The organism is Streptomyces sp. NPDC101151 (genome assembly GCF_044768335.1).
Classification (GTDB): Bacteria; Actinomycetota; Actinomycetes; order Streptomycetales; family Streptomycetaceae; genus Streptomyces.
The window spans coordinates 56425-113284 of sequence record NZ_JBIWPP010000014.1 but is presented as its reverse complement, the minus strand read 5'-3'; the positions used below and the strand labels follow the sequence as shown (position 1 = coordinate 113284).

Here is a 56860-nt window from a genome sequence, read left to right as displayed (position 1 = left end):
GCCGCAGAACACCGCAGGAGCGAATGCCGGATCCGCCGCCGACGCCCCGGGTTTCCTGCCGCTGCCTGCGGACGCCAAGCCGCTGCCCGACAACGGAAAGGGCTACCGGCTGCAGCGCGCCGGAAAGAACGGCTACGTCGTCATCACCGGCTTTGTGCAGTCCGTCTTCGTCGTGACCCGCGAAGGTGTCGTGCTCGTCGACGCACCGCCCGCTTCCCGTGGAAAGCTCAAGGAGGCGATCGCCTCCGTCACCGACAAGCCGGTGACTCACTTCATCTACAGCCATTCCCATCTGGATCACGTGGGCGCGGTGACCGATTTCCCGGATGCCGTCCGTATCGCCCACGTCGACTGCGCCACCATTCTCGCCCTGCACAAGGACCCCGCGCGCCCGATGCCCCAGCGGATCCTGCACGGGAAGCACAACACCCTGCACATCGGAGGCGAGGAGATCCAGGTGATCTACCCGGGCGCGAACCATGAGGCCGGGAACATCCTCACCTACTTCCCCCGCCAGCGGCTCGCCGTCATGACCGACGTCGTCATGCCGGGCTGGGCCCCTTATCGCGGCTGGGGAAACGCGGACTACCTGCCCGGTATTCTCCTGGCCCACGACGCCATTCTCGAACTCGACTTCGACACGTACGTCGGCGGCCATGTCTACCGCACCGGCACGCGAGCCGATGTCGCGCAGTCGCGGGCCTTCTTCGTCGACTTCTGGAACACCACGAAGAAGAACATGGGAGCGATCTCCTTCACCGAGGCCGCCTCGGAGGTCGAATCGGCGAACGCCTGGGCCGCCCAGAAGGTCTGGATCGACCGCGTCGCCAAGGCCACACAGGCCGAACTCGTCAAGCGCTGGGGCTCTCGGATCGCGGCGGTCGACACCTTCACCGCCGACACCGCGGGTTCTGTCGTAGTGTCCATCTCCACCGACGCCACCATCAATTTCCCGTAGACCGCTTGATCCGATCGCCGGTCCGTTCGCAGCAGCCGGGGCGCACCACAGCGCCCCGGCTGCTGCCGTCGACGTCCGCCGGTGGCCGCCGCGTCGGCGGCCCCGGAAGTCACTCAGATCGGGAAGTGCGCGTGGCCGCGGGCCTGGGCGGTGACCCAGCGGGTGTCGGTGAACGCCTCGACACCGGCCTGGCCGCCGAAGCGGCCGTAGCCGGAGTCCTTCACGCCGCCGAAGGGGGCTTGGGGTTCGTCGGCGATGGACTGGTCGTTGATGTGGACGATTCCGGTGCGCAGACGTGAGGCCACGTCGAGACCCGCGGCCAGATCCTCGGTGATGACGCCGGCAGTCAGCCCGTAGGGAGTGTCATTGGCCAGGGCCACGGCTTCGTCCGCGCTGTCGACGACGTGTACGACGGTGACGGGACCGAACGTCTCGTCGTAATAGATCTTCATGGCCTTGGTGACCCCGGTGAGGACCACCGGGCGGATCAGGGTGTCCGGCCCCTCGGGCCTTCCGGTACCCGCCGCGAGGGTCGCGCCCTTGGCGACCGCGTCCTCGACCAGTGCCAGGATGCGCTGTGCGGCCCGGGAGTTGACGACCGGACCGACGGCGACGGTGGAGTCGGACGGATCGCCGCAGTTCAGCTCGGCCGCCCGGGCGGCCAGCTTCGCGGTGAACGCAGCGGCCAGGGAGCGGTGGACGATGAGGCGGTCGAGGCACATACAGATCTGGCCGGAGTTCATGAAGGAACCGAAGACGGCCGCGTCGACTGCGTATTCGAGATCCGCGTCCTCGAGGACCACGAGGGCGTTCTTGCCGCCGAGTTCGAGGATCGCGGGCTTGAGGTGCTGCGCGGCCTGCACTCCGATGGCACGTCCCACCTCGGTGGAACCGGTGAAGTTGACCATCCTTACGCGTTCGTCGGCGATGAGGGCGGAGACCACTTCGGCGGCGTCCGCACGGTCGTTGGTGATGACGTTGAGCACCCCTGCAGGCAGCCCGGCCTCGTGCAGGACGTCGGCGATGAGCAGACCGCACGCGACGGGCGCGTCCTCGCTGGGCTTCATCACGACGGTGTTGCCGACGGCGAGCGCCAGCGCGACCGCGCGGACGCCGAGGATGACCGGCGCGTTCCACGGTGAGATGGCGGCGACGACGCCCTTGGGAACGCGCACTTGGGCGGAGATCACTCCATCGGCGTCGGTGGCCAGCAGCTGTCCGGTGGGTCGGCTGACGGCCGCCGCCGCTTCCAGCAGGATGTCGGCGCCGAGGCGGGCGTTGAAGGCGGCCCAGGGGGCGGTGGCGCCCACTTCCGCTGCCATGATCCGCACGATGTCGTCGGTGCGTCCGGCCATCACCTCGGCCGCCCTGAGAAGGATCCGCCTGCGAGTGGCGGGCTTGGTCGCGGCCCAGCGCTCGAAGGCCGCGTCGGCGGCGTCCACCGCGCGGCGTACGTCCTGGACGGTGCCGGCGGCGACCTCCGTGTGGACGCCACCCGTCCAGGGGTTGGTGTCGGGGGTCGTACGGGCGGAGGAGGCGGGCACCTCGGCGCCGTTGATGATCAGACCGCGGGTGGTGGGCATGAGCTGCTCCAGGGGTGAGGTGGACGGGGCGGTCAAGTGGTGGCCGGACGGGCGGCGGCCGGTTTGGCGGCCCGCAGGGCGCGGTGGACCAGGCCCGCGAGGAGACCGGCGACGAGGGGTGAGAGCAGGTAGGTCCACAAATGCGCGTACTCGCCGGAGAGCAGCGCCGGACCGAAGGCACGGGCCGGATTGATGTTGGCGCCGGTGACCGTGCCGAGCGTGGCGATGACCAGGCCCACTCCGACGGCGATCACCGCGGGGATCAGGATGTGCCACCGGGGGCGGGCCATCACCACGGCGACGGCTGCGAGCACGGCGATCAGTGCCGCGGTCTCGATCAGGAAAAGCGCGGTCGTGCCGGTCCCGGGGGCGGGCGCCACCAGGGCGTAGTGCATGCGTGTGACGGGGTCGCCCCACACCAGGCGGGCCAGGGCGGGGCCGCCGACCGACCCGGCCAACTGCGCCGCGACGTAGGGCAGGACGGCGCGGCCGGGAAACAGGCCGTCGGCCCACAGGAAGACGGTCACACCGGGGTTGAAGTGACCGCCCGAGGCTCGGCCGGTCGGGGCGTACATGAGCGCGGCGAGCAGCAGCGCCACGACGGCGCCGGCCGTGCCGAGCATGAGATGGGGGTCGCTGATGGCCAGGGGCGAGTCCGGCAGGGCGAGCAGCCGCACCAGGCTGACCACGCCGAACATGAGCGCGGTCGTCGACAGGAATTCGTAGCCGCTGTGGCGGGCGAGGTCCGCACGGCTCGGGGCGGAAGAACTCATGGCTGTCCTCGGGGTCGGGGCCGGGCCGGTGATGTCCCGCACGGCCAGGCAACCTCACTTTTTTCGCTTAGTGAACTTTCGTTCGTTCGGCGCGAAACCAGAGTCTGCGGTGTCTGTGCTGCGCTGTCAACGCTCGGTAGCGTTCTCCTGTCAACGATCTCGACGAAGAGCACAGGAGCAGGGCCGGCGATGGCAGGACGCGCAAGGGCTACGACCGGTGGCGCCACGGAGGCAGGGCCAGGCGCGGAGGCTGAGGGCCCGCTCGCGCGGGGCCTGGCCGTGATGAAGGCCGTCGCGGACGCCGATGGGACGGTGCGCCTGGCGGACCTCGCCAGGTCGACGGGCCTGGCGCGCTCCGCTGTGGACCGACTGGCCGCGACCTTGGCCCACCTGGGCTGCCTGCGGGTGGCGGGCCGCGATCTCATGGCCGCCCCCCGGCTGATGGAGTTCGGCAACGCCTACCTGCGTGCCGCGGGTCTGCCCGACGAGGTCCAGTCCCGTCTGGACGCCCTCGCACGCACGCTGGACGAATCCGTGTCCCTGATCGCGACGGACGGCTGCGACATGCGCATCGTCGCCCGCGCGATCCCGCCGGAACGGGTGATCCCCCTGGGGTTCCGGGTCGGCGACCTGCTGCCCGCGGACCGCTGCGCAGCCGGTGCCGTACTCGCCGGCGCCTGGAACCACGATCAGCACGCGGCCTGGCGGGCGCACCACGCCACCGACCCTCTCGACGCCGGCTATCCGGCTCTCCCGCCACGCTTCCTGCGTCTCGGGCAGGAGGCGGCCGAGGCCGGGTTCGCCGCCTGGATCTCCGACGCGGCCGAGCAGGGCTGGGCCCTGGACGATCAGATCGCCGCTCCGGGCCTGGTCGCCCTGTCCCTTCCGGTTCCTGTGCCCGGCGCGGGTGGCGGGCCCCGGTATGCGGTGAGTGTCCTCGCTCACACCAGCCGGTTCAGTGCGGAGGCGCTACGTGCACACGCCCTGACACCTCTCACCGGAGCAGCTCGGGACATGGGCGACGCCCTCAGTGCCGACGGGCCTGCGGACAGAGACCTCTCACCGTCCCCCTATGCCGATGCCAAGACGGAACTGGGGCCTTCCTTCCTGCAGGCCCTGGCGCGTGGACTCGCCGTGCTCAGCGCGCTCGGAGGCGCGCGCGGCGGCCTCACCCTCAACGAAGCGGCACAGGCCAGTGGGCTGTCCTACCAGAGCACGCGCCGCAACCTGCTCACCCTGCTTCACCTGGGCTACGCCGAACAGCGCGGACGGTACCACCTTCCCGCCCCGCGCACCCTCGGCCTCGGCTACGCGCGGCTGTCGGGTCTCAGCCTGACCGACATCGCACATCCGCATCTGGCCGAACTCGCCGCCCGCGTCGGGGAGTCCGCCTCCGTCGCCGTCCTCGACGGGGCAGAGGTGCGCTATCTGGCCCGCTCCGCCACCCAGCAGGTCACCAGCGTGAGCATCCACCCGGGTGCCCGGCTGCCCGCCTACGCCACCTCCATGGGGCGCGTGCTGCTGGCCGACCTGACACACCCGCAGCAGGACCGTCTGCTCGCCGCACTGCCTCCACGGCCGCTCACCTCCTTCACCCGTACCTCACCGGTGGATCTCACCCAGGCCCTCTCCCAAGCACGGCAGGACGGTTACGCCCTCGTCGAACAGGAGCTGGAGCTGGGCCTTCGTTCGCTGGCGGTCCCCCTGCGCGACGCGCGAGGCTCGGCCGTCGCCGCCGTCAATCTCGCCCTGCACGCGGGGCCGGAGACTCCCGAGGAGTCACGCGCGCGTCTGCTGCCACAGCTGCTCACCACCGCCCGGGCAGTGGAAGCCGACATGGCCGCGGTCTTCGCGTTCCGGCCGGTGCGCAACGACTGATCCCGGCCGCTCGGTTCAGGTGCCGCAGCGGACGAGTCCGGCTTCCTGCTTGGCGGAGAGGATCCGCCGCACGCTCGCCTCGACGTGTGCCCGCAGGGCCGGTTGCCCGCTCATGGCGTTCAGCACCGCGGTCGTCATGGCAGGGATCCGGTCGGCGTTCACGGTCAGCACGAGGTCACCACCGGCGCGCAGGAACGCCAGTGCGCGCCGCCCCGGGGGTATGCGTTGCACCGCGGCCGCGTTCCCGAGGTCGTCGGACATGACGACCCCGTCGAATCCGAGGTCCTTGCGCAGCAGGTCGTCCATGACGACGGGTGAGAAGACCGCCTGGCGCTCAGGATCGATACGGGTGTACGTGGCCAGGGAGATCATGACGAACCGGGCGCCCGCCGCGATGCCCGCTCGAAAGACGGCGAGGTCGGGAGACTCACGGCTCAGCACGGTGTCGGTGACCTGCAACGTGGTGTCGGTGTTGGCACGGACACTGCCCAGGCCCGGGAAGTGCTTGAGGGTGGTCAGCACCCCCGCCTGACGGAATCCCTTGACGAATGCGGCGTTGTGGCCGCCAACTGCCTCGGCGGTGGACCCGAACTGACGGTCGTAGCGTCCGATGGGACCGTTGGCCCGGCCCATGTCCGTGGAGACGACATCCGCCACCGGGGCCAGGTCCAGGGTGATGCCGGCCCCGTGCAGTTCGGCCGCCCACAGGGCCGCCTGCTGACGCAACCGCTGCTCACTCCGGCCGCCCTGCGCGAGAGCGCTCGGGATGTCGGTGAAGCCGGGCCCGCGCAGTGGCTGCACCTGCCCGCCTTCCTGGTCGGCCGAGACCAGAGGGGCGACGCGGCTGTCACCGACGGCTTGCCCGAGCAGTCCGACACGGTGCGTCACGGCTCCGATCGCCGAAGCGCCCGAGGCACTCGGTCCCATCAGGATCACCGAGCCGACGTGGTGGCGGCGCAGTACGGCCAGGCTGTCCGCCTCGGCCTCTCCGGTCCCCGCCCGGACAGACACCCCTCCCACGAACAGCTGGCCCACCTTCTGCGCCGGTGACATCCGCGACCTGATCCGGTCCACGCAGGTCGACGCTTGGCCCTCCGAAACTTCGGAGGAACGCGCGGTGCTCCCTGCCCCCGCCGCCCCGGTCGCTCCGGGGCCGCGGGCGGCCGGCGCGCTTGCGCCACAGCCGGAGAGGATCACGACGCTCGCAGCTGCCAGAGCCACGGAACGCACGTGTACGGAGCCCGTCGCCCGTCCGTGCCTGCGCGTGGGAGCCGTTTCTCGCGGCATGGTGCCACCCCTCCGGTCGTTGTGCCCCGGAACTCGGCCGGGGCGTCGCCATCTCCAGGTGAGTGGCCCGAAGGTCGGAAATAGTTCGTGAGCAGCCGAGTGACGTGAGCCACGTCGACGTGAGCGAGGTCGTGAGGTTCACCCAACACGCCCGCGAGAGTGGTCAATCGGTGACGGTCGGCTCGTCCGCGGCGAGCCATGCACGGATGTGTTCCGAGTCGGCGCCGAGGTCCGGAGGCGGCATGCGGTAGGACACCGGTGTCCTGCTCAGCCGGAGCGGACTGGCGAGGGTGGCCACCGCATCGGTGCCCGGACGAGGGAGGGTGACCACCGGTTCCAGACCCAGTTCGGTCGCCAACCGGAATGCCGCCGGCAGGTCGTTGACCGGACCACACGCTATGCCGGCGGCGCTGAAGCGCCTGGTCCAGCCCTCGGCGGAGTCCCCTGCCAGCGCCTGTTCCAGGAGTGGGACGAGTTCCTGACGGTGCATGACCCGGGCGGAGTTGGTGACGAAGCGTTCGTCGGCAGCCAGTTCCGGGAGCCCCAACTCCGCTGTCAGGAGCCCGAACTGCCGGTCGTTGCCCACCGCGACAGCCAACGGGGCGTCCCGTGTGGCCAATGTCTCGTAGGGGGCGATGCTGGGGTGACGGTTTCCCATACGTGCGGGCACTCCGCCGCCGTTGATGAATCCTGCCCCCTGATTGACCAGGGACGACAACAGGCTGGACAGAAGGTTGACTTCGACCTCCTGCCCCTTCCCGTCCTGGTCGCGGCTGCGGAGTGCGGCGAGCACCCCGATGGCCGCGTGCAGTCCCGTCAGGACGTCGACGAGGGCCACGCCCGCCTTCGTCGCGGCTCCGTCGCTCTCGCCGGTGATGCTCATCAGCCCGCCGACGGCCTGCACCACGAAGTCGTAGCCGGGCAGGTCCGCTCCGGCCCCGGCACCGAAGCCCGAGATGGAGCAGTAGACCAGGCCCGGGTGAGCCTTGCACAAGGAGTCGTAGTCGAGTCCGTAGCGGGCCAGGCGGCCGGGTTGGAAGTTCTGCAGCAGGACATCGGCGCGCACCGCAAGTCGACGTGCGAGATCTCTGTCGCCGGCGTCGGCCAGATCCAGTGCGATGCTGCGCTTGTTGCGGTTGACGCTGCTGAAGTACGTGCTCATGGAGCCTATGTGGGGCGGCCCCCACTGCCGGGTGTCGTCGCCACTCCCAGGGCGCTCCACCTTGATCACGGTCGCCCCCAGATCGGCCAGGAACATGGAGCACAAGGGTCCGGCCAGCACCCTGGAGAAGTCGGCGACCAGGACTCCGGCCAGGGGACCGGTGGCTGTCTCGACGGGCGTCGGCGGTGTGCTCACTTGTCCTCCAGCTGATCGGTCGGAGCGAAGGGCTTGTCGGTGGAACCGACTGCCCCTACGATTTTATAAAATCTAAAGTATGTCGCCGGGCGGCTCAAGGGTGCCCGGACGGATGAAGGGCTTGCTGTGACCCAGCGCCGCGTTCCTGCCGCACCCCAGGGCCCCGCCGGCCGCAAGCACGCGGCCGTCACCGTGCAGCAGGCCACCCTCGCCTGGCTGCGCGACCGCATCGCGGCCGGGGAGTTCCGCCCCGGGGATCAGCTGCGCCAGGAGCATCTGGCGCAGGCGTTCGGGGTGAGCGTTCCCCCTGTCCGGGAGGCTCTCAAGACCCTTGAGGCGGAAGGCCACCTCGTCTACGCACCGCACCGCGGCTATTTCGTGGCCGCGCTCAGCTTCGACGAGCTGGCGGAGAACTACCGCATCCGCGAGCTGCTGGAGACCGAGGCGATCAGGCGTGCCGTCCCCGTCCTGGACGAGGAGGACATCAGTCGCATGCGGGACGCCGTCGCGGACATGGAACGTGCCCACGACGACACGGACATCCTCGATCTGACCGGTGCCAACCGCCGGTTCCACTTCGCCCTCTTCGACGCCGCGGGCATGCCTCGCATGGCCGACATCATCCGCATGCTGTGGGAAGCCACCGACCGCTACCGTTCGCTGTACTTCGCCACCCATGAGCACCGCTGCCGCGTCAACGACGAGCACCGGGACATCCTCGCGGCCGTGTCCGCGCAGGACACGGAAACCGCCGTGCGGTTGCTGGACCACCATCGCGACCACGCCCTGCAGGCCCTCCGGACCGCTCTCCCGGGCACGGACGCCGGCGCCCCCGACGCCTGAACACCTCGCTGCACCGTCTACCCCCCGATTGTCACCCTCATGTGAGGAGCCTCGCTCGCCATGCACCAGACCGATGTCACCGCCCTCATCGACTTCGACAGCCTCCTCAGCGAGGAGGAGCGTCTCATCCAGCGCACCGTGCGCGAGTTCGTCACGGAGCGCGTCCGGCCGCACGTCTCCGCCTGGTTCGAGGAGGGTGTCTCCCCGCGCGAACTCGCCGTCGAGATGGGCGCGCTGGGGCTGCTCGGCATGCATCTGCAGGGTTACGGCTGCGCCGGCACCACCGCCGTCGCCTACGGCCTGGCCTGCCTGGAACTGGAGGCCGGCGACAGCGGGCTGCGCAGCTTCGTCTCCGTGCAGGGATCACTGGCGATGTACTCCATCCACGCCTACGGCTCCGAGGAACAGAAGCAGCAGTGGCTTCCCCGACTCGCCTCCGGTCAGGCGATCGGCTGCTTCGGCCTCACCGAACCGGACTTCGGATCCAACCCCGCCGGCATGCGCACGCGCGCCGAACGGCACGGCGACGACTGGGTGCTGAACGGCTCCAAGATGTGGATCACCAACGGAAGCCTCGCGGACGTGGCCACCGTCTGGGCACGTACCGAGGACGGAATACGCGGTTTTCTGGTGCCACGCGGAACCAAGGGCTTCACCAGCACCGATGTCCATCAGAAGCTGTCTCTGCGCGCCTCTACGACGTCTGCGCTCTCGTTCGACGACGTACGCCTGCCGGCCTCGGCGATGCTGCCCCACGCCCGTGGTCTGTCCGGTCCGCTGGGGTGCCTCGACGAGGCCCGCTTCGGCATCGTCTTCGGTGCCATGGGTGCGGCCCGTGACTGTCTCGAGACGACCCTCGAGTACGCGGCCACGCGCGTCCAGTTCGACCGGCCGATCGCGGGATTCCAGCTGACCCAGGCCAAGCTCGCCGACATGTCCGTGGAGCTGTACAAGGGACTGCTGCTCGCCCTGCACCTCGGTCGCCTCAAGGACGCCGGTTCGATCGTGCCGGAACAGATCAGTGTGGGGAAGCTCAACAACGTCCGGGAGGCCATCACCATCGCGCGCACCTGCCGCACGATCCTGGGTGGCTCGGGCATCACGCTGGAGTACCCGGTCCTGCGCCACGCCAACAATCTGGAGTCGGTCCTCACCTACGAGGGCACCAGCGAGGTGCACCAGCTCGCTGTGGGCCGAGCGCTCACCGGCATGTCCGCCTACCAGTGACACCACTGGCGGCAGCCCCGACCGGGCGGGGCGAACTGCTACCGGCTGTCGGACAACGGCGGTCCCCAAGCGCGCCTCGCTGCCGGGTCCGTCTCCCAGCAGAAGGCGAGGGCCACCCCCTCAGCGCTGCTCAGGGGCTGACACCGGCGCCAGGATCCGGTGCCTGGTGGCCCGCCGGCGCCCACCCGTCCGCCGCTGCATCAGCGATCCCGAGGTGACGACGAGACAGCCGGCGGGGCTCGGCCGGCTGAACCATCCGTCGACCGCGTTCCATGCCTGCATCTCCGGCACGGGGCTGCGGATCGTGAATGCTCCGGTGTCAACGCCTTGACCGGGCCGTCGCCGTGGCCAGGGCGGCGAGTCGACGGCCGCGCCGGCCGGCGGGTGCCAGGTGAGGTGCTGCGTCCAGTGGGTACGGTGTGAGCGGCCGGGGAGGGAACCGGCGGCACGGCCGAGGGCGTGGCCGAGAACGACGTCCATGTCGAGGGCCACCCTTGCCATGTGCGCGGTGTACGCGTCGGCAGCGGCCTTGAGGGCGGACGTGTGACCGGGCCACGGGTCGATGTCCTTGTCCGGGGGTACCGGCACTTCCGGAGGCTGTCCGGCAGGCACTCCTGTCCCAGACCGCGTCGGGCGGACCGCAGAGGGCCCGTCCCTGGCCACGAAGGGTCTCTTCCAGTTCGCCCGGTACACCATGGCCGGTGAGGAGGAAGAGGCCCGACGTCCGCAGCACCTGGTCCAGCGGCGCAGCGACCGCCTCACGTCGTGCCTGCACAACGGATCGCCGGACGCCGAGATCGATGACGGGGATGGCGCTGTTCACTCGGGCTCCGTGCGATGTGCGGGAAGACGCCTCTCCGGGGCGGACTCACGAGGGGAGTGCGCCGATGGTGCCGTGGAAGTCGCGCAGCGAGAACGCCGCGAGCGGCCGCCGGCGGGCCAGATAGTCCAGCGGGCCGGCCGGGGCGGCCCTGAGCCGGGCCTGACCCCACCGCACCTGGCCTTCCAACCGCACGGGAATGCCGGATGTTCTCTCCGGGCTGTCCGGAGAGTGCTGTTGGAGCAACCGAGTGCGCAGGCGACGGCGGCCGGGCAGACGCAGTCGTTCGCGGTGAATCGCGAACACGCCCTCGTCGGCATTGTCCTCGTCGGGAGTTCCGGGCCACAGCCGCGCACGGACGCCGGGGCGTCGCACGCTGCCACCGCCGTCGTGGGCCGTCAGCGTGCTGCCGACGAGCAGCAGATCTCCGCGCCGCTCCGGAACGCCCCACACGGCCCGGCCACCGGTCAGCGACTGCGCGTTGTCTCCCCACGCTTCGACCAGGCACAGGCCCGAGGTGCTGTCGTCACATACCCGCAGCAGGACGAGCAGTTCACGTCCGACCGAGCGACCGGCTCTTCGGAAGTCGACCCAGCACGTCATCACACGGCACCACTCCCCCGCTTGCAGCGGCCGCACCCCGGCGGGCACGGGCCACGCCGGCAGTGCTCTCTCCCGCAACCTCCAGACAGCGACGAACATGTCGCCTGCCACATGCCACGGCTGCGGCGGAAATACGTCGGTCACTCAGCTGCCTCTCGATACTTCGCGCACCGTACCCCAGAGTGAGTCAACGGCACCCATGTTCACAGACGTTGGGTGGGTTGAAGTCACCCAACGTCTGGACGTGCGCCTCCGGAAGGAGACTCAACCAGTGAGTACGCCTCGCCCGCTCGCGGCGATCTCCGTTTCGCCCGCAGCCTCGTCGTGCCGGCGGCCGGCCGGGCTGTAGATGAGTCCCAGGTGTGCTCCGTAAACCCAGTGCCACAGGAACACCCCGGTGATGTACTTCCAGCCGAATCCCAGGCTGAGGAACCCCGGGTGCAGGCCACGGGCGGGGGCGAAGACGAACGGCGTCATGAAACTGATGCTGATGCAGGCGAGGAGAGTGCCGAACAGCAGGCCCTTGGCAAGGTTGCCGCCCACCGTGCTTCGCCATCGCAGGGCGGGATGCAGCGCGCAGGCGAAGATCACGGCGAACACGAGGCCGTCGACGTAGTGGGACAGACCTCCCACAAGAAACTTCTGCAGGGGGGTGCCGAAGGGGATGAAGACCCACCCTTGCGAGGTGTTCCAGTCGAGTCTCATCATCCCCACCCCTCCGAGCCAGAAGCCGAAGACCGTGGCGAGATGGGTTGCCACCAGACCGGCGAGCAGGGCGGCCGCGACTCTGTGGTGCGTGGCCCAGCGCCGCCACCAGGAAGGTTGCTCCGCTGTATAGGACATGGCGACTCCGTTGGACGAGGTGTACCTGATACGCACGGCCGGAGATCCACTGCGTGAGCGCTCAGCGCACGTCACCGATGACTGCTGTCCACGTAGTGAACTTCTCTTCGGCCTGCGGACGGCAGTCTGTAGTCACCTCGTTGGCATGTCAAGCCTCGGGGCGAGGGGCGGCCCGTCGATTCCCTGCGATCCCCACTTGGCAACTGACCGAACGATGTGGAAAGTTGAGTGCCACCAGCACGGCACGCCGACTGCGGAGTGGGCGAGGATTCCCTCCGCCCGGCAAGGTCGAGGTGAGCGCGGGCGAGGCGCTCACCTGGTCGTATGTAGCGTGGCGCCGGATGGACACCGGCCACCCGAGGCGCTCCGGTGTTCCCCTGCGCCCAACGCCCGCGCCTCGGTCCTGACGTGGCGCTTCCGAGTAAGTCAACGACCGCTCACCCCTGGGCCCGGCCATGGACAGGGCAGTGATGCGCTACCTTAGGAGAACGTTGGTTCTCGCTGAAGGGTTCCGGCCATGAAACATGGAGCAGATCTCGGCATGCTCCGCACCTTCCTGTGCGTCTACCGATGTGGAGGCGTTGCCAAAGCCGCAGGTCTGCTCGGGCTGTCCCAGCCCGCCGTCTCACGTCACCTGAAGACGCTGGAAGGCGTCATGGGGCGGACACTGTTCGACCGACTCGGACGCGGGGTCGCACCGACGCAGGCAGGAGATCTCCTCGCCGCTCAGATCGCAACTCACCTGGATGCCCTGGAGGACGCGGTCGACGCGCTGGCCCCCGTCAGCGACACGGCCCCGGTGCTGCTGGGGGCACCGAGCGATCTGCTCTCGGTCCACGTCCTGCCCAAGCTCGCTCCTCTGCTGGCTCGGGGCGTCGACGTGCACTGCCGTATCGGCCTGTCTCCCGAGCTCGCCCAGGTACTCCTGAAGGACGAGTTGGACCTCGTCGTGGTGACCAAGATCGAGCAGGCTCCCACAAGACAGCTTCATCTCAGGCATCTGTGTGAGGAGGAGTTCGTTCTGGTGGGCCGGGCCGGAGAGGCGCCGTACACGCCGGAGAACGACACTCGGCGTTTCATCGGGTACTCCCCGGCCATGCCGATGGCCCGGCGCTACTTCCGCACATGCTGGGGCATCCAGCCGCCGTCGCCCGGCCTGACGGTCGCCGATCTGCGCACCATGGTGGCCGCCGTCGCCGCGGGCGCCGGGCTCAGTGTCGTCCCCCGTTATCTCGCGCAGGAGGCCTTGGACGCCGGCAGGCTGAGTGTGCTGCACACTCCGGTCACCCCCGTGAGCAACTCGATATACCTGGCCGCGCGCCGGGGACGGGAGCATCTGCCGCAGATCAGCGCAGCCTTCGAGTTGCTCTGCCGGGCGGCCTGAGCAACGCGTGCGCGCGAGATGGTCACTGCAGGCCGGCGCGCGCCGACGGCAGCGGAGCCACGGCCGCTGCGGGTGCCGCTGCGCCCTGGGCGACGTGCCGGAGGTACGCGAGTTGCCTGCCCGAGGGCACACACGGACAAGCCCCCCGCGCAACCGTCGCGGGGGGCTTCGTCGTCTGCTCCGGCCGTCACCGGGGACGCGAGCCGTACGAAGTCAGGGGCGGCACGCCATGGGGGGCGCCCCTGGACTGCGCCCAGGCGTGGCACCCTCACGCGCGAATACGGGCTGCGTCCTGGTCCATACCCGCGTGCGCGTGAGGTCACCACCTACGTGATCAGCCACGTACCGTAGTCAAGTGTGCTGAACCGACCTGTTACCAGGCCTTGTTGTTGCAGCCCATGGACGAGCCGATGTGGGTGTTCTGCGCACCCGGGTCGCCCTCGCCGTTGAGCGCGCTTCCCAGTGCGCCATTGATAAGGCCGACCTCACCGAGGATGTCGAGGTTCAGGTCGTGCGACTTGCAGTTGGAGCTCTGCTGAACGCCCCAGTCGCCCCCCTTGTCGCCGCCCCGGAAGCCCGCGGCATTGGCGGTGCCGGCGGTCATGAGCCCGACGCTGCCGAGGGCCGCGACCAGGACGGCGGCGTTGCGAAGCTTGTGCATGTCATCTCCATGAAGTGCGTGTGGATGCTGTCTGCCACAGATCGACCTCTTACAGTCACGAAGATAAGTATGAAAATACCCCATAGTGGACAGCGACACGCCGGTTTCATGAATCTGTCGAAGGGGAGGCATCGGCTGCGTCGCGGCCGCCGGGGCGTCAGACCACCAGCCGTCGACCGCGACGCCTGCAGGAAGCAAGAAGAAAGAAGCACCCTAGGAGTCGGCAGCGGCCAACACCGGAGCGGTGGAACCGGAGCCACGCACCCCTTGCGCCAAAGGCACCAGACAGATGGCCACGGCGCCCAGCACTGCGGCCACCCCGAAGGTCGTGAACCCCAGACCGGCGTTCCCGCCCGCGACGACAGCACCGCCGAGCGTCGGCCCCACCACCGCACCGGTACGACCCACGCCCGTGACCCAACCCAGGCCCGTCGCACGCTCGTTGGGGGCATACGTCCTGGCCGTGGCCGCGTAGACCATCACCTGCGCGCTGAAGAGCCAGATGCCCGTGAAGAAGACGATCGCATAGGCGGCCGGCAGCGGCAGGTGCACCCTGAGCAGGAAGGTGCCGCATGCGGTGAGCAGGAACCAGATCGCGGAGACCTTCACCGGGCCGAAGCGATCGGCGGTGCGCCCGGCCACCAGCATCCCGATGATCCCGCCCGCGTTGATGAGCATGAGGAACGTCACGGACGAGGACAGCGAATACCCCGAGGCCCGCATCAACTCCGGCAGCCAGGTGGACACTCCGTACACGAGCAGCAGTCCGGAGAAGGAAGCGATCCACAGCAGCGGCGTCGCCCAGCGAGTGCCGCCCTGGAAGAGGTCGGCCACCGCGGACAGGCGGCCCCTGGCGCCCGCCTGGGGCAGGGCGACGTCCTCGGGGCTCGCCAGCCCGTACTTCGCGGCGACGGCGTGCGCGTCCTGCGTACGGCCCCTGGCGAGGAGCACGCCGGGCGATTCGGGCAGCCATCTGGCCACCAGGGGGACGGCCACGAGCGCCGGAAGGACGCCCGCCCAGAAGACCCAGCGCCAGCCGTGCCCGGGCGCGACGGCGAGGCCGATACCCGTGGCCGCCATACCGCCGGCGTGGTAGGAGGTCATCATCAGACCGGTGGCCAGCGCGGCCCTGCGCGGCGGCGCGAACTCGGCGACGATCGCCAGGCCTATGGGCATCAGGCCGCCCAGTCCGAGTCCCGAGACGAACCGGCCGGCCCCGAAGACAGCCACACCCGGCGCCAGGGCGCACACCGCACTGCCGAGCGAGAAGAGGACGATGCTGCAGGTGACCAGCGGCTTGCGTCCCCACACGTCGGTCATGGTTCCGGCCGCAAGGGCACCGATGAGCATGCCGAACGTCGTCCAGCTGCCTGCGGTCCCGGCCAGCGCCGGGGAGAAGCCCAGGCCGGGATCGTCGAGAAGGTGGGGCATCACGGCGCCGTAGATGTTGACGTCCATGCCGTCGAAGAAGACAGCCAGCCAGCACAGGGCGATGACGACGGCGACCGTTTTGAATGAGCGGGCTGGCCGGGCAGCACCAGAAGCGGTCATGGCCTCTCACTTCACTGGAGTGCGGATGCGATGGGGATCGGACGGCGCTGGAAGGAGTCCTGCTGAGGACACCAGGCTTGTCCGCGGAGTGAACTCTGATTCATAATTGACTGGCTGTGAGTGTCCGACCGTGCCCAGTCCTTGTCAACGGGTTCGGATGAACCCGTTGAGTGCCGCGTGAGGTGGATGTCATGCCCGAAGATTCCGTACGTCCTCTGGAGCGAGGCCTTGCCGTGTTGCGCTGTCTGGCCTCACCCGGGGCCCAGCAGATGCGGGCGAGCGACCTGGTGCACGCGACAGGCCTGGCGCGTTCCACCGTCGACCGCGTCGTCGCGACCTTGATCCATCTCGGACATGTGCGACAGCACGGAGCGGAGCTGCATCTCACGCCGCGCCTGATGACACTGGGGAACGCCTATCTGGCGGCCAGCGGTCTGACGCGGGAGATCACACAGCGGGTGGCCGCGTTGGCTGACGAACTGCAGGAATCGGTTTCCCTGGCGGTGGGCGATCGTGACGGGGTGCGCTTCGTGGCCCAGTCACCCCGACGTCGTGCGGTGTCCGTGGCCTTTCAGGTCGGTGACCTGCTCCCGGCGGAGCGTTGTGCGGCAGGAGCGGTGTTCGCCGCCGACTGGGACGAATCGCAGTGGGCGGCCTGGCGGCACCGGACGGCAGCCGACCCCCGTGGCGTGGCCTTTGCCCGGCTGCGGCCGCAGCCCATGGGGGAGGCGGAGTTCGCCGGCCGGGCGAACGAGGCCCGCCGCCACGGGTGGGCTCTGGACGACCAGCTGGTCGAGCCGGGGCTGGTGGCCGTCGCGGTCCCCGTCGACGCCCCAGGCCGCAGCCCGTACGCGCTCAGCATGGTGAGCCATGCCAGCAGGCACTCCGCCAAGGACCTGGCCCAGCTCGCCCTGCCCCGGCTGCGCCGGGAAGCCACGGCTCTGGCCCGGCTGCTCGGCCAGGGTGCGGCACGGCCGCCGGCGCTCCATCGGGACGTCGAACCCGAGTCGGACGATGCCGTCGGCGAGGCCAAGAGCGAGTTGGGGTCCGGATTCCTGCAATCCCTCGCCAGGGGACTGGCGGTGATGGAGGCTCTCGAATCCGCACACGGCGACGGCCTTCCTGTCGCCACCGTCGCACAGTTGACCGGACTTCCCCGCACAACTGCCAGACGTTGCCTGGTCACCTTGGAGCAGCAGGGGTACGCGGAGCACACCGACGGGCACTTCCGCCCACTGCCACGGGTCCTCGAACTCGGTCAGGCGCGGGTCGCCGCGATGTCGTTCACCGACCTGGTCACACCGCATCTGCGCACTCTGGTGGACCGCGTACAGGAATCCGCCTCCGTCACCGTTCTCGACGGCACCGACATCCTCTACGCGGCACGGGTGCCTACAGTGCGGATCATGGCCGTCCACATCGCCATGGGCACCAGGTTCCCGGCCTACGCGACCGCCATGGGCCGCGTTCTGCTGTCCGGTCTCGACGCTCACCGGCGAGACAGTGTCCTTGCCGCTTCCGAGCTGACGGCCTACACCCAGCACACCGTCACCTCGCCCACGCGTCTGCGCACCCTCCTCGCGGCAGTCGCGGAGCAGGGTTACGCCGCCATCGACGAGGAGTTGGAAGAGGGGCTGCGTTCAGTGGCCGTGCCGATCAGGGACGGCGACGGCAACGTCATCGCCGCGCTGAATGTCGCCCAGCACTCCGACGGCACCTCCCTGCGGGAGGCAAGTGAACACCTCCTGCCCGCACTGCGTGAAGCGGCACATGCCATCGAGGGCGACCTGCACAATGTGACCCGCTTCAGCACCCTGCACATCCCCTGACGCCAACCACCCGAACATACCTGCCACTAGGGATTGGGTACACGTGCAAGCCATCCAGATCTGTTGTGAGTACTATTCAGTAAAGTAATGGCACACGTCTTCAGGGAGAGTCACTGTGGCCGAGAATCGGGACGAAGCGACCAGCCTCAGGCCGTTGTACGCCGCCCGGCTGGCTGAAGACCTGAAGCGCAATGCCGAGGAACAGGAACGACTCAGCAGCGAGGTGGCCGCGCTCCAGGAGAAACTGGAGACACTCCGCAACGACCACGCTCTGCTCGTCAACATGCAGCAGGCGCTGGGGGGCACGGAAGATGCGGACGAGAGGGCGTCCGCGAGTGCCCCCAAGGCCTCTGTTCCCCAGCAGGCGACGCCCGCTCCCCACTCCACGGACGCGGCCAAGGGCGGCAACGGACCGACTCTGCGCGATCTCGTGGTCACTCACCTGAGTGGGGAGGGTGAACCGCGCTCGGCCCTCGAAGTCACCGACGCGCTGACCGGGGCCCATCCGGACCGGGGCATCAAGATCACGGTGGTGCGCAGCACTCTGGAGGCCATGGTCGCCAAGGGACATGTCCGTCGCAGCAAGCAGGGCAAGTCCGTTTTCTACTCGGCGGATTCCGCCTCCGCCGCAAGTAAGCGGCAGCCTGCGAGCGCCTGACCGGAAGGCCCGCCCCGTCAAGATCGGACCATACCTGAGGTGGCACCGCAAACACGTTGCATTTCCTGATAGTTGACGATCATCCGCATCATGGCTCGCCCGGTGACCGATCGGCTTAGCTGAATACGGTCGTAGTCGGCACCGGGGCGCATGCGCCGCGGTGCGAAGAAAGGAATGCTGCGGCTGGGCCAGCTTGCAGGTGAGTGACCGCATTGACCGCGGCACCGCAAGTGGCTGCGAGCTCACTGCGGGGAGACATGCATGTCCAGCTTGCGTAGCCGGATGACCGGCGGGCAGCAAGCCACGGCCGATCACGGCCGATTCGAACATCACACGGGCGACGGCCCTCCAGCGGCCCACGGAGCGGCGACACGTGCAGTGACTGCCGCCCATGAGGCTTTCGGGTCATGGGCGGCCCTGTCCCCCGCGGAACGGGGCTCGGTATTTCTGCAGGCCGCCCATCTGTTGATGGTGCGCACGGGTCAGATCGTCCAGACGATGGCCGCGGAAGCCGGTTCGGCGGGCCCGTGGTCGGCCTTCAACGCCAAGCTGGCGGCACAGATCCTGATCGACGCGGCGGCCGCGACCGCCCTGCCGACCGGGCAGGTCCTTCCCGCCCCCACGCACGGAGCCTGCTCCCTGCACGTGCGGATGCCCCTGGGGGTGGTCGCCGCCATCACCCCCCGTCATGCGCCGCTCCTCCTCGGGGCTCGCGCCGTGGCGCTGCCTCTGGCTCTGGGCAACACCGTGGTCCTCAAACCCAGTGAGGACGCCCCGTTGTCCGGTGGCCTGCTCATCCACGAAGTGCTCACCGAAGCGGGTCTGCCGGACGGCGTCCTCGGCATCGTCACCCATGCACCTGCCGACGCGGCAGGCGTCGTGCACAGTCTCATCGCCGACCCGCGGGTACGTGCGGTGACCTTCACGGGCTCGACCGCCGTGGGCCGCGAGGTCGCCGTGGCCGCCGCACGCCATCTGAAGCCGGCCGTTCTGGAGCTCGGCGGAAAGAACTCCCTTCTCGTCCTCGGCGACGCGGACATCCACTACGCGGCACTCGCCGCGGTGGTCGGCTCGTTCCTGGACGCGGGACAGGGCTGCTTCAGCACCGAGCGCGTGTTCGTCGACCGCTCACTGGCCGATGACTTCCTCGCCCGTGTCGCCGAGAGGGTCACGGCCGCGGCCGGCGAGGGCCCGACATGGCCCGCCGGCGTCTCCGGCGCCATGGCCGACTCCCGTGCGGCGCGGCGGGTGTCGAGGCTCGTCGCGGATGCCCTGGCGAAGGGCGCGACCGCGGTGACGGGCACCGGTGCGATCGAGGCGGACGGCAGCTCTCTCGCACCCGTGGTTCTCACCGATGTCACACCGGACATGGACGTCTGGTGGGAGGAGATCGCCGGCCCGGTCATGGTGGTGCACAGGGTGGACAGCGTCGAGGAGGCGGTCGCCCTGGCCGGCACCCCGCCCTTCGGGTTGACGGCAGGAGTGATCACCGGGGACTGGGCGGCCGGTCTCGACATCGCCCGAAGGCTCCCGGCAAGCGCCGTCCACGTGAACAACCGTGCCGTCGCCGACGAGGTCCGGGCACCGCTCGGCCACGTCGCTGACTCGGGGTACGGCCGCCACGCGAGTCACGCGGGTGTCGAGTACTTCACCGAGGCCCGCTGGATCACCGCCGGGGTTGCGGGGCGCCCCGAATTCCCGCTCTGACCGCTGCCACCCACTGCCGCCCGCCGCCACCCCACCGGTGACCGGCCGGCCCAGCCGTTTCCACACGAGCGCCGCTTGTCGCGGCTGCCGATGTCTTCCGGACCGACCGTCCCGGACAACGTTGCCAACGAAGGGATTCTCCCGTGCGAACTGTGATCGTGGGAGCCGGGTCCGCCGGCCTCGTCTGTGCCTGGCAACTCAGCGCAGACCCAGGCCATGAGGTCGTCCTGGTGGACGCGGGTATCGACCCCGGCCCCGACGTGCCCACCGAACTGCGCACGGAGATCCTCCTGCCGCCGCACTACTACTGGCAGTACACCGACGAGGACACCGGCAACTTCCTGCCGCGCGGCAAGGTCCTCGGCGGAAGTTCCGCGGTCAATGCGGCGGCAGCGGTCCGCGGTCACCCGTGGTGCTACGACTCCTGGGGGTCGGAGCTGTGGTCGTACGACGCCTGTCTGCCGGCGTTCCGTGCCCTCGAAGACGACCAGCAGTTCGGGCTGGAGGAGTGCCACGGGGCCGAGGGACCGATAGCGATCACCCGGTGCGAGCAGAGCCCGTTCGATGTCATGTTCCAGGACGCCTACAGGCGCCACGGTCATCACCCCGTCGCCGACCACAACGCCCCCGGAGCCCTCGGTTTCGGCCCCTTTCCCACCAACCGCGTCGGCGGAGTGCGGATGAGCACCCTCGTGAGCGTGCTCCCCCTCATCCGTTCCCGTGCCAACGTCGTGCTGCGGCCGGACAGTGAAGTGCTGCGGGTGCTGGTCAGCGGCGGCGCTGCCCAAGGTGTGGTCCTGGGGGACGCGCACGGGCAGCAGCACATCATCGAGGCCGACCGTGTGATCCTGTCGGCCGGGACGTTCGGCACGCCGGAAATCCTGTTCCACTCGGGCATCGGCCCGGTCGACGACCTGCGCAACGCCGACCTGCCGGTCGTCGCGCACGCACCGCAGCTGGGCACGAACCTGTCCGACCATGTCCTGTTCCAGATGAACGTGGACGTCACCGACACGTCCCGACTCCCCATGCCGGGCGGCCAGGGCACACTGCTCACCTACGAGCTGCCCGGCAACCGTCATCCGCAGGCGCAGATATTCGCCTACCACGCCCCCTTCTTCGACCCCACCGCAGGCCCGCACACGGCCGCCGTGACCGCATCGCTGGTCACCCCCGAGAGCCGAGGTCATCTCACGCTGGGCCGGGGACGAGCGCGAGTCCACCTCAATCACCTGTCGGCGCCCCTGGATCGGGCACGGGCGGCCGACATCGTCACCACCGCAGCGGACATCGTCGACGACCTGGCCGCTCAGGGGCGGCTCGAACTGCCCGACGCGCCCTGGTGGCGGAGCGAGGACCTGCAGGAGGCATGCCGGGCCCAGGCGCTGTCGTACCACCACCCGGTGGGCACCTGCCGGATGGGGCACGACGACGCCGGTGTCGTCGACGAGCGTCTCCGGGTCAAGGGGGTGGACCGGCTGATGGTGGCCGATGCCTCTGTCATGCCGACCATTCCGCGGGCCCACACGAACCTGGCCGCGATGATGATCGGCTACCGCGCGGCCGGCTTCGCGGCCGAGTAGCCGCCGCGCGGGGAAGTGCCCCGGGACAACTCCCCGTCCCGGGGCACGTCCGCATACCTGCCGCCCGGTGGGGCGGGCCGGGTCAGGCCCCAGCGGGCGGCTCTCCCAGCAGTCGGCGGATGTCCGCCTGGTCGTAGCCCAGTTCGGTCAGGACATGACGGCTGTGCTGGCCCAGGGTGGGAGGCGCGGACCGTACCGGCGGCCGGACGCCGTCGAAACTGACCGGGCAGGCGATCTGCTGCAGCGGCCCTGTCTGGGGGTGGTCCACGGTGCGTACGATGCCGAGGGCGTCCGTCTGTTCGCTGGTCAGCACCTCGTCGAGGCTCCGGATCGGGGTGACCGGGACCCCCACTCCCTTCAGCAGCGTGCACCAGTGCTCCACGGTGCCCCCGGCCAGTACGGAGTGCAGCTCGGTCTCGAGCGGCCCGCGGTGCTCCACGCGCGCGCGGTTGGTGCAGTACCGCGGATCGTCGGCCCACTCGGGGCGTTCGAGTGCCTTGGCCAGATGGCGGAACTGTGCGTCGTTGCCGACGGCGATGACGAAGTAGCCGTCGGCGGCCCGGCAGGCCTGGTAAGGCGTCAGGCTGGGATGGCCCGAGCCCAGCCGCCGGGGCCGCTCGCCGGTGGCGAAATAGCCGGTGGCCCAGTTGATGTGGAGGGCCAGCAGGGATTCGTACAGCGAGGTGGTCACGTACCGGCCCCGGCCCGTCGAGGCCCGTTCCAGCAGCGCCGCGACGACCCCGATCGTGCCGAACAGGGAGGCTGCGAGGTCGCCGATGGCCGAGCCGGCCCGCACCGGAGCCCCGTCGGGCTCGCCGGTCAGCGACATCAGGCCGGCGGCGGCCTGGGCCACCATGTCGTATCCCGGTTCGTCGCGCAGCGGGCCGTGCTCTCCGAAGGCGGAGATGTGCAGCACGACCAGCCGTGGATGGCGCTCGCGCAGCCGGTCGTAGGCGAAGGCGCGGGCCAGCGAGCTGCCGGGGCGGAAGTTCTCGACCATGACGTCGGCCGTGTCCAGCAGTCGGTGTGCCGCCTCCTGGCCCGCCGGGGTCTTCAGGTCCAGGGTGACGGATCGCTTGCTGCGGTTGGCCGCCAGATAGTAGGTGGCGTCCGGGCCGTTGAAGGGCGGGCCCCAGCTGCGCGTCGGGTCTCCTCCGTCGGGGTGCTCCACCTTGATGACGTCCGCGCCGAGATCGGCCAGCGTCATGGTCGCGTAGGGACCGGCGAGGATCTTGGACAGGTCGACGACGCGTATTCCGGCCAGTGGCTCAGACATCCGCCGCCTCCTTGGCCACCGACAGGGGGATGTACCCGCCGTCGGCGAGGTCGGCCAGGTGTTCCAGGGCGGGCAGGGGGAGGGTGCCGGGATCCTCCAGCAGGCCGCGGTAGGTGTGGGCCACCAGCATCTTGCGGCCGTTGCCGGTCAGATCCGCCTCGTACTCCGCCTGTTGCAGGAGCAGGGTGGCCATGACGGCGTGGCTGAGTTGGTTCGCATAGCCGCCGGCCAGCATCTGCTGTTCGGCCTCGGGCAGATCGAGGATCCAGTCACCCTTGGCACGCAGCGCCTGCCACCGCGCGGACAGCCGCGAACCGTAGGCGTCGGCAAGTGCGTGGTGCGACGATTCGCGGCGCATGCACCGTAGAACGTCCAGTGCGATGACGTTCGACGAGCCCTCCCAGATGGAGCCCAGGTGGGCGTCGCGCAGCAGCCGGGGATCGACCCAGTCCTCGATGTAGCCGTTGCCACCGCGGATCTCCATGGTCTCTCCGGTGATGAAACGTGCCCGCTTGCACAGCGTGAACTTGGCCAGCGGGGTGAGGACGCGCACCAGCTCACGGCAGGAGCCGTCCCCGCGGTCGGCGGCGTCCAGCCTGCTCGCCGCTTCCAGGACGAATCCCAGTGCTGCCTCGGTGTCCAGCAGTAGGGGCAGCAGGGTCATGCGCATCAGGGGCTGGTCGAAGAGGGGCAGGCCGAGGACGTGGCGGGAGCGGGTGTGCTCGACGGCCTCGCGCACGGCCCGCCGCATCAGGGCCGCGGCCCGCATGGCGTTGGACAGGCGCGAGACGTTGAGCATCTCGGCCATCTGCCTGAATCCTTCGCCGAGCCGGCCCACGGGCTGTGCGTAGGCGTCCTCGAAGGTGACCTCGCCGCTGGGGATCGACCGGGATCCGAGCTTGTCCTTGAGCCGGTCGATGCGTAGGGCGTTGCGCGAACCGTCGGGCAGCAGCCGGGGCACCAGGAACATGCCCAGCCCCCGGGTGCCCTCGCCCTGGCCGGGCACCCGGGCCAGGGCGAGGACCACGTCGGCGTCCGGGTTGGAGGCGAACCACTTACGGCCCCGGAGGGTCCAGTGGGTGTCGTGCTCGGTGGCCCGGGTCCCGGTGAGACCGACATCCGTGCCGCCCTGCCGTTCGGTGATGAACATGGCACCGGTGGCACGGGTGCGCGGGTCCGTGGAGGTGAGCGCCGCCAGTGCCGCCGCATGGCGTTCGGGGTCGAAGAGACGCAGGATCCGGGCGGCTGAATCGGTCATGGACAGCGGGCATGCCAGGCCGAACTCCGCCTGGACGAAGAGGTACGACAGGGCGTATTTGACCACGTGCGGAACGGGCGTGGCCCAGCCGTGGACGCCGGGCCGGTGGGACATGGCGGCCAGGCCGAAGTCCTCGTAGGCGATCTTCGCCAGACGGTCGTGCGCGGGGTGGTAGTCGATGGCGTCGATCCGTTCGCCGTCGGGTGTGTACGGCCGCAGCCGTGGTGGGTGGGCATCGGCCTGTGCGGCGAGCCGGTCGATCTCGTCCGCGGCGAGGGCGCCCAGCCGGGCCAGCAGCGGCTCCGCGCGCGCCCGGTCGTCCGGGTCGAGAAGTCGGTCCAGCAGCGGTCCGAGGGCCGGATCCTGGTGGGCGAAGTTCACGAGGTCTCTCCCGAGATGGCGGGCGCGGTGGTGCGCGGGGACAGGAGCGCGACATCGGCAGGCTCGGTGCGCCTGATCAGGGGCAGCACTCCGGCCAGGGAGATCACGGTGTAGCCCAGCCCGAGGGCCACGACGGGCCGGATGGATCCGCCGGCGGAGACCAGCGCCTGGGCCACGAGTGGGGCGGTACCGGCGAACAGGGTCGAACACATCTGGTAGGCGAGCGACATGCCGGTGTAGCGGACCTCCACCGGGTACACACGGGCCAGGATTCCGGCCAGTGCCGCGTAGTAGAGGGAGTGCGGGAGCGTCGCGAGGCCCATACCGAGTACGGCCAGCCAGAAGTTGCCGGTCCGGATCAGGACGAACATCAGCGGCAGCAGCAGGAACTCCGGGAGCAGCATCCACAGCACTGCCTTGCGCAGGGGCCACCTGCTGGCCAGGACGGCACCGAAGGGCTGCGCGATCACCTGCACCACGAGGGCGAGTGAGATGACGCTGAGGAACGACGTCCGGCTGAAGTGCAGGCTCGAGGTGGCCCAGGACAGGGCGAAGGTCGTCTTGATGTAGGTGATGGCCACGCCGGCCGCGCCCGCCAGGGTCCCCAGCACCGTCAGGAGCGGGAATCTCGTGAGGACCTGTCTGACCGGCAGCCTCGTCGTCTGCCTGCGCTCGAGCGCGACCCTCATCTCCGGTGTCTCCTCCAGCCGCAGCCGGATGAACAGGCCGACGATCACCAGCACGGAGGACGCGAGAAAGGGGACGCGCCAGCCCCATGACTCGAACGCCGCGTCGGGCAGCCGAGCGATCCCCAAGAAGGCCAGGGTGGCCAGCAGGTTGCCCACCGGCGAGCCCTGCTGGGCGAACGCGCCGTACAGCAGCTTGCGCCGGGGCGGGGCGTATTCGGTGGCGATCAGGACGGCACCGCCCCACTCCCCGCCCACCGCCACGCCCTGCACCATACGCAGCACCACCAGCAGGACCGGAGCGGCCGCGCCCCACTGGTCGTACCCGGGAAGCAGCCCCACGCAGACCGTGGCTCCGCCCATCATCATGAGAGTGATGACGAGCGCCTGCTTGCGGCCGTAGCGGTCGCCGATGTGGCCGAAGACCAGTCCACCCACAGGGCGGGCGAGGAAGCCGACCCAGAAGGTGGCGAACGCGGCCAGGGTGCCGATCGCCGTGGAGGTACCGGTGAAGAAGACCTTGCCCAGGACGAGCGCGGCGGCGGCGCCGTAGATGTAGAAGTCGAACCATTCGATGGTGGTGCCGATGAATGCGCTGACACCGGCACGGCGGGCCTGGCGGCCGCGGTCTGTCGAGTCGGGGATGATGTCTGCTGATGCGTCACGGGGCATGACGTCACTTCCTCTCGTGCAGCAGTTCGCTGGCGCAGACCTGACGGCGAGTCCCATGTCTGCGTGAGATGCCCCTCACTGTGCACGCTGTGTTCACCCGGCGTCCAAGACCAAAATACGGGTCACGTTGAGACACTCCGCGTCTCAATCGACTCAACCCGCAGTTGAGTACGGCGGCTCTATTCGATGTACGTGGGCGGCGTCGGCAGAACCTGCTCGGCGACACACAGGACCGCTTGGAGCGCGGCCGACCGATTGCCGGTGCGCCAGGCCAGCGCGATGGGCAGCACGGGAACATCCGCGCCCGCGAGGCGTCGGAAGCACACGTGGTCCAGGCGGATGGTGTCGGCCGACTCGACCACGATGCCCACGCCCACCCCCGCGCCCACCAGGGCCAGCAGGGTGTAGGCGTCCGGTGCCTCCTGCACGATGCGAGGCGCGAATCCGGCTTCGTGGCAGGCCTGCACCGTGGCCTCCCGCACGGCCGAGCCCCGCGAGGCGGGGAAGGTCACGAACGGCTCCCGCGCCAGTTCCGTCAGCGCTATTTCGGTGCGGCCCGCCAGAGGATGGCTGTCCGGCAGTGCCACCAGCAGCGGCTCCACGCGGACCACGCGCGCGGTGATGCCCCGGCGGACGGGCAACGAGACGAATCCCATGTCGAGTGTGTCACCGGCTATCTGACCCAACGCCTCCCCCGCGTAGGTCTGCCCCTGCAGTACGAGTTCGATGCCGGGCAGTTGAGTGGTCACGGCGCGGCTGAGCACGGGAAGACAGCTGTAGCTGCTGGCGCCGGCGAACCCGATCGCCACCCGGCCCACCGCGCCCAGCTCGGCGGCCCTGACCGTCCGGCGCACCACCGACGCGTCCGCCAGGAGTCCCTTCGCCGGCCCCAGCAGAGCCCGGCCGGCATCGGTCAGCCGGACCGAGCGCGTCGACCGCTCGAAGAGCCGGACTCCGAGTTCGCGCTCCAGGGCACGGATCTGTTGACTCAATGGTGATTGCGCCATGCGCAGCCGCTCCGCGGCACGGCCGAAGTGAAGTTCCTCGGCGACCGCGACGAACCCGGCGAGGTGACGTAGTTCCACACTCAGACCATGCCATTGCCGGAGGCTGAGCAACACGTTCGGAGCAGTGACTTCACTTGTCGGCTTCGTCCGCCAGGTGCACGGACACTGGTCCGGACGGGTGACGGCTCACCGGGTGAACTCGGATACGGGGGCGGCACACCGACACGCGCCCGAGTCCGGCCGACGCGGCCGCCGGCACGGAGGCCCTTCGCCCGCCGCACGGCCGAGGACCTTTGTCAAGGCGGCCGAGCAGGGCGGACGGCCCTGTCGGGCGGGGCCGCCCGAGCCGCGATAGAGGAGAGTTATGCGACAGTCCCGAATAGCGCCCTGTGCGTCCTCCCTCCTCCTCGCCGCCGCTTGCACCCTCGCTGGTCCCGCGACAGTGGAAGCGGCGCCCAGCACAGCAGCCACGGGCTACGTGGCCCTCGGTGACTCCTACTCGTCCGGTGTCGGAGCCGGCAGCTACTTCACGTCCGACGCGGACTGCCGGCGCAGCAGCCGGGCATATCCCGTCCTGTGGGCCGCGGCCCACGCGCCGTCGTCGTTCAGCTTCACCGCCTGCAACGGCGCCCGGACCACCGATGTCATGGCCGACCAGCTCGGCCCGCTCAGCCGCCGAACCGGCCTGGTCAGCATTACCGTCGGTGGCAGCGACTCGAGCTTCGCCAAGGTCATGGCGCTCTGCGTCCTGCCTGGGCAGACCGCATGCCTGTCCGCCATAGCCGCGGCGGACTCGTTCGTGGACGGAAGTCTCCCGGGCAGGCTCGACCGTCTCTACTCGGCCATCACGAGCAGGGCACCCGCCGCCCGGGTCGTGGTGCTCGGCTATCCCCACTTCTACCAGCTCCACGGCACCTGTTCGATCGGCCTCCGGGACACGGAGAGGTCCGCGCTCAACGCCGCCGTCGATCATCTCAACAGTGTGATCGCCAGGGGGGCCATCCACCACGGGTTCACGTTCGCCGACGCCCGCAGTGCCTTCGCCGGGCACGAGATCTGCTCGTCCAGCCCGTGGCTGCGCAGCGTCGACCCACTGGATCTCGTCGAGTCGTACCACCCGACGGCACCCGGGCAGTCCCTGGGCTACCTTCCCCTGCTCAGCGGAGCGGTCTGAGCACCGCCCCGCCGGCCGGTCCGGACCGGCCCGTCGAGGGCACGGCGGCGCAGGCATCCGGCAGGGCCGGGGAGTTGGAGTGGCTGATTCAGAGCGCGCTTTCCCCCAGGATCCGTAGGGTGCCTGCCCATGACAGTGACTTCGGACGGGTCGCCGCTCTGGCGCAACCGGCAGTTCGTCCTCCTCATCTCCGCGCGGGTCATTTCCGTGCTGGGCAACGGCTTTGCCCGGGTGGCGCTGGCGTTCTCGGTGCTCGCCCTGCCTGGAGCCACTGCGGGTCGGCTCTCCCTGGTCCTGGCCTGTCAGGCGTTGCCTCAGCTGGCGTTCATCCCCGCGACTGTCACAGCTGGTCCAGCAACAGCACGGGGCCTTTCGTCCGGCGGCCACCGCGACCTGCCGGATACACGAAACAGGACCCACACACCGAGCCGGACGTCTTCAAGCGCTTTCCCCTGACTCCTGTCGTCGAGTTGCCCAGTGATCTGCCAGCCGGCGCAGCCGCAGCCACGGACGTCCTCAGCGGGCGCACACGGCCTCGCGGCACGAAGCTGGAAGTCGAAGACCTGGCCCGCCTGTTGCACCTCTCACTCGGTGTCATCAGGGTCTCCCCGGGGAGCCGTCGGCCCAGGAGACCGGCTTCGTCGGCCGGCAATCTGCACCCCGTGGAGGCCTACGTGGTCCCCGGCAGCCTGAGCGGCCTCGACAACGGGGTCTATCACTTCGCGGCGCAGGTACATGGGCTGGAACGCCTGCGTGACGGTGATCACCGGGCCTTCGTCGAGAACGCAACGGCGTCGTCGGCGGATCGGCCGGCTGCCGAGGCATTCGTCGTCCTCACAGGAATTCCCTGGCGTACGGCCTGGAAGTACGCCGAGCGAGGCTGGCGGCACCTCTACTGGGACGCGGGCACCGTGATCGCCAATCTGCTGGCTGTCGCGGACGCCTACGGCATTGACGCTCGGCTCCTGTTCGGCTTCCAGGACGCCATGCTGTGCCATCTGCTCGGTATCGACGGCCGAATTGAGTTTCCGCTGGTCGTGGTGGCCCTGGGACAGAGCCCGAGCAGGCCCCGGCCGCTCGTGGACCACATGGCCCCGGTGGCAGTCGCGGCCGAGGAACTGCCGGCCGGGCCGGTGGAGTTTCCTGTGATCACGGTGGCTCAGCTTGCGGGCGTACTGCGCGGCGAGGACGAGGTCCAGACCTGGAGACGAGAGCCTTGCGGCCATGGGCCCGCGGCGGCCATCACTCCACCGGCGCCCCGAGCACTCGGTGCCGAGCCGGTCGATGCGCTCATTCTCGGACACGCCACGACCCGCACCATGACCCCGGAGCCGATCCCCGAAGAAGTGCTGAACTGGGCAATGGCGTGCGCCACCCGCCCGGTTCCCATGGATGCGATCCCTGAAGGTCACACCCTGCTGACACATCACCTTTCCGTGCACACCGTCGACGGAATGGAGCCCGGCCACTACCTCCACCGGTACCCTGCGCTCACCGCTCGACGTCTCCTGCCCCTCCCGGAGGTGCGCTCCGTCGCCACGCATCTCTGCCTCGATCAGGCAGTGGCCGGTGACTCCGCGTTCACCGTGTTCTCCTGCTCCGATCTGGCCACGTTGCTGCCGGCTCTCGGCGACCGCGGCTACCGTGGCGCGCAGGCTGAGGCGGGTGTTGTCATCGGTCGCCTTCAACTGGCCGCATCCGCGCTGGGATACGGAGCATCCGCCCTCACCTTCTTCGACGACGAGGTCGCAGGCGTGCTGCAGACAGGCGCTGCCTGCATGCTCGCCGCTGCGGTCGGCACATCGGCACGGAGGGGGTTCACCGACCGCGGTCGGCTCCGATATGGATCCTCGTCAGCGCAAAGATGATCAAGAGGTCGAGTGTCATCACGAGGATGGACCACGCCGGATAGTACGGAACGAACATGAACTGGGTGATCAGGCTGATCCCTGCCACCGCTGCGCCGGCCCCACGGCCCCAGCTCTTGTCCGTCAGAACTCCGAGGCCGGCAACGACGAGCGCCACACCGACCACAAGGTGGATCCAGCCCCATGCGGTCAGGTCGAACCGGTAGGCGTACCGGGACGCGGCGAACAAGGTGTCCTCTGCGATGCCGGATGCGCCCATCAGAATGCTGAGCGGCCCGCTCAGCATCATCATGGACCCGGCGAACAAGGACGCAGGGTTCATCATTTCGCTGCTGCCGGGCTCCCCGTGCCCGCGCTGTGTTCTGTTCGGCATCGCTGTCATGGGCGCGGCCTTCCTGGTACAGCGCGGCCACCGACGCACACTGCCCGTGCGAGGCCGGCCACGCTCTCCTGACAGGATCACCGCAATCCGTCGGCACCGCGACTGCAACCTGCGCGTTGTCATCACTGCGTTGTCGACGTGGGCGCGGGTGGAACATCGGGGCGCGGAGAGGCACGCTGTTCTCATGCGGTGGCTCCTCCGCACCTCCGCCGAGTCAGGAGCGGGCGATCATGGCCACATTCTCCTAAGGCTGGGGCAATGCGTGCCATTCGCAGTCCTGCTCGTCGGACTGGGCATCGAACTCTCGCCGATGCACTTCTTGTACACCGGGCCGCTCCTGACGGCGATGCCGGCGCTTGCCGCATTGACCATGGGCCCCCTGGGCACGCTGTCGGCAGCGGTCGGTGCCCTGGCCGTCAGCAGTACGTCCGCCACCATCCATCAGGCCTGGGGAGAAGGTCAGGTGTACAGCAACCTCCTGGGCCTCGTCGTGGTCTCGGTCGCCTGCGTCGTGATCAGCAATGTCATGCGGAAGCGCAGGGAAAACGAACTCAATCGGATCCGCCGCGTGTCCGCAGCGGCTCAGGATGTCCTGCTACGGCCCGTGAGCCCCCGCTTGGGTCCGCTCCGTGCCGCCAGCATCTACCTGGCAGCGGAGTCAGAGGCCCAGATCGGCGGTGACTTGTATGAGGCCGTCCAGACCCCCTACGGGGTTCGGATGATCGTGGGCGATGTCAGGGGCAAGGGCCTGCCCGCCGTGCGCGCAGCCGCGGCGGTACTGGGTGCATTCAGGGAAACCGTTCACTACGAGCGCGACCTGACCGAAGTCGTCAGTCGCTGCGCAGCCGCCGTGCAGAGGGAACGCGCCACCGCCGACCACGACGAAGAATACAAAATGGAGTGTTTCGTCACCGTGCTGGTCGCCCAGATAACGAACGGGTCCGTGGTCCAGCTGGTCAACCGCGGCCATCCGGCTCCGCTGGTCCTGCATCAGGGCAGAGCCCGCGCTCTCGGCCCCCGTGCGCCCATGCCACCCCTTGGCCTGGAGGATCTGACAGCCGGCCCTCCGGCCGCTACGGAGAGCTATGCCTTCGAGCCGGGTGACCGACTGCTGATCTACACGGACGGTGTGGTCGAGGCTCGCAACGAGTCCGGCGACTTCTTCCCCCTGCCCGCGGCGATGGAGGCTCTGGACGCAGTCACTCCGCAGCAGTTCCTGGAGGAGCTCCACCGGCGGTTGATCTGCCACACCCATGACGCCCTCATGGACGACGTGGCCATGATTCTCGTCGACCGGGTCCTGGAGAGCGCGCACGAGCCGAGCCCCGCTGCTCGCTCAGCCGGCCGCTGAGCGCCCTCCGGACCAGGTGCTGTCGGGAGGATCCTGCTGGACGACGAGGGCAGCTGGGGCTCCGCACGGGCCCACTCCGCCGGTGAGTGTCCGCGCGCGCATCGTGTGTACGGCAGCGGCTACCGCACGGCCGCCGCCGGTGGGCGTTCTCGAAGTGCGCCGTACCCGATGAAGTACGCGGGCAGCCGGCGCATCCAACGTGACCCGGTGAGCAGGCGTGCCATGCCCTGGGCTCGCTCTGCGCTGCCGAGAGGTGGGCGCCCCTGCAGGACGGGAGCGATGACACGGGCGTGGGCGGCCTGCTGGAGTGCCTGTGTGACGACCGTGGTGGGGCGGCGGCGCCGTTGCACAGCGCATACGTCGTGCGGGCGTACGGTCCCGCGGCGCAGTGGCGCGGTCAGGTGGCGGGCCGCGGCCACGGCGTCCTGGACCGCGAGGTTGATCCCGATACCGAAGATCGGGGACATGGCGTGCGCGGCGTCGCCGATGCAGAGCAGGCCCGGACGGTGCCAGCGGCGCAGGCGGTCCAGGCGTACGTCGAGCAGCTTCACCTCGTCCCAGGAGCCCAGCGCGTGCGCGCGGTCGGCGATCCAGGGGACGGCGGTGGTGAAGTCGGCCAGGAAGCGGTCGAGGCCGGCGGCGCGGCGCTGGGTGTCGGTGCCCTTGGGGATGAGCGCCGCGCACTGCCAGTAGTCGCCACGGTCGATCATCGCGGTCAGGAAGCGGTCGCCTGCGCTGCCGACGAGTCCGCGCGGGTCGCCTTCGTGGCGCGGAAGGCGGAACCACCAGGCGTCCATCGGGCAGGTGAAGCTGCGCAGTCCCAGCTCCGGTCGGGAGCGGGCCAGTGATCCGCGGCCGTCGCAGGCGACGGTGAGGAGGGCGCGCAACTCGCCGGTGCGGCCATCGGTGGTGCGGTAGCGCACCCCGGTCACCCGTCCGGATTCGATCAGGAAGGAGGTCGCTTCGGTGCTCATCCGCAACTGGAAGGACGGCTCGCGCGAGGCCTCGTCCGCGAGCAGGTCCAGCAGGTCCCACTGGGGCACCATCGCCACGTAGTTGTAGGGCCCGCGCAGCACCGTGAGGTCTGCGACGGTGACCGTCGAGCGGCCTGACCCGAGAGGCAGCTGGACGGTGTTCACCCGGCGCTGGGGCAGCCGGGCGAAACGCTCGGCCAGACCCAGGTCGTCCAGCAGCGCCAAGGTGGAGGGGTGGACGGTGTCGCCGCGGAAGTCGCGCAGGAAATCGGCGTGCTTCTCCAGGACCGTCACCGCCACGCCGGCCCGGGCCAGCAGCAGGGCGAGCACCATGCCCGCGGGGCCGCCTCCGACTACACAGCACGTGGTCTGTTCCATCACTGTCTGCCCTTCACAGGAGCAGTAATTCATCGGTCGATGAATATTGTACCCCCGTGCCGTGCCCGCGCTCCGGCGTCCGGCCCCGACGGTGCATGTCCAGCCGAGCGGGACGGCCGAAACATGCCGCCAAGCGGCGCAATCACCGGTGTGCCGCGGCCCCGCACAGGAGGCTGGACCCCTTGTCGGGGTCGTGTAACAGGAGTCGGGTGTGCGAAGGCCGCGTAAGCCGAACCGTCAGGCATGTCGTCCGCGCGCACGCCACGCCCCCCGGGCCGCTCCGGCAGCCGCGACGGCCTGCGCGTGCAGGAGCGACGGGTGAGGCACGGACGCACCGGTCGGGAGCCGGAGGCCGCCATGGCCGTACGGACCCGGCTGCCCGCGCCCCCGGCGTGGGTGCGCTGGCTTCCGGTCCTGTACATCGTGGCCCTTCTGGCGCTCGAACCCCTCACCCCCGTGGAATGGCCGGTGAGCTTCGCGCTGATCGCCGTACCTCTGGTGACCGCGTTCGCCCACGGGCCCGTCGTGGTCGCGGGCGCCACCGCGTTCGCCGTGGTCCTCGAAGGGGTGCTGGCCGGCACCCCGTGCTGTGCGGGCCGGTCGGTCGGCTATCTGTGGGACCGCCACTACGTGGCCTCCTACATCTGCACCGCCCTGGTGGGCGCCCTCGGCACGATCCTCGCCGCCCATCGGACCCGCCGTGAGCGCACGCTCGCCGACGTACGCTTCGTGGCCGAGATCGCGCAGCGCGTCCTCCTCAGACCGGTCCCGCACCGGATCGGCAACCTTCTCCTGGAAAGTCTCTACCTCTCGGCCTTCGCGGAGGCACGCATCGGCGGCGACCTCTACGAAGCCGTCCCCACCCCGTACGGGGTCCGGCTGCTCATCGGCGACGTCCGCGGCAAGGGCCTGCTCGCGGTCGAGACCGCGGCCCACATGCTCGGTGCGTTCCGCGAGGCGGCCCATGACGAACCCGATCTTCCGGCGCTGGCGGACCGTGTGGAGACGAGCATGGACCGCAGGGCGACGCTGCTCGGTGGAAGCGAACTGGGCGAGCGGTTCGTGACTGCCGTCTTCGCCGAGATCCCCGCCGACGGCCGGCTCGTCCGCGTCGTCAACTGCGGCCATCCGCCCCCGCTCCTGATCCGTCCCGGCGAGGTACGCGAACTGGACAGAGGGCGGTCGGCTCCGCCGTTGAACCTCGGCATGCTCGTCGGAGACGCGTATCAGGTCGACGTCTACGAGTTCCTGCCCGGCGACCAGCTCCTGCTCTACACGGACGGCATCACGGAGACCCGCGACCCCGCCGGCTGCTTCTACCCCCTGCTCCAGCGCCTCCGTTCCTGGGGTCCCCTGCCACCCCGGGAGCTGCTGGAGCAGCTCCACAAGGACCTGCTGGCCTACAGCCACGACCGCCTGGAGGACGACACCGCAGCTCTCACCGTCTGTCTGGTCGCCGACGAACCGGCTGCGGCTCCTTCGCCGCCGGCCGGGGCGGGCGGAACCAGCTCACCGTGCTGACGGCCGGCCAGGACCTCGTGGTGGTCGGCGTCGAACGGCATGTCAGCGGCCCCGGGATCGCCCCGGTCCCACCTGCCGGACACCGTGGTAGCGTCCCGGCGGAGGCTCCGACGTGCCTGCCCCGGACGAGATGTGCGCCGTACCCGGCCCGCCAAGACGACGCACCAGCGGAGGCATCGTGGACACCGGCACGCACATGATCGACTTCACCGGCGACGCGCCCGTGGCGCGCCCTCTGGACGTGAGCTGGATCCACGGCTCGCCGTCGGCCAAGCACAACACCGACCCGGACATCCAGGTCCACGCCTACGACGAGCACACATTCATCCTGCGGCAGAACATGTCCGTCCACTACGAGGCGCCGTTCCTGTTCCTGCTGTGCGGCAACGAGCGGGCGGTGCTGATCGACACCGGCGCCACCGAGTCCGCCGAGTTCTTCCCGCTGCGCCAGGTGGTCGACGGGCTCCTCGCGTCCTGGCTCGCCCGACACCCCCGGGACGGATACCGACTGGTCGTGCTGCACACCCATGGGCACGGTGACCACATCGCCGGCGACGGCCAGTTCGCGGACCGTCCCGACACCACGGTGGTGGCCGCCGACCGCGCCACCGCCTGGGAGTACTTCGGGTTCGACACGGACGCGGACGCCGTCGCCCGCGTCGACCTCGGCGGCCGGGCCCTGGAGTGCCTGGCCACCCCGGGTCACCACGAGGCGGCCGTCACCTTCTACGACCCGGCCACCGGCCTGCTGCTCACCGGCGACAGTGTGTATCCCGGCCGGCTCTACATCCAGGACGTCCCCGCCTTCACCCGCAGCGTCGACCGCCTGATCGAGTTCGCCGAGCGCCGGTCGGTCACCCATGTGCTCGGCTGCCACATCGAGATGAGCACCGTGGCGGGCGTGGACTACCCGGTGCGCACCACCTACCAGCCCGACGAGCCGCCGCTCCAGCTCACCCTCGCCCACCTGCGCCGGATCCGTGAGGCGCTCACCGAACTCGGCGACGACCCGTCCTGGCGCGCCCACTCCGATTTCGTCCTCTGTCCACACAGCTGAGCCTTCCGTAGCCGCGAGGGGGACCGAGGGCGCCCGTACCCGTCCGACCGTCGGGGCGCCCCGGTCCCTCACGCGGCCGCCGTCGCCCCGCCCTCGTCGCCCCTGTCGCGGTGGATCGGCGTCTTCGAGCCGGTCAGGGGGATGCCTGTCCCGCCCCGCCGGGCGGCGACGATCTCCGCCACGATAGACAGGGCGGTCTCCTCCGGCGTGCGGGCGCCGAGGTCGAGGCCGATCGGGGACCGCAGCCGGGCCAGCTCCCGTTCACTCACGCCTTCGTCGCGCAGACGCCGGTTGCGTTCCTCGTGGGTGCGGCGCGAGCCCATCGCACCGACGAACGACACCGGCATCCGAAGGGCCGCCTTCAGCAGGGGTATGTCGAACTTCGCGTCGTGGGTGAGCACGCACAGGACCGTACGGGCGTCGGTTCCGGTGCGCCGCAGGTAGCGGTGCGGCCAGTCGACGACGACCTCGTCCGCGTCGGGGAAGCGGGCCCGTGTCGCGAAGACGGGACGGGCGTCGCAGACGGTCACGTGGTAGCCGAGGAACTTGCCGGCACGCGCCAACGCCGAGGCGAAGTCCACCGCACCGAAGACGATCAGGCGCGGCGGTGGCACGTTCGACTCGACGAGCAGGGTGAGGCCGTCGGGACAGCGCGAGCCGTCCGCGGCGATGTCCACCGTCCCGGTGCGCCCGGCCTCCAGCAGCGCGCGGACCTCGGCCGCTGCCGTCCGGTCCAGCTCCGCCAAGCCGCCGAGTGAGCCGTCGTACGTGCCGTCGGCGCGCACCAGCAGAGCCCGGCCGAGGAGTTCGGCCGGGCCGCGGGCGACCCGGGCGAGGGCCGCCGGTTCGCCGCGGACCACGGCCGAGAGGGCGGGCGACAGGGCCGCGCGGGCAGGCGCCTGCCCGGCCACCGGTGTGATCAGCACCTCGATCGTCCCGCCGCAGGTCAGTCCCACGGCGAAGGCGTCCTCGTCGCTGTAGCCGAACCGTTCCGTGACGCTGTGGCCCGTCTGGATGGCCTGTCGGCACAGGTCGTAGACGGCGCCCTCCACGCACCCGCCGGAGACCGAGCCGATGACGGTGCCCTCGCTGTCGACGGCGAGGGCGGCGCCGGGACCGCGCGGCGCGCTGCCGCCCACCGCCAGCACGGTGGCGACGGCGAAGTCCCGGCCGTCCTCGATCCAGCGGAGCAACTCCTCGGCGACATCAAGCACGTGGCTCTCCCGCCAGGATGACGCGGTCCGGCCTGATCGGCAGGCTGCGATGGCGTATGCCGGTCGCGTGCCAGACGGCGTTGGCGATGGCGGCCGCGGCGCCCACGATGCCGATCTCGCCGATGCCCTTGATCCCGACCGGGTCCTTCGGGTCGGGGTCGTCGATCCAGTCGGCCTCGATGTGGGGTACGTCGGCGTGCGTGGCCACGTGGTAGCCCGCGAGGTCGGCACCGACGTGACCGCCCGAGGCGCGGTCCCGGACCGCCTCCTCGTGCAGGGCCATGGAGATGCCCCAGATCATGCCGCCCCGGAACTGACCGCGTGCGGTGAGCGGGTTGACGATGCGGCCCGCCGCGAAGATTCCGAGCATCCGCCGCACGCGCACCTCGCCGGTGGTGACATCCACGGCCACCTCGGCGAACTGCGCCCCGAAGGAGTGGCGTTCGGCGGGAGCGAGAGCGCCGATGGCCGCGGTGGTGTCCGAGCGCACCGTGATTCCCTCCGGGGGGATGCCGGTGCCCAGGGCCAGCCTGTCGCGCAGTTCGTCGGCCGCGGCCGTGACCGCCCAGGCCCAGGAGCGGGTCCCCATGGAACCGCCGGCGATCATGGCAGGTCCGAAGTCGCTGTCGCCGATGCGCACATGGACCTGCTCCGGCGGCACGCGCAGTGCGTCCGCCGCGACCAGGGTGAGTGCGGTACGGGCCCCGGTGCCGATGTCGGCCGCAGAGATACGGACGGTGAAGGTGCCGTCCGGATGAGCGGTCACGCTCGCCGTGGACGGCAGAGCGCCCGCGCCGAAGGAGGCCGCCGCGGTCCCGGTGCCGAGCAGCCAGCGTCCGTCCCGGCGCAGGCCGGGACGCGGGTCCCGGTCCGTCCAGCCGAACCTGCGCGCGCCCTCCCGGAAGCAGGCGGGCAGATTGCGGCCGGCGAACGGCAGGCCGGAGACGGGCCCCTTGTCGGGTTCGTTGAGCAGCCGCAGCTCGATGGGATCGATCCCGCACTTCTCGGCGAGCTCGTCGAGCGCCGCCTCCAGGGCGAACGACCCCGGCGCCTCACCGGGGGCGCGCATCCACGTCGGGGTCGGCACGTCGAGCCGTACGACGCGGTTGGCGGTGTGGTGGGCGTCGGCGTCGTACATCACCCGTGCCACTCCGGCGCTCGGTTCGACGAACTCGTGCACGGTGGAGGTGAGGCTGACCGAGCGGTGCTCCAGTGCGCGCAGCCGTCCGTCGGCACCGGCGCCGAGCCTGACGCGCTGCGTGGTGGGGCTGCGGTAGCCGGCCAGTGAGAACATCTGGCGGCGGGTCAGGACGACACGTACGGGGCGTTGCAGGACGGTGGCGGCCATCACGGCGGCCACCTGGTGGGCGCGGACGCCCTTGCTGCCGAAGCCGCCGCCGACGTGTTCGGAGCGTACGCGCACCGAGGCCGGGTCGAGCGAGAAGAGGCTGGCGAGTTCGCCGACGACCCAGGTGGTGCCCTGGTTGGAGTCGATCACCTCGAGGCGGCCGCCGTCCCAGCGGGCGGTCGCCGCGTGCGGTTCCATCGGGTTGTGGTGCTCTTCGGGCGTGGTGTACTCGGCGTCCACGACGACGGCCGACGCGGCCAGTTCGGCGTCGAGGTCACCCTTGGCCGTCACCGCCGGCACATGGCCGTCCACCGGGTAGGCGTCCGGATGCTCGCCCTTGAAACCGACGTCGTGGGGCTCCTGTTCGTACTCGACCACGAGCGCCTCTGCGGCCTCCCTGGCCTGCTCGGACGTCTCGGCGACGACCAACGCCACCGGCCAGCCGAGGTGCGGCACCCGGTCGTGCTGGAAGACGGCGCAGGTCGGGTCCGGCTTCGATCCCATCAGGCCCGCGTAATCGGTCTCCACGCGCGGGGCGTTGCGGTGGTCCAGGACCGCGAGGACGCCCGGCATGTCGAGGGCGGCGGCGGCGTCGATCCCGCGGATGCGGCCGCGGGCGACCGTGGACAGCACCAGCCAGCCGTGCGCCAGGCCGTCGAAGGGGACCTCGCCCGCGTAGCGGGCCGCTCCGGTGACCTTGTCCCTGCCCTCCACGCGGGTGTGCGCGGTGCCGACGGAGGGCGTCGGCGTGGGTGTTCCGGTGGTGACGGTGGTCATCGGGCGGCCTCCTCGGCGAGTTCGGTCAGCACGGCCACCGCGAGGTTGCGCATCAGGGTCACCTTGTATCGGTTGTGCGGCAGCGGCCGCGCCGCCGCCAACTCCGCGTCCGCCGCGGCGGCGAAGGTCTCCACGTCGGCCGGCGCACCGGTCAGGACACGTTCGGCCGCGGCGGCCCGCCACGGTCGGGAGGCGACCGCGCCGAGGGCCAGGCGCACGTCCCGGACGACGCCGTCACGGACGTCGAGCGCGGCGGCGACCGAGCCGATGGCGAACGCGTACGAGGCGCGCTCGCGCACCTTGCGGTAGTGCGAGCGGGCGGCGACCGGGGCGGGGGGCAGCACGACGCCGGTGATCAGTGCACCCGGCGGCAGGGCGGTCTCACGGTGCGGGGTGTCGCCGACGGGCAGGTAGAACTCGTCGAGCGGCAGTTCCCCCGGTCCGTCAGCGGTTTCGAAGCGCACGACGGCGTCGAAGGCGGTGAGTGCGACGGCCATGTCCGAGGGGTGTACGGCCACACAGTGGCCGGACGCGCCCAGGACCGCGTGGTTGTGGTGTTCGCCCTCGACGGCGGGGCAACCGCTGCCGGGGACACGCTTGTTGCAGGGCTTGGTGACGTCGGTGAAGTAGCCGCAGCGGGTGCGCTGCAGCAGGTTCCCGCCGACCGTGGCCATGTTGCGCAGCTGCCCGGACGCGCCGGCGAGCACCGCCTGCGACAGCGCCGGGTAGCGGCGCCGGACTTCAGGGTGGGCGGCCAGGTCGCCGTTGGTGACGGTGGCGCCGATGCGCAGGCCGCCCTCCGGCGTCGACTCGATCTCGTCGAGCGGGAGTTCGCGGATGTCGATGAGCCGGGCAGGCCGTTCGACGCCGGTCTTCATGAGGTCCACGAGGTTGGTGCCGCCGCCGAGGAAGCGCGTGTCCGGATCGGCGCCGAGCAGCGCGACGGCCCCGGCGACGTCGGACGCCCGCTGATAGCCGAACTCCCTCATGCCACGGCCTCCTTCGTCCCCGCTTCGGGGCTGACGCGCACGGCTGGAGCCGTGTCCGGGTACGGCCCGGCCTCGGCCGCCCGGGCCACCGCCTCGACGATCGAGACGTACGCGCCGCAGCGGCACAGGTTGCCGCTCATCCGCTCTCGGATCTCGTCGGCGGACAGGGGTGGTGATCCGGCTTCGGGCCGGATGTCGTCGGTGACGGCGCTCGGCCAGCCCGCCGCGTGTTCCTGGATCACCCCGATCGCCGAACAGATCTGTCCCGGGGTGCAGTAGCCGCACTGCAGACCGTCCAGATCGAGGAAGGCCTGCTGCACGGGGTGCAACTGCTCACCGTCGGCCACACCTTCGATGGTGGTGATCTCGCGGCCCTCGGCCGCCACGGCAAGTTGCAGGCAGGCGACGGACCGCCGACCGTCCAACAGGACGGTACAGGCACCGCATTGACCCTGGTCACACCCCTTCTTGGTGCCGGTCAGATCGAGGCGCTCGCGCAATGCGTCGAGCAGCGTGGTGCGGTGGTCGACGGGCAGTGTGTACTTCTCGCCGTTGATCTTCAAAGTGATGACACTGGACGTCGATGAGGCCATGAGGAGCTTCTTTCGCGTTACCAGGACAGACGGGATGGTCCGGCAACCGGGGTGCCGGATGCCGTAGAGAGCGCACGGTGCGGACCGAGGCCGCATATGCAAGCCGAATCCGCGGGATGCTTGGGCAAAAGAGGGGCAGCTGCCAACTGTCGTGGGGGCACGTCCACCGCTATCGTGGACACAACCGGACAGCTGTCCGTTCCTGGAAACGTAGCGGACAGCTGTCCGGTTAGCAAGGGCGAGGTTCGGCCACGAACCCTCGAGGAGGACGAGTGCAGCAGAAGAAGGACGCACCCCTGCGCTCGGATGCGCAGCGCAACCGTGAACGCATCCTGGAAGTGGCACTCGTCGAGCTGACGCACTGCGCGGACGCCCCGCTGAGCACGATCGCCAAGAAGGCCGGCGTCGGACAGGGCACCTTCTACCGAAACTTCCCCAACCGCGAGGCGCTCGTCCTCGAGATCTATCGCCACGAGATGCAGCAGGTCGCCGACAGCGCGGCCCATCTTCTCGGGACCCGCACACCGGAACAGGCCCTGCGAGCATGGATGGACCGGCTCGCCGAGTTCGCCATGACCAAGGCCGGCCTGGCCGACGCGATCCGGCATGTCACCAGCGCGCCGGGAAGCCCGGCGAAGCCTGCCCCCACTCCGGTGACCTCCGCCGCGGAACTCCTGCTCCGCGCGAACGAGGAGGCCGGCACCATCCGCCCCGGAGTCGCCGCGGACGACTTCGTCCTCGCCATCGCCGGCCTCTGGCAGCTCGACCCGCGCGAGGACTGGCAGCCACGCGCCGCCCGGCTCCTCGACCTGGTCATGGACGGCCTGCGCACGGGCGCGCCCGGCCGGTGAGCGCCGCCGTGTCGCTGTCGCACCGGCCGAGGGGAGCAGCAGGCGGGTACGGGGAGGCAGGCGGGTGCGGGAGCGTCTGGCGAGTTCGTCGGCGGACTTCGCTCCCTGTTCGCGCAGCCGGGCAAGCAGGGTGGGGTGGCCGGAGCGTCCGGCGGCCTCGAGCGCGGTCATCTCGTCGTATCCGATCCGGTTCGGACCGCACGTGGCAGGCCCGGCCACAAAGCATCGGAGCCCCCCACCGAAATGACGGTGCAGGGCTCCGAGAGGATGAGCGATCGCGCCCGGACGGACGCGCTACTCAGTACGAGTGGTGGGCCTGCCAGAACGACCAGGCCTGGCAGGGGCTGCCGTACCTCTCGTTCATGTAGTTGAGGCCCCACTTGATCTGCGTGGCCGGGTTGGTCTGCCAGTCTGCGCCCACACTTGACATCTTGGAGGCGGGGTATGCCTGGACGAGACCGTAGGCACCGGAGGTCGGGTTGACCGCCCGATAGTTCCAGGTGGACTCGTGGTCCACGATGTTGCTGAAGCACTGGAACTGGCCCGCGCCCACGATCTGACGCGCCAGCGCCTGGATCTGCGCGACGGTGTAGGAGCTCTGGACCGGGAAGCTGGAGGCATCGCGTGTCGCGGAGCGGCTGGCCGTCTCCCGGGCCGCCTTGCGCTCCTTGGCTTCCTCTTCGGCCTTTTTCGCAGCCTCCTGCGCGGCCTTTTGCGCAACCTTCTGCTTGGTCACCGCGTCCGCGGCGGCCCGCCTGCGGGCCGACTCCTCGGCGATCTTCCTGGCACTCGCGTCGGCGGCGATGGCCTGTGCGTCGGCCTGCTGCGTCAAGGACGCGGTCTGCACCCGAGCCTGCTGACCCGGCGGCATGTCAGCGAGAAGCATCGCGTCGGTGGCCGTCGCCTCGGCGTCACCTCCGGGCCGGCCGGTGCTGCTTGAGGCAACACCGGAAACGGCGCCTACGGCGGTGACCGCCGTGGCCGAAGCCACCGCGAATCCCCGGACTGAAATCCGGCTCACGCCGGCCTCCCAACTGCCGGATCGCGGGCCACACAGGCCGTGACAGCGGCACCGAGACGGCCAGCGGTCCGCCCGGCCGAACGGTCCAAGTACATGAGATCCCCTCCCCATGCGAAGTGCGGTCATCGCCTCCTATACGCACGGGGCCGGCGCCAGGTTGCATCGGATCTGAACCCACTTCCGAGGTCGAGGACGAGCGTTCTCCGGGGTGTGCGGTGTCCCACCATCCGGCCCCGCCGAGGACCTCGCAAACGGCGCCCCGCCGAACTCCACGGCACCGAAGGATCCGGTTACGGCTACGGCCACCTGCCCCGGTGATCAGTGAAGGATGTTGTTCCGGGGGTGCGGCGCGGGCCCGGCCTGGATCGCGGGCCCGTCCACCGCTACCTGACCACCGATCTTGAGGTGCTGATCGCCTCGCCTCCGGCGTCTCGAAGGGCACGTCAACCGTTCAGGACGGTCAGGCGGCAGATGTACGGACGAGGATCTTTCCGACTGCTCCGCACCCGCGTTCTGCTGCCGTCGTTTCCATCACAAGAATCCGGCCAAACCCACGTTCAATCATCCCCATCAACGGCCGGATCCCTGCTACTTGAAACCCATGCATGCCGCGCACCCGTACACTCACTGCTCGTTTGTGCCAACGGGGAAGGGATTTCAGCAGTGAACCAGCACGACGGCGCCCGTGTCGCGCGCCCGGCACTCGGCGATGCACCGATCTACGACAGGCTCGTCGCCGAACGCGGTGACCCAGCTGAGGTGAACCGCACGGCCGCACGGATCATCCACGAGTCGGGCCGGGCGATGGACTTCGGTCCGATGCGTGCCCTGCACGCCTGAGGGCGCCGTGTGCCGGCCGCGCCGTTACGACGCGCTGCCGGCTCACGATGCTCGGTGACCGCCGGGCAGCGGCGGGACCGACGGACTCAGACAGACCGACATCCAACCGCAAGCAGGTGAGAACCCGCAGCCACCAGCTCCGGGTAGGGCTCAACCATGCGAGCGGCCGCCAACGCCGACTGGAACAGGTCGGCATCGCGGAAGTCACTGCTGCCATTCCGCGTCGCCGCCGCGAGCATGGACCATGCCGGGTCCTCGATGCTGCATCTACCAGGCCAAGGACACGGGCAAGACTGTCGAACCGGGCGACGCCCGCCGGCCCACGCTGCCGGGCCCAGCTCGTGCCCGGGCGTCGCGCATCCACCACCTGGCCCGGGTCCAGGCCCACTGTTCTGGCCATGACGGCCCACCGGTATTCCGGGCCCGGCGACATGACACGCAGCATGACGGATCTGAGCCGGTGACGCTCTTAGGGTGCGGGTATGCCTCGACGTCGTCCTCACGCGGCCGCACAGAGCACGGCCCGACCACGGCATGCCTGGTGGTGGCGTTCACCCCGGCGCCAGGGCTGGGTCTGGTGGCTGCCACTGGTCGTCGTGCTGGCCGACATCGTGGCGGAGCTGGCCATTCACGGCAAGGAGCCGGTGAGTTTTCTGCTCGTCGCCGTGCCGCCGCTGACCGCCGCGACACGCGGGCCGCGGAGCACGGCCGTGTCGACAGCGGTGTGCCTGGGGCTTCAGCTGTGGATGGCCGCGCGGCGGGCCGGTCACTTCGCGGAGCAACATCATGTCGCGCTGTACGTGTCCACGCTGTTCATCGGCATCGTCAGTACGGCCCAGTCGTGGCAGCGCGAGCGGACGGAACAACATCTGGTGCATGCTCACTCGGTGGCCGAGGCCATGCAGCGTGCCCTGCTGCGTCCGGTGCCACGGAGCCTTGGACCGGTACGGGTCGCCGGGTTCTATGCCGCAGGCGTGGGAGGAACACTCGTCGGCGGCGATCTTTACGACGTGTGCGAGACGCCCTTCGGTGTTCGGGCGATCATCGGCGACGTGCGCGGCAAAGGCCTGGCAGCGGTACAGACCGTAGCCGCGGTCTTGGGCAGCTTCAGAGTCTCCGCGCACGAGTGGCCGAGCCTGAGGAACCTGGCCCAGCGGCTGGAACTCAGCATCGTTCGCAACAACCCGTCCGGCGACCCAGGAGATCCGGAACTCTTCGTGACCGCCCTGGTCCTGGAAATCCCCGACTCGGGTGATGAGGTCAGGATCGTAGATCGTGGACATCCGCCCCCGCTCGTGATCGGACCGCGGGGCGTCCGGCAACTCGGTACCTCACCAGCACTGCCCCTGGGCCTCGGAACGCTGTCCCCGAACGGTGCTCAGGCAACCGTCCATCCCCTTTCTCCCGGTGAGGTGCTCGTCGTCCATACAGACGGATTCAGCGAAGCCCGCGACACGAGCGGTGCCTTCTATCCGATCCAGGACCGGCTTGCGGCGCGGTTCGGCGGTCACGAGGCGCCCGAGCCCGAGGCCGTGGTGTCCTTCCTCCGTGAGGACGTGGAGGACTGGTCGCAGACAACGGAGAACGACGACCAGGCGATCCTCGCCCTCACTGTGCGATGCACCAGCAAGACAAAAGCAGGTGGCCATGCAGACCCCTGAGGGCGACACCGCCGCCCTGACCGCCCGGCACGCCGTCTCCGCCGGCACCCGCGTTCCCCTGCTCCCATCCCCGGACTCGGCACCGTCTGCCCCTGGACCAGCCGCGAGGCCACCAGTGCCGAGCAGGGCCCCGGCTTTCAGGTGACCATGCTGGTCTTCGAGAACGGGCTCTTCGAACGGCTGGAGCCGTTCGCCGGTGAACTGGACGCCGACGGACTGCGCGAAGCAGGCGTGGACCTCCGCTTCAACACCACCGTCACCTCCTTGGCCCGCGAGGGCGGCGAGGCCCGAGGTGCGGATCACGCTCTCCGACGGCGGGCAGCTGGCCGCGGACGAGATCCTGCTGGCAACCGGCCGCGCCCCGCAGACCCGCGCCGTCGGCGACGTCAACCGCCGCGCCCTGATGACGCATCAGGGCAAGTACCAGGCCCGGATCGCCGGCACCGTCATCGACGCCCGCGCCAAGGGAGGGCCCGTCGACGACGCCCCCTGGGCGCGCATCCACCGCCGGCCACGCGGCCGTCCCCCAGGTCGTCTTCGCCACCCCCGAGATCGCCTCCGTCGGCCTGACCAGCCGCGAGGCCGAGCAGTGCGGGCGCCGCATCGCAAGCGTCGACTACGACCTCGCCCGCGTCGCCGGCGCCCACCAGTACGGCTGGGACTACTGCGACCGGGCCCGCCTGGGTTGACTCATGACCATTGGACAAGGCCCCCACTCGTGCCTCGAGCCAGGCGGACAGTCGGTGCGATCAGTGCGGGCATACGACGACGGTCCTGATGCAGACGATCACGATCTACATCTGGAATCAGCCCCTTGAGACTGCCACCGTGCCGCAACAGCACACCTGGGCGACAAGTGCTTTGCGGCAGTGCCGCGGCGCACTCAGGACTGCTGCGCCGCCTGCCACACCGGCTACGTGCCCAGCCCCGACACCTACGTGGCCTCCCCGGCTCCAGACACACACCGGCGGGCCGCGCAGCGCGCACCACTGACCCGGGCCCTGTGCGGCCCGGGGACAAGTGTGCGCCGGGCGACCGTCGCAGAGGCAAGGTCCGGCCGCCCCACTTCCCTTCACCCCTTCGAGATCAGGGAAAGCTGTCCATGACTACCACGGTCACCGACACCGACAAGAACTCGGATGCCGCCTGCTCCGCAGTCGCGACGGAGATCGGCCGTACGGACGGCAAAGCGTCGATACTGCTCGCCTTCAACGGCGCTGTTCCTCGCCGGCCTGGCGTCCGTCGCCGACGAAGACCTGCCGCCAGCGACCACAGTCTTCGGTGCGCTCGCTGTTCTCACCCCGGGAGCAGCCGCCGTGCTGCTGCTCCCGGTCGTCCGGCCTCGCCGGCATGGCCACGACAGTGCGTCCGTTCCGCACTGGGCGCACCTGGCTGCTTGACGGTGCGACAGTGGGAGGAAGGCCCGCCGGCGCGTCCCCCAGACGGCGCCGCACGTCGAGAGCCCTGCGAGTTGCTGACCGTAGACGTGCTGGACGGTGGTGACGTGCCGACGCGCCACTGGCCGACGGCCCGTCAGAAGTTGTACGGCTTTTCGGTGTTCCAGTTCAGCACATCGGCCTCGTTCCAGCTGAACTGCGGCTTCTGGCCCTTGGAGTCGACTGAGTAGAAGGGGCCGATGTGACCGTCCGCGCCGCGCAGAGCGATGGCGAACGAGTGCGCCGTGTGGTTCTTCGAGCCGTAGTCGAAAAGGTTCACCGCGCTGTATACCTTGCCTCCGGGCCGGAGCGTGATGTGCTTGTCGCCGCCCGGGGTGTCCTTCTTCGAGTGCGGCAGTGCGGCGCCGTCGACGTCCTCGCCGAGCTTCACTGCCGGGTACGAGGTGACCCAGCATGGCTTGGTGCCCTCGTTCGACGCCGTGACCAGCAGGTGGTCGCCCTGCTGACCGGCGAACCGGTGCACGGCGGTGACCAGCATCTCGTCTCCGCGGCACTGCTGGGCGCCGGCGGTTGTGCCCTTGCCCGCGACCTTGTTCGTCCCGCCCGAGGCGGTCGCCGAGCGCACCTTCTCCTTGACGTCACCACCGCTGTTGGCCTGCTCCGCGCTGCCCTTGCCGTTGGACGCCGACGGGCTCTGCGCGGTGCCAGCGGCGTGGTCGCCGCCCGCTGCCTTCGAGCCGTCCTCAGCGCCACCGCAGGCGGTCAGGCCCAGCGCCAGCGCGGCGGTGACGGCGGCCAGGGTGGCGGAACGGGCGGTACGGCGGGCACGGTGCGTGGTCATGATGATGGCTCCCCCATGGTCTGTCAGGACGCGGCGCCTCCCCCTGCTCCCGCGGGGCGACCGGCCGCATCGGCTGTTTCGCTGCACCCCGTGAGATGACGTCGGTGCGGGCGTTGTTCCCCCGGGTCTGTCCGCATTCGGTAACAAGGCAACTGGGCACAGACACACCGGTGTTCACGCCGCGTCCGTCAACGGTGCAGCGCCTCCGGCTGCTGCGGCACAGCGAAGGCCAGCAAGGCGCTCCCGCCCCGCCCGCGGAACGGTTGGCCAGCGGTCCACCGCGTACGCGACCCCCGCGGCGCCCAGCCCCAGCACCGCCGGTGATACCCCGGCAAGCGCCGGTGATGTCACGCCGAAGCCTGTCCACGAGTGCCAGGCAGCCGAGCCACACTCCCCCGGCGTCGGCCAGGTTGAACGGCCTGGTTGGCCGAGGACGCCAGGAACGGGGCCGCGGTGGCCTTCTCCCTGACCATCAGATGGTGAGGGGGGAGACCTCACACGCTTTCCGGGGTATTTCTGGCCCCGGCTTCCCAGGTCCTTCACAGGTCGGTCCCCCAGACGCTGGGGGTCTGGAGGACAACGGAGCGTGAGTGCCGAAGCGGACCGTGCGAATGCTGCGCGGCCGAACTGTGCCGAAGCACGGAAGCCGTCACCAAGGCTGGCGCTGACCTGCGTTTCCGCTTGGTCGAAGCAAGGAAAGTCGTCACCAGATCGGCGCGCTTCTTGTCACTCCGTCCCGCAGCACGGCTGATGTCTGAGTCGGCCCAGCTGACGGTGCGGATCGAGCTACCCGCCGTCGCGAGGGGCGCCGCCCGGAGTCGCGGCCATCCCCGTGGACTCCAAAGCCTTGCGGGCGACGAGATAGCCCGCGATTCTGAACGCCAGTTCGTGAGAGCCGGACGCATCGGCGCGGGCATGCCGGAGCACCACCCGAGTGGCGGTCACGACTCCGTGCTCGGGCAAGCTCAGCTGCTCCTCGATGCCTGCGGCGGCAGCCGCGAAGAAGCGTGGCAGGTCCTCGGCAGGTTCGTACTCCACTGTCAGCCCATGGGCCACCTCGAAGGCGAAGCCCTCGGCTGCGGGCTCGAAATCCACCGCGATCTCCGCGAAATGCGGCGCGCAGTTCTGCTTCTGATGCAGCACGCGCACGCCACGGAGCGGATACGGCGGAAACCGGGGCGACGCTGACGTCATGCGGGAACGCTACCCCCTGCGCGGTACCCCGCCTGCGCCTTCGACCTTGGTGACGGTAGAGCCGTGTTGGTGACGACTGTCGTGCTTCGGCTCATGAACTGTGCCGAGGCTCAGTAGTTGTCACCGCCATAGCCGGATGACGTGGCGAGTGGAATCGATCGAAATAGGTGGGCTGGCACAAACGAGGCAAGCGGCTTGTCACATACCCTCACTCGGCAGCACTTCTGTCAGGGGCTACGAAGGGCGTGTGACAAGCCCGACAGCTCATTGGATCAGATCGGTATGCGGATGCTCGGGAGAGGCCGGGCAGACGTAGAGCTGCATATTGTCGGTGCTGCCAACTTCTACCGCGGTCGGCTGCGAGGGGCGCTGGCCAGCGTAATGACCGGCGGCGTAGGCGGCGGCTTGGTCTTCGTACGGCACCCAGCCGCGTCGCGCGCCACCGTCCCATTCGAAGGAGGCGATGGTCAGCAGCGGGACCATCTGCACATCGCACACACCGCAGTATCGGCGGTACGGGTCGGTGCGGCCCCACGGCGGCCAGCCCCCGACCTTCCAGCCGGGAGCGGCAGCCAGATTGCAGTCATAGAACTCCGCCGGACAGTCCGCGTACGAGCTGTCCACGCCGACATCGGCTGCCTGCCATCTGTTCCAGTCCTCCACCATCAGCCGCATCTCCGGGCTGAGATCGAGGCTGTTGGGATACTCGGTGATTGCTTCTGGTGCCAGCAGACACGGCTCCGGCACATAGCCCGGCCAGTCCGCCTCGTACGGTTCTGGCGGTGTGGCGAGGATGTCGACGACCGCGACGGCGGACCGCCAGAACAGTGCGGTCGACGGCTTGTAATCCGGATCATGGTCGTAGGGGCACCAAAGAACCTGGAGCAGATCGGCCCGGCCGGGCGGCCGCAACAGGGATATGTCGCGCAGATACAGCTGGGCCACGGGCAACAGGGGCACCGGGCAGTCCGCGGGCCACGGGGGGCTTGCGCCGTGTCGCTCCGTGAGCATCGCGGCGTTCCGTTCCTTTGTCGCCTCTTCCTCGGGCGTGATAGCGGGACCATGCGGATCACGGTGTCGCCGGGCCCGCATGCGCCTCTCGAGCCGCACTTCTGCCGGAGACTGGCGAAACCCACTGTCCAGGTGCGAGCCTTCGCAGTGCGGCCACGGCTCTGCAGACGGCCACAGCAACGGGCCGCCCACGGAACTGTCGCGCACCGAGGGCGCCCCGGCACGTGGATGCAGCCGAATCGCGGCACGTGCCAACGGAGCCAGCTCAGGAAAGACCGCGGTGACGTCGACAGGCCGCGGCGGAGTAGTACGTACGAAAACCATGCCGGTGATCTTTCCACCAGCCACTGACAGGCCCCGGCCGCCAGTCGGAGCGGGCCGGCCGAGACCGGCCGGCGCTGGGAGAAAAGACGATCGCTCCTCAGGAAGGCTTCGTGGATGTCGTCGCGTCGGAGCAGCAGCCCTCGTCAGCAGTGGCCTGCTCTGCCTCGGGGTCGTGGCCGTGGTGGGCGCCACGACGGCGGACCTGTGCAGTTGCTCCGCACCACCCCATCCACACACAGCCGCAGCCAGCCCATGAGCCCTGCTCAGAGTCGCGTGTAGTCACTGGCTCCGGTCAACCGTGTCACGTGTCCTGTGCCATCGAACCTTGGTCTCGTGCCATCGAGGTTTGACCGTTCACCGCGACCTCGACCTGGCGGGTGCCGATCCGGGCCCCTGACCCACCTCATGGCCCGCGAATGATCAAACTTCGTTGGCCCGGGACAGCAACGCTGTTGTGGCGAGCCTCGTTAGGTGTCGCCGCCGGACTCAGCTGACCTTGCGGCGGCTGCTGGAGGCCTACCGCGGCTGATCCGGCGGCTGCGATCATGTGCGCGTCCTCATCACGGAGCCGTTGTTCTTGAAGTCGACCTTGGGCACGTGGTGCAGGAATTGGCCGTCGTTGGAGCGGTCGCGTGCCAGGCGCCCGTACGGTGGGAAGCTTTCGGCCGTGCAGCACGTGTATCGCTCGGTCTGACGGGTCGCCGATGCACGATCGCCGTGGCGGCTGTTACGCGCTCCTCTGAGCCCACCTATCCCGCGGCCCTTTCACCGGCGCTTGCCTGCCACTTGCGTCCCATCGCTCGGAACAGGGCCGGGTACACCCCCAGATACCGGAAGGGCTTGATGGCGGCCATGTAGAGGATGCCGAACCGCCCGTTCGGCTTCACCAGGACGGCCATCTGTCCGCGATAGCCGTCGGCCTTGTCCGGGACCCAGCTGATGTGCATCACCGCGTGCACGGTTCGGTTGACTATCTCGGCCGCCCACTCGTCGTGCAGTTGGTAGACGGAGGTGAACGGAAGTGATTGGGAGTCGGGTCCCCGGGGGCCTTCTCGGAGGTCTGCCGGCAACCGGTCGCGCAGCGTCGGCACCTGGGCGTCGATGCCGGTGCCGTCCTTGTCCCAGCCGAGCAATCTCCCGAGCATCCAGCGGATCGCGAAGAGTCCGCGGTACACGGGAGAGGAGATCGCTGTCTTGGCGCCCCCGCCGTTCGCGATCTGGCCCACGAGGTGCGGGAGATCGTCGGGCCCTCCTGGAGTCGGAAGGGCCCACACGTCCTCAAGACGGAAGTCGCGGGTGATCTCGTGGATCCGCCAAGGGCGGTACGTGTGCGCGGTTCCGGGGAGTCTCATGAGCTGATCCTCTTCTATACGATGGCGTATAGAAGAGGTTAGACCCAGCTATACGGCACCGTATAGATGATGCGGAAGACGTGAGGGGAGCCACATCATGGCCAAGGCCCGTACGCCTCGCGGCAGGTGGATCGAGGAGGGCTTGCGAGTGCTCGCCGTCGGCGGCCCGGAGGCCGTACGGATCGAGCCGCTGGCGCAGGCGCTCGGCGTCAGCAAGGGTGGCTTCTACGGCTACTTCCGAAATCGGGACGCCTTGCTCAGCGAGATGCTCGACACGTGGGAACGCGAGGTCACCGAGGCTGTGATCGAGGATGTCGAGAGCGAAGGGGGAGATGCCCGCGCCAAGCTGGACCGGCTGTTCACACTCGTCTCTTCATTCGCCGACGGGCCAGTGACCGGCACCGAGATCGACCTCGCGATCCGCGACTGGGCCCGGCGCGACGAGGCCGTCGCACACCGACTCCGACGCGTCGACAACCGGCGCATGGACTATCTGCGCTCGCTGTTCAGCTCCTTTTGCGCCGACGAGGACGACGTCGAAGTCCGCTGCCTGCTCACCTACTCAGTGCGGATCGGCAACCATTTCATCGCCGCCGACCACGGCGGCCGCAGCCGCGCAGAAGTGATGGAGCTGACCCGGAAATGGCTCCTGAGGTAGCGCCTTCCCTCGACCCTCGCACAGTTCCCCGTGGAGCAAACATCACCTCGACCCTCACGTGACGGGTCACCGACGTATCGGGGGTGCGACCGGACCAACGTAAGCGAAGCCCCTGCCGTTGGCGGTATGCCGACAGCGGACGACGCCGACGAAGTCGCGGGAGCACCACCGTTCACGCGAAGCGACGGTGAGAGCTGGTCATCCCGGGTCAGGTGTGCAGTCGCGCGAGTTCGTCTGCGCGGCGGTGGTCCTTCGGACGGCCGAGGGCTCGCCGCATGCGGACCAGATCGTCAAGCGCGGCATAGCGAATGGTGAAGCCGGCCGGGTCACGAGTGATCTCGGCCCCCATCAAGCAGGGAGTGACATCCATGGCGCCCCAGGGCAGAGCGGGGGTGCACAGGTCTCCGCTGGCACCGGTGACCCGGTACCCCACCTGCGAGCGGTCGAGATCGGGCAGTTCGGTGCAGCCGCACAGGGCGAGGGCGTCACGCAAGGCGTGCGCCTCGTCAGGGGTCCCGTCCCAGAGCAGGTCGAGCCGGCGTGTGGTCGACTCCTCCCATGTCAGAGCGGGGGCAGCACACGGGTCCCTCGCCGGTCGACCGAGGCCGGGCCGGCTCAAAGCACCACCTGATCACCGACGGGCAGGGCACCCCGGCTCGCAGGCCCGCTGACCGGCGGCAACCGCAACGACGTCACCCACCCAGTCCAGCCGCGGGGCTGCGTTCAGTTCGGCCAGCAGGACCTCGAGATCCTGCGGCAAGTAACTGGCACTGGATGTCGGTGTGCAGCACGTACAAGATTCCGCACAGCACCTCCCGGTCCGGCAACGGTTTGCGACCCGCATACCGGAAACGCCGCTCACGCTGCCGCAGCAGAGGTTCAAGGCGCTCCCACGGGTCATCCGACACGATCCACGGCGATATCCCCACACCGGACCGAACGCTCAACTGCCGTCCCGGACACGGCAATCAGGGCCGATCCACCTCATTGCGCTAGCCGTTGTCAGAGGCCCTGGCGGGCGCCGCCCAGTTCTCTGGTTTCCGCTGTCTGGCGATCCATTTGCGCCGGCAGGCGCCCTTCTGCCTTCCACACCGCAGCAGCTTCACGTGGTGGATCCAGGCTCAGTCGCTGCGGCGAGGAAACGCGCGGAAGCGGCATCGAGCTCGTGGGTGCAGATGTGGTCGGGCAGCACGGACTTCAGCAGGTTGATGTCTTTCAAAAGATTCAGCGCGTGGTGCGCGAACGCTGTGGGCGATGTTAGCTGCGAAAAAAAATCAAAGCCGAGGCTGCGGCCGCTGCTCTCTTTGATCAGGTTGATCAATTGCGCACGGTCGATACCGAGCGCAGCACCCGCCTCGAGCCCTGCCATGGCGATGCCCATATGGGCTGAAAAAAGGGCATTGTTGATAATCTTCGCTCGCTGTCCAGATCCAGCCGGCCCGAGCAGTGCGATCTTCTTACCGAAAGTGCGGAACACCGGCAGCGCCGCGTCGAATGCTTCCTGCCGACCGCCACACATGACCGTGAGTGTGCCCGTCTCGGCCGCAGCGGAGCCGCCGCTGACCGGTGCATCGATCAGCATGATGCCCTTCTCGGCGCACTGCCGTTCCAGCGTGATGACGGTGTCGGGCAGTACGGTGGAATGGACGGCGATTCGGCTTCCTGCTTCCATTACCGGGATCAGTTGGTCAGTAATCTGGAACACATCCGCGTCATTGAACACGCAAATTCCGACGTGCTCACACTGTGCGCCAAGCTCCGCGACGCCGGCCGCAGCACTCGCACCCTTCATCGTGTAGGAATCGAGTACCTCGGGGCGCCGCGCCCAGACCACCAAGGGCAGACCGGCATCGACAATCCGATGCGCCATGGGCCCGCCCTGGTCGCCAACACCGATGAAACCGATCGTCTCAGCCACATCTAACGCTAACCCGAGGCCCCTGCTGCCGACCACTTCTACAGGCATCGATGGGCTCGTGTTGAGCGCTTTGCCTTCATGCCACCCCCGTGCACAGGAGTGGCTCGATTGGTTCGCGGCTCAGGCTTGCTGTCAGCATTTCTGAAATCCTGGGTATCCGCCTCGCGCTCGGCTCCGGCAATCAACGCTTTTCGGCATGGAGAAAAAGCCCACGCTGCCGGTATACACAGGACCAACTCGTCTTGTCCATGGGAGCAGGCGTCTTCTCGGGACTGCCGTCTTTCGCCTCGCTGTCCTGGCAACGAGGGCACCTCACCCCCGTCCCCCTCCATCCGCCGGTGCAGCACCACCACATTCTCGAGTGCACGGTTCCGCCGCTCGAGTTCCTCCAGTCGGGCCCGCTCATCAAGCGTCAACGTCTCTCGGTGCCAAGGTGGACCTTCGCCATCGGCGTACCGGACGAGCGCACGGGTGGGCCATCCCCGCCTCGTCGCGGGAGCAGCAGCGCCGGGGCTGCCCTCCGGACGGGTGACAGAGGAACGCTTCTGCTCCGATTGTCCGCATACGAGTGGAGCCCGAGGAGCACAGGTGCAGATGACCTTGATCGTCCTCACGAAACGAGAGCCCCTGTGCGTCTCAGGAACACCGTCGCCGCCGCTTGCGGTGCCATTGCCCTCACGGCCGTCCTGGCCACGCCCGCCCATGCCGCCACCGGCGACTTCGGCTACAAGGTCGTCGGTCTGAACGGCGAGCCCGTGGCGGTCACCCTGCACGACCCGCCGAGCGGTGAGTGCGTCACCCTCGCCGAAGTCGCGGACCCGTCCGCTTCGGAGCCGGCCTTCGCCCCGCACAACGACACCGACGCTTTTGCGGTCGTCTTCACCGGGGCCGACTGCACGGGCAACTCCTGGACCCTCCGCCCCCACGGCCTCCCGGCCACGGACCGCCTGAAGCTCCGCTCGGTCCTCTTCCTCGACGGCTGATCCACTCGACCAGGGCCCCTGTCCACGGGGCCCTCCCCGAGCCGCGTGCCTGTCCACACACGTTCGGGTGCATGCCGATGCCCGGACATTGCGGCCGGCCGCCGGGTGCGGATGATTGATCACGTCGCGGTTCAGGTCATCGCCGGCACGGCCACCAGCCGCTCGGTATCGAAGGTGACCACGTGCTGCGTGCCGGTGGTGGCCGCCGCGAGGCGCTGCGGGTCTCCGCCGAGGTCGCCCCGCCCGCTGTTGTGGCCGGCGGCTTGATCACCGTTGGTACCGAGTGGGAGAACCCCGACATGCAGGAAGCAGACGCCGAGACAGAGGTGTTGATCGTCGGTGGGGGGCCGGTCGGGCTCACTGCCCGAGCGCTGCTGTCACGCTGGGGCGTGCGGGCCCTGACGGTCGAGAAACACCACGACCTGTCACCCTTTCCCCGGGCCCGGCTGGTCAATGTGCGTTCGATGGAGATCTATCGCCAGCTCGGGGCCGCTGCCAGGATCACGGCCAACGCGTTCGCCCCGGAGTACGGCCGGGTTCGCTTCCGCGACACCTTGTACGACCGCGACTTCGCCACGGCGGCGATGGTCGGGGTCCACGCGCCGGTTCCCGAAAGCCCCGTGACCGGAGTGGTCACCTCGCAGGATCGCCTGGAACCCGCCCTGCTCGCCGCAACAGACGCACCCGTGCGGTTCGGGGTCGAGGTGATCGACCTGATGGAAGAGGCCGAGAGCGTCGTGGCCGTACTCGTAGACCGTCGAAGCGGTGCGCAGACGCGGGTCCGCGCCCGTTACGCAGTCGCCGCCGACGGTGCGAACTCCACCGTCCGGCAGCGGTTGGGAATCGACACCGTCGGCCCGGGGGCGTTGGGGGGCTTCACCACCGTCGTGTTCGACGCCGACCTCGAGCGCTGGTGTGCCCGCCGGCCCGCCGGGGTCTACGTCACCGCGCACGGATCCTTCGCCCCGCTGTACCCCGAAGGAGGCTGGGCCTGGTTCGGTCCCTCACCCGACGACGCTGCGGGCACCGACTGGTCCGACCTCGTCTCGCGCGCCCTCGGCCCCGGCGCCGGCGTACGGGCCGACGTGGTGCGGGTTCAGCACTGGGTGATGAACGCGTTCGTCGCCGAGCGTTTCCGGCATGGCCGGATCCTGCTGGCCGGCGACGCGGCGCACGCGCTCCCCATCACCGGTGGCCTGGGCCTGAATACCGGCGTCGCCGACGTGCACAACCTGTGCTGGAAACTGGCGGGTGCTCTCCAAGGGTGGGCCGAGCCGAGCCTGTTGGAGACCTACGAGACGGAACGACAGCCCGTCGCCCACCGGACTCTGCACCAAGCGGTGACCAACACCCGACTCCTGATCCGCGTGCAGAACCGCCGCCGCGAGCAACTCCGGAACAGCGGTGTGGCGCCGGTTCATGTCGAACTGCCCTGGACGGACCAGTACTTCGCCCAACTCGGTCTCGTCCTCGGCGTCGCCTACGACTCCGACGCCGTCCTCACCCCTGACGGCACTCCACTCGAGCCCTCGGGCATGGGCACGGACTACGTCCCGACGGCACAGCCGGGCCATCGCATGCCACACCTCTGGCTCACCGACGACCGCTCCACGCTCGATGCCGTCGGCGAATGGTTCACCCTGCTCACCCCGGACCCCGCCCACTGGGCGCGGTACGCCACCGCCTCATGGCCGCTGCACATCGAGGCCCTCCCCGACGAGCACACCGACCCCTGTGGGCTCGGCCCACAGGGAGCACTGCTCATCCGGCCTGACGGCCACATCGGCGCCCACTGGCCGGACCGCCCGCCGAGCGATACCACCCTCCATCACGCTCTCACCGCACTCACGCGTTCGACGACCCCCTGACACAGTCCGGCCGTGTACGGGCAAAGGGCCGTGCCGAGGACTTCCCGGCCGACCACCTGTCGCCACCCCCTGGTTCATAGACTCAGCGTTATCGCAGCGGCGACACCCCCCAGGCCGAGAGCGAACGCGGCTTCGCCCCAACCGCCCGTACCCCAGGGGAACAACCGGTCCAGGGCGAGGCGGCCGGGGCCGATGGCCGCGATGGACAGGGCGACCACGGCGATGCAGACGCTGTACTCCACGCCGCCGTCGGTGTCCCACAGGCCGTGAGCGCCGGAGACGGTCGCCATGGCATTGATCATCACGCCGATCAGGGCGGCGGCCGCGAGTGGGGTGAACAGCCCGACAGCCAGGCCGAGGCCGCCCAGGAGTTCGGACAGGCCGCCGATCACGGCGAAGAGCTTTCCCGGGCGGTAGCCGAGGCCGGCGAAAGCCTGACCGGTCGCTGTCAGGCCGTCTCCTCCGAAGATCCCGAACACCTTCTGAGCGC

General features: G+C 69.5%; 48 protein-coding genes, 4 pseudogenes and 1 riboswitch (2 of these 53 running past the window's edge). Of the genes and pseudogenes, 22 read left to right on the top strand and 30 right to left on the bottom strand.

Going from position 1 to position 56860, the window contains the following annotated elements; translation table 11 throughout:
* A protein-coding gene (locus tag ACIRU3_RS25200; protein WP_404060214.1) for an MBL fold metallo-hydrolase crosses the window boundary here: on the top strand, positions 1-958 show its 3' portion. 29 nt of this gene lie to the left of the window's left edge; the window shows 958 of its 987 coding nt (coding positions 30-987); its start codon lies beyond the left edge, outside the window; its stop codon occupies positions 956-958.
* A gap of 113 nt (positions 959-1071) precedes the next feature.
* Here ACIRU3_RS25200 and ACIRU3_RS25195 read toward each other — a convergent pair whose 3' ends face one another.
* The gene (locus ACIRU3_RS25195; RefSeq protein WP_404060212.1) at positions 1072-2541 is read right to left on the bottom strand and encodes an aldehyde dehydrogenase family protein; all 1470 of its coding nucleotides are present in this window, start codon (positions 2539-2541) and stop codon (positions 1072-1074) included.
* Positions 2542-2573: 32 nt separating this feature from the next.
* Positions 2574-3314, bottom strand: a complete 741-nt coding sequence (locus tag ACIRU3_RS25190) for an aquaporin (protein WP_404060209.1) — start codon at positions 3312-3314, stop codon at positions 2574-2576.
* A gap of 189 nt (positions 3315-3503) precedes the next feature.
* On the opposite strand from ACIRU3_RS25190, the gene ACIRU3_RS25185 reads away from it, so the two are divergent.
* A complete protein-coding gene (locus ACIRU3_RS25185) occupies positions 3504-5192 on the top strand; it encodes an IclR family transcriptional regulator C-terminal domain-containing protein (protein WP_404060206.1) in 1689 nt (562 codons plus the stop codon).
* Between the two features lie 15 nt (positions 5193-5207).
* On the opposite strand, the gene ACIRU3_RS25180 is transcribed toward ACIRU3_RS25185, so the two are convergent.
* Positions 5208-6245 carry a glycoside hydrolase family 3 N-terminal domain-containing protein gene (locus ACIRU3_RS25180; RefSeq protein ID WP_404060424.1) on the bottom strand — a complete coding sequence of 346 codons (1038 nt, stop codon included), beginning with the start codon at positions 6243-6245 and terminating at the stop codon, positions 5208-5210.
* Between the two features lie 397 nt (positions 6246-6642).
* Positions 6643-7836: a CaiB/BaiF CoA transferase family protein gene (locus tag ACIRU3_RS25175; RefSeq protein WP_404060203.1), complete on the bottom strand. Its 1194-nt coding sequence runs from the start codon at positions 7834-7836 to the stop codon at positions 6643-6645.
* Positions 7837-7962: 126 nt separating this feature from the next.
* Between ACIRU3_RS25175 and ACIRU3_RS25170 the strand changes: the two genes are divergently transcribed.
* Together ACIRU3_RS25170 and ACIRU3_RS25165 are read left to right on the top strand one after the other, a co-directional pair.
* Entirely contained in the window at positions 7963-8679 is a 717-nt protein-coding gene (locus ACIRU3_RS25170) for a GntR family transcriptional regulator (RefSeq protein ID WP_404060200.1), read from the top strand.
* Positions 8680-8739: 60 nt separating this feature from the next.
* Entirely contained in the window at positions 8740-9906 is a 1167-nt protein-coding gene (locus tag ACIRU3_RS25165; protein WP_404060197.1) for an acyl-CoA dehydrogenase family protein, read from the top strand.
* A gap of 120 nt (positions 9907-10026) precedes the next feature.
* Here the strand turns inward: ACIRU3_RS25165 and ACIRU3_RS25160 are convergent, their stop codons facing one another.
* The 4 genes and pseudogenes from ACIRU3_RS25160 to ACIRU3_RS25145 all read right to left on the bottom strand — a co-directional run bounded on the left by ACIRU3_RS25160 (position 10027) and on the right by ACIRU3_RS25145 (position 12172).
* Positions 10027-10494, bottom strand: coding sequence for a hypothetical protein (locus ACIRU3_RS25160; RefSeq protein ID WP_404060433.1), 468 nt, complete (start codon positions 10492-10494; stop codon positions 10027-10029).
* A 55-nt stretch (positions 10495-10549) separates the two neighbouring features.
* Positions 10550-10729 (bottom strand): annotated as a pseudogene (locus ACIRU3_RS25155) (2-oxoglutarate and iron-dependent oxygenase domain-containing protein); the annotation flags it as partial.
* Between the two features lie 45 nt (positions 10730-10774).
* Complete coding sequence (locus tag ACIRU3_RS25150) at positions 10775-11329, bottom strand: hypothetical protein (protein ID WP_404060194.1); 555 nt, start codon at positions 11327-11329, stop codon at positions 10775-10777.
* 264 nt (positions 11330-11593) lie between these two features.
* On the bottom strand, positions 11594-12172 hold the full coding sequence (locus ACIRU3_RS25145; RefSeq protein ID WP_404060192.1) for a hypothetical protein: 579 nt from the start codon (positions 12170-12172) through the stop codon (positions 11594-11596).
* A gap of 517 nt (positions 12173-12689) precedes the next feature.
* Between ACIRU3_RS25145 and ACIRU3_RS25140 the strand changes: the two genes are divergently transcribed.
* Positions 12690-13556: a LysR family transcriptional regulator gene (locus ACIRU3_RS25140; RefSeq protein ID WP_404060189.1), complete on the top strand. Its 867-nt coding sequence runs from the start codon at positions 12690-12692 to the stop codon at positions 13554-13556.
* Between the two features lie 373 nt (positions 13557-13929).
* Here ACIRU3_RS25140 and ACIRU3_RS25135 read toward each other — a convergent pair whose 3' ends face one another.
* Complete coding sequence (locus ACIRU3_RS25135) at positions 13930-14217, bottom strand: hypothetical protein (protein ID WP_404060186.1); 288 nt, start codon at positions 14215-14217, stop codon at positions 13930-13932.
* Between the two features lie 213 nt (positions 14218-14430).
* A complete protein-coding gene (locus ACIRU3_RS25130) occupies positions 14431-15768 on the bottom strand; it encodes an MFS transporter (protein ID WP_404060183.1) in 1338 nt (445 codons plus the stop codon).
* A 191-nt stretch (positions 15769-15959) separates the two neighbouring features.
* Here ACIRU3_RS25130 and ACIRU3_RS25125 point away from each other — a divergent pair, with 191 nt between their 5' ends.
* The 4 genes from ACIRU3_RS25125 (at position 15960) to ACIRU3_RS25110 (ending at position 21545) form a co-directional block, all read left to right on the top strand.
* The gene (locus ACIRU3_RS25125) at positions 15960-17597 is read left to right on the top strand and encodes an IclR family transcriptional regulator C-terminal domain-containing protein (protein ID WP_404060181.1); all 1638 of its coding nucleotides are present in this window, start codon (positions 15960-15962) and stop codon (positions 17595-17597) included.
* Positions 17598-17712: 115 nt separating this feature from the next.
* The gene (locus ACIRU3_RS25120; protein ID WP_404060178.1) at positions 17713-18255 is read left to right on the top strand and encodes a hypothetical protein; all 543 of its coding nucleotides are present in this window, start codon (positions 17713-17715) and stop codon (positions 18253-18255) included.
* A gap of 261 nt (positions 18256-18516) precedes the next feature.
* Positions 18517-19962: an aldehyde dehydrogenase family protein gene (locus ACIRU3_RS25115; RefSeq protein ID WP_404060175.1), complete on the top strand. Its 1446-nt coding sequence runs from the start codon at positions 18517-18519 to the stop codon at positions 19960-19962.
* Positions 19963-20105: 143 nt separating this feature from the next.
* Positions 20106-21545, top strand: a complete 1440-nt coding sequence (locus tag ACIRU3_RS25110) for a GMC family oxidoreductase (RefSeq protein ID WP_404060172.1) — start codon at positions 20106-20108, stop codon at positions 21543-21545.
* An 82-nt stretch (positions 21546-21627) separates the two neighbouring features.
* On the opposite strand, the gene ACIRU3_RS25105 is transcribed toward ACIRU3_RS25110, so the two are convergent.
* The 4 genes from ACIRU3_RS25105 to ACIRU3_RS25090 form a co-directional block, all read right to left on the bottom strand.
* Positions 21628-22821, bottom strand: a complete 1194-nt coding sequence (locus ACIRU3_RS25105; protein WP_404060170.1) for a CaiB/BaiF CoA transferase family protein — start codon at positions 22819-22821, stop codon at positions 21628-21630.
* A complete protein-coding gene (locus ACIRU3_RS25100; protein WP_404060167.1) occupies positions 22814-24460 on the bottom strand; it encodes an acyl-CoA dehydrogenase family protein in 1647 nt (548 codons plus the stop codon). The genes ACIRU3_RS25105 and ACIRU3_RS25100 overlap by 8 nt, the downstream gene beginning before the upstream one ends.
* A complete protein-coding gene (locus ACIRU3_RS25095) occupies positions 24457-25818 on the bottom strand; it encodes an MFS transporter (protein ID WP_404060165.1) in 1362 nt (453 codons plus the stop codon). Before ACIRU3_RS25095 ends, ACIRU3_RS25100 begins: the two co-directional genes overlap by 4 nt.
* A gap of 179 nt (positions 25819-25997) precedes the next feature.
* Entirely contained in the window at positions 25998-26903 is a 906-nt protein-coding gene (locus ACIRU3_RS25090; RefSeq protein WP_404060163.1) for a LysR substrate-binding domain-containing protein, read from the bottom strand.
* 286 nt (positions 26904-27189) lie between these two features.
* Between ACIRU3_RS25090 and ACIRU3_RS25085 the strand changes: the two genes are divergently transcribed.
* Both ACIRU3_RS25085 and ACIRU3_RS25080 read left to right on the top strand, forming a co-directional pair.
* The gene (locus ACIRU3_RS25085; protein ID WP_404060160.1) at positions 27190-27999 is read left to right on the top strand and encodes an SGNH/GDSL hydrolase family protein; all 810 of its coding nucleotides are present in this window, start codon (positions 27190-27192) and stop codon (positions 27997-27999) included.
* The gene (locus ACIRU3_RS25080; protein WP_404060158.1) at positions 27897-29867 is read left to right on the top strand and encodes a SagB family peptide dehydrogenase; all 1971 of its coding nucleotides are present in this window, start codon (positions 27897-27899) and stop codon (positions 29865-29867) included. Before ACIRU3_RS25085 ends, ACIRU3_RS25080 begins: the two co-directional genes overlap by 103 nt.
* On the opposite strand, the gene ACIRU3_RS25075 is transcribed toward ACIRU3_RS25080, so the two are convergent.
* Positions 29818-30249, bottom strand: coding sequence for a hypothetical protein (locus ACIRU3_RS25075; protein WP_404060155.1), 432 nt, complete (start codon positions 30247-30249; stop codon positions 29818-29820). The genes ACIRU3_RS25080 and ACIRU3_RS25075 overlap by 50 nt on opposite strands.
* A 184-nt stretch (positions 30250-30433) precedes the next feature.
* Between ACIRU3_RS25075 and ACIRU3_RS25070 the strand changes: the two genes are divergently transcribed.
* Positions 30434-31600 (top strand): PP2C family protein-serine/threonine phosphatase, encoded by a 1167-nt coding sequence (locus tag ACIRU3_RS25070; protein ID WP_404060152.1) that lies wholly within the window; start codon positions 30434-30436, stop codon positions 31598-31600.
* A 119-nt stretch (positions 31601-31719) separates the two neighbouring features.
* On the opposite strand, the gene ACIRU3_RS25065 is transcribed toward ACIRU3_RS25070, so the two are convergent.
* Positions 31720-32952: an FAD-dependent oxidoreductase gene (locus ACIRU3_RS25065; RefSeq protein WP_404060149.1), complete on the bottom strand. Its 1233-nt coding sequence runs from the start codon at positions 32950-32952 to the stop codon at positions 31720-31722.
* A gap of 396 nt (positions 32953-33348) precedes the next feature.
* On the opposite strand from ACIRU3_RS25065, the gene ACIRU3_RS25060 reads away from it, so the two are divergent.
* Both ACIRU3_RS25060 and ACIRU3_RS25055 read left to right on the top strand, forming a co-directional pair.
* Positions 33349-34473 (top strand): PP2C family protein-serine/threonine phosphatase, encoded by a 1125-nt coding sequence (locus ACIRU3_RS25060; protein WP_404060422.1) that lies wholly within the window; start codon positions 33349-33351, stop codon positions 34471-34473.
* 98 nt (positions 34474-34571) lie between these two features.
* Positions 34572-34639, top strand: a riboswitch (guanidine-III (ykkC-III) riboswitch).
* Positions 34640-34651: 12 nt separating this feature from the next.
* Positions 34652-35530, top strand: coding sequence for an MBL fold metallo-hydrolase (locus ACIRU3_RS25055; RefSeq protein WP_404060147.1), 879 nt, complete (start codon positions 34652-34654; stop codon positions 35528-35530).
* Positions 35531-35598: 68 nt separating this feature from the next.
* Here the strand turns inward: ACIRU3_RS25055 and ACIRU3_RS25050 are convergent, their stop codons facing one another.
* From ACIRU3_RS25050 to ACIRU3_RS25035, 4 genes are read right to left on the bottom strand one after another with little or no spacing between them, the layout of a single operon-like run.
* On the bottom strand, positions 35599-36744 hold the full coding sequence (locus ACIRU3_RS25050) for an XdhC family protein (protein ID WP_404060145.1): 1146 nt from the start codon (positions 36742-36744) through the stop codon (positions 35599-35601).
* Complete coding sequence (locus tag ACIRU3_RS25045; RefSeq protein WP_404060142.1) at positions 36737-38869, bottom strand: xanthine dehydrogenase family protein molybdopterin-binding subunit; 2133 nt, start codon at positions 38867-38869, stop codon at positions 36737-36739. The genes ACIRU3_RS25050 and ACIRU3_RS25045 overlap by 8 nt, the downstream gene beginning before the upstream one ends.
* Positions 38866-39858, bottom strand: coding sequence for an FAD binding domain-containing protein (locus ACIRU3_RS25040; RefSeq protein WP_404060140.1), 993 nt, complete (start codon positions 39856-39858; stop codon positions 38866-38868). Before ACIRU3_RS25040 ends, ACIRU3_RS25045 begins: the two co-directional genes overlap by 4 nt.
* Positions 39855-40451: a (2Fe-2S)-binding protein gene (locus tag ACIRU3_RS25035; RefSeq protein WP_404060137.1), complete on the bottom strand. Its 597-nt coding sequence runs from the start codon at positions 40449-40451 to the stop codon at positions 39855-39857. The genes ACIRU3_RS25040 and ACIRU3_RS25035 overlap by 4 nt, the downstream gene beginning before the upstream one ends.
* A gap of 272 nt (positions 40452-40723) precedes the next feature.
* Between ACIRU3_RS25035 and ACIRU3_RS25030 the strand changes: the two genes are divergently transcribed.
* The gene (locus tag ACIRU3_RS25030; RefSeq protein ID WP_404060134.1) at positions 40724-41302 is read left to right on the top strand and encodes a TetR/AcrR family transcriptional regulator; all 579 of its coding nucleotides are present in this window, start codon (positions 40724-40726) and stop codon (positions 41300-41302) included.
* 298 nt (positions 41303-41600) lie between these two features.
* On the opposite strand, the gene ACIRU3_RS25025 is transcribed toward ACIRU3_RS25030, so the two are convergent.
* Entirely contained in the window at positions 41601-42323 is a 723-nt protein-coding gene (locus ACIRU3_RS25025) for a transglycosylase SLT domain-containing protein (protein ID WP_404060130.1), read from the bottom strand.
* Positions 42324-42986: 663 nt separating this feature from the next.
* On the opposite strand from ACIRU3_RS25025, the gene ACIRU3_RS25020 reads away from it, so the two are divergent.
* The 3 genes and pseudogenes from ACIRU3_RS25020 to ACIRU3_RS25010 form a co-directional block, all read left to right on the top strand.
* Positions 42987-43163 (top strand): hypothetical protein, encoded by a 177-nt coding sequence (locus tag ACIRU3_RS25020; protein WP_404060127.1) that lies wholly within the window; start codon positions 42987-42989, stop codon positions 43161-43163.
* A 596-nt stretch (positions 43164-43759) separates the two neighbouring features.
* Positions 43760-44824, top strand: a complete 1065-nt coding sequence (locus tag ACIRU3_RS25015) for a PP2C family protein-serine/threonine phosphatase (RefSeq protein WP_404060124.1) — start codon at positions 43760-43762, stop codon at positions 44822-44824.
* Positions 44799-45507 (top strand): annotated as a pseudogene (locus ACIRU3_RS25010) (FAD-dependent oxidoreductase); the annotation flags it as partial. The gene ACIRU3_RS25015 and the pseudogene ACIRU3_RS25010, both read left to right, overlap by 26 nt.
* Before the next feature lie 525 nt (positions 45508-46032).
* On the opposite strand, the gene ACIRU3_RS25005 reads toward ACIRU3_RS25010, so the two are convergent.
* From ACIRU3_RS25005 to ACIRU3_RS24985, 5 genes are all read right to left on the bottom strand, one after another.
* Positions 46033-46176, bottom strand: a complete 144-nt coding sequence (locus tag ACIRU3_RS25005) for a hypothetical protein (protein WP_404060121.1) — start codon at positions 46174-46176, stop codon at positions 46033-46035.
* Positions 46177-46357: 181 nt separating this feature from the next.
* Positions 46358-47062: a DUF4232 domain-containing protein gene (locus ACIRU3_RS25000; RefSeq protein WP_404060118.1), complete on the bottom strand. Its 705-nt coding sequence runs from the start codon at positions 47060-47062 to the stop codon at positions 46358-46360.
* Between the two features lie 786 nt (positions 47063-47848).
* Positions 47849-48256, bottom strand: coding sequence for a hypothetical protein (locus ACIRU3_RS24995; RefSeq protein ID WP_404060115.1), 408 nt, complete (start codon positions 48254-48256; stop codon positions 47849-47851).
* A 264-nt stretch (positions 48257-48520) separates the two neighbouring features.
* Complete coding sequence (locus ACIRU3_RS24990) at positions 48521-49591, bottom strand: hypothetical protein (protein ID WP_404060112.1); 1071 nt, start codon at positions 49589-49591, stop codon at positions 48521-48523.
* Between the two features lie 749 nt (positions 49592-50340).
* Positions 50341-50943: a DUF2867 domain-containing protein gene (locus ACIRU3_RS24985; RefSeq protein ID WP_404060109.1), complete on the bottom strand. Its 603-nt coding sequence runs from the start codon at positions 50941-50943 to the stop codon at positions 50341-50343.
* 97 nt (positions 50944-51040) lie between these two features.
* On the opposite strand from ACIRU3_RS24985, the gene ACIRU3_RS24980 reads away from it, so the two are divergent.
* Complete coding sequence (locus ACIRU3_RS24980) at positions 51041-51601, top strand: TetR/AcrR family transcriptional regulator (protein WP_404060106.1); 561 nt, start codon at positions 51041-51043, stop codon at positions 51599-51601.
* A gap of 208 nt (positions 51602-51809) precedes the next feature.
* Here ACIRU3_RS24980 and ACIRU3_RS24975 read toward each other — a convergent pair whose 3' ends face one another.
* Positions 51810-52094: a hypothetical protein gene (locus tag ACIRU3_RS24975; protein ID WP_404060103.1), complete on the bottom strand. Its 285-nt coding sequence runs from the start codon at positions 52092-52094 to the stop codon at positions 51810-51812.
* 71 nt (positions 52095-52165) lie between these two features.
* On the opposite strand from ACIRU3_RS24975, the pseudogene ACIRU3_RS24970 reads away from it, so the two are divergent.
* A pseudogene (locus ACIRU3_RS24970) lies at positions 52166-52298 on the top strand (IS5/IS1182 family transposase); the annotation flags it as partial.
* Positions 52299-52304: 6 nt separating this feature from the next.
* On the opposite strand, the pseudogene ACIRU3_RS24965 reads toward ACIRU3_RS24970, so the two are convergent.
* A pseudogene (locus ACIRU3_RS24965) lies at positions 52305-52569 on the bottom strand (transposase); the annotation flags it as partial.
* A 134-nt stretch (positions 52570-52703) separates the two neighbouring features.
* A complete protein-coding gene (locus tag ACIRU3_RS24960) occupies positions 52704-53519 on the bottom strand; it encodes an NAD(P)-dependent oxidoreductase (protein ID WP_404060100.1) in 816 nt (271 codons plus the stop codon).
* Positions 53520-54148: 629 nt separating this feature from the next.
* Here ACIRU3_RS24960 and ACIRU3_RS24955 point away from each other — a divergent pair.
* Positions 54149-54502, top strand: coding sequence for a hypothetical protein (locus ACIRU3_RS24955; RefSeq protein WP_404060097.1), 354 nt, complete (start codon positions 54149-54151; stop codon positions 54500-54502).
* 182 nt (positions 54503-54684) lie between these two features.
* Positions 54685-56370 (top strand): FAD-dependent monooxygenase, encoded by a 1686-nt coding sequence (locus ACIRU3_RS24950; protein ID WP_404060094.1) that lies wholly within the window; start codon positions 54685-54687, stop codon positions 56368-56370.
* Between the two features lie 74 nt (positions 56371-56444).
* On the opposite strand, the gene ACIRU3_RS24945 is transcribed toward ACIRU3_RS24950, so the two are convergent.
* On the bottom strand, positions 56445-56860 hold the 3' portion of the coding sequence (locus ACIRU3_RS24945; RefSeq protein WP_404060091.1) for a DoxX family protein. Its footprint extends 142 nt past the window's final position; only the last 416 of its 558 coding nucleotides appear in the window; its start codon lies beyond the right edge, outside the window; it ends in the stop codon at positions 56445-56447.

Coding starts and splice junctions, on each gene's coding strand:
- ACIRU3_RS25195 (WP_404060212.1), bottom strand. CDS start 2,541: ATGCCCACCACCCGCGGTCTGATCATCAACGGCGCCGAGGTGCCCGCC.
- ACIRU3_RS25190 (WP_404060209.1), bottom strand. CDS start 3,314: ATGAGTTCTTCCGCCCCGAGCCGTGCGGACCTCGCCCGCCACAGCGGC.
- ACIRU3_RS25185 (WP_404060206.1), top strand. CDS start 3,504: ATGGCAGGACGCGCAAGGGCTACGACCGGTGGCGCCACGGAGGCAGGG.
- ACIRU3_RS25180 (WP_404060424.1), bottom strand. CDS start 6,245: ATGTCACCGGCGCAGAAGGTGGGCCAGCTGTTCGTGGGAGGGGTGTCT.
- ACIRU3_RS25165 (WP_404060197.1), top strand. CDS start 8,740: ATGCACCAGACCGATGTCACCGCCCTCATCGACTTCGACAGCCTCCTC.
- ACIRU3_RS25150 (WP_404060194.1), bottom strand. CDS start 11,329: ATGACGTGCTGGGTCGACTTCCGAAGAGCCGGTCGCTCGGTCGGACGT.
- ACIRU3_RS25145 (WP_404060192.1), bottom strand. CDS start 12,172: ATGTCCTATACAGCGGAGCAACCTTCCTGGTGGCGGCGCTGGGCCACG.
- ACIRU3_RS25140 (WP_404060189.1), top strand. CDS start 12,690: ATGAAACATGGAGCAGATCTCGGCATGCTCCGCACCTTCCTGTGCGTC.
- ACIRU3_RS25135 (WP_404060186.1), bottom strand. CDS start 14,217: ATGCACAAGCTTCGCAACGCCGCCGTCCTGGTCGCGGCCCTCGGCAGC.
- ACIRU3_RS25130 (WP_404060183.1), bottom strand. CDS start 15,768: ATGACCGCTTCTGGTGCTGCCCGGCCAGCCCGCTCATTCAAAACGGTC.
- ACIRU3_RS25125 (WP_404060181.1), top strand. CDS start 15,960: ATGCCCGAAGATTCCGTACGTCCTCTGGAGCGAGGCCTTGCCGTGTTG.
- ACIRU3_RS25115 (WP_404060175.1), top strand. CDS start 18,517: ATGTCCAGCTTGCGTAGCCGGATGACCGGCGGGCAGCAAGCCACGGCC.
- ACIRU3_RS25105 (WP_404060170.1), bottom strand. CDS start 22,821: ATGTCTGAGCCACTGGCCGGAATACGCGTCGTCGACCTGTCCAAGATC.
- ACIRU3_RS25095 (WP_404060165.1), bottom strand. CDS start 25,818: ATGCCCCGTGACGCATCAGCAGACATCATCCCCGACTCGACAGACCGC.
- ACIRU3_RS25085 (WP_404060160.1), top strand. CDS start 27,190: ATGCGACAGTCCCGAATAGCGCCCTGTGCGTCCTCCCTCCTCCTCGCC.
- ACIRU3_RS25075 (WP_404060155.1), bottom strand. CDS start 30,249: ATGACAGCGATGCCGAACAGAACACAGCGCGGGCACGGGGAGCCCGGC.
- ACIRU3_RS25070 (WP_404060152.1), top strand. CDS start 30,434: ATGCGGTGGCTCCTCCGCACCTCCGCCGAGTCAGGAGCGGGCGATCAT.
- ACIRU3_RS25065 (WP_404060149.1), bottom strand. CDS start 32,952: ATGGAACAGACCACGTGCTGTGTAGTCGGAGGCGGCCCCGCGGGCATG.
- ACIRU3_RS25045 (WP_404060142.1), bottom strand. CDS start 38,869: ATGACCACCGTCACCACCGGAACACCCACGCCGACGCCCTCCGTCGGC.
- ACIRU3_RS25040 (WP_404060140.1), bottom strand. CDS start 39,858: ATGAGGGAGTTCGGCTATCAGCGGGCGTCCGACGTCGCCGGGGCCGTC.
- ACIRU3_RS25035 (WP_404060137.1), bottom strand. CDS start 40,451: ATGGCCTCATCGACGTCCAGTGTCATCACTTTGAAGATCAACGGCGAG.
- ACIRU3_RS25005 (WP_404060121.1), bottom strand. CDS start 46,176: ATGCCGGCGAGGCCGGACGACCGGGAGCAGCAGCACGGCGGCTGCTCC.
- ACIRU3_RS25000 (WP_404060118.1), bottom strand. CDS start 47,062: ATGACCACGCACCGTGCCCGCCGTACCGCCCGTTCCGCCACCCTGGCC.
- ACIRU3_RS24995 (WP_404060115.1), bottom strand. CDS start 48,256: ATGACGTCAGCGTCGCCCCGGTTTCCGCCGTATCCGCTCCGTGGCGTG.
- ACIRU3_RS24990 (WP_404060112.1), bottom strand. CDS start 49,591: ATGGTTTTCGTACGTACTACTCCGCCGCGGCCTGTCGACGTCACCGCG.
- ACIRU3_RS24985 (WP_404060109.1), bottom strand. CDS start 50,943: ATGAGACTCCCCGGAACCGCGCACACGTACCGCCCTTGGCGGATCCAC.
- ACIRU3_RS24980 (WP_404060106.1), top strand. CDS start 51,041: ATGGCCAAGGCCCGTACGCCTCGCGGCAGGTGGATCGAGGAGGGCTTG.